We start from the raw sequence: 57,671 nt of genomic DNA, 5'->3' as shown, positions 1-57,671 counted from the left end.
TCGGCGAAGTCGCCGAAGGGGCGGTCCAGGGTGCTGCCCTCGGTCAGCGCCATGCCGAGGCCCATGGTCATGCCGCCGACGAACTGGGAGCGGGCGGTGCGGGCGTTGAGGATGCGTCCGGCGGCGTAGACGCCGAGCAGCCGTCGTACGCGGATCTCGCCGGTGACGGTGTCGACGGCGACCTCGGCGAAGTGGGCGCCGAAGGCGTGCCGGGCGTAGCGGCTGTCGGCGTCGGCGCGCCCGGTGGTGTCGGCGCGGGTCTGAAGGCCCTCGGCGGGCAGCGGGCCGGGGTGGGCGGCGAGCCGGGTGGCCAGGTCGGTGCAGGCCTCGTGGACGGCCCAGCCCCAGGAGGCGGTGCCGGAGGAGCCGCCGGCCAGGGAGGCCGGGGGCAGATCGGTGCGGCCCACCTCGGTGCGCACCCGGTCCAGGGGCACGCCGAGCGCGTCGGCGGCGACCTGGGCGAGGACGGTACGGGCGCCGGTGCCGATGTCGGCCGCGTTGATCCGGACGACGAAGGTGCCGTCGGGCAGGGCGTCGGCGGTGGCGGTGGAGGGGAAGGCCATGGCGGGGTAGGTGGCGGCGGCGACGCCGGTACCGAGCAGCAGCGGGCCCTCGGTACGGGTGCCGGGGCGGGGGTCGCGGCGGTCCCAGTCGAAGCGGCGGGCGCCCTCGCGCAGGCACTCCACGAGGTGCCGGCTGGAGAAGGGGCTGCCGCTGCCCGGCTCGCGGTCGGCGTCGTTGCGGATCCGCAGTTCCACGGGGTCCAGGCCGAGGGCGTCGGCGAGTTCGTCCATGGCGGATTCCAGGGCGTACATGCCGGGGGCCTCGCCGGGGGCGCGCATCCAGGAGGGGCTGGGGACGTCCAGGGGCACCACGCGGTGGGAGCTGAGCAGGTGCGGGGTGGTGTACATGACGCGGGCGGGTACGGCGGCCTGCTCGACGAACTCCTTGACGTGCGAGGTGTGGGTGGTCACCTCGTGCAGCACGGCGGTGAGCCGGCCGTCGGGGGTCGCGCCGAGGCGCAGGCGGTGCAGGGTGGGCGCGCGGTGGCCGACCGTGGTGGGCATGTGGCGGCGCGGGCAGGCGACGGTGACGGGCCGTCCGGTGCGGCGGGCGGCGAGGGCGGCGAGGACGACGTCGGGGCGTGGCGTGCCCTTCGAGCCGAAGCCGCCGCCGACGTGTTCGGCGACCACCGTCACCTGGTCCTCGGGCAGCCGGAACAGCCCGGCGAGCACGGACTGCACGGTCGTGCCGCCCTGGCTGGAGGTGTACACCGTGAGCCGGTCGCCGTCCCACTCGGCGGTGCTCGTGTGGGGCTCCATGGGGTGGTTGTGCAGCGGGGGGACCCGGTAGCCGGTGTCGACGCGGACCGGGGCGGCGGTGTAGGCGGCCTCCGGGTCGCCGACCTCGAGCCGGCCGGGCTCGCCGCCGTTGGCCTCCTCGGGCTCGTAGCCGCCCGGATGGTCCGGCCGGAGGTCGGCGTCGTGCGCCTCGACGGCGTACGTGACCCGGACGGCGCGCGCGGCCTCCCGCGCCGCCTCCGGCGTCTCGGCGACGGCCAGGGCGACGCACCAGCCCCGGTGCGGGACGCGGGCGTTCTGCAGTACGGCGAGGGTGGCGTCCTCGGGTGCGGCGAGCCGGGGGGCGTCCCCCGGCGTGAGCACGTCGAGCACCCCGGGCAGCGCCAGGGCGGCCGAGGTGTCCACCCCGGTCACCCGCCCCCGGGCCACCCCGGCAGGCACCGGCCACCCGTGCACCCGCCCGCCCGGCGCGTACTCCCCGGCGTACCGCGCAAGTCCCCGCACCTTCTCGGCCCCCTCCCGCCGCCCGACCGAGGCCCCGAGCGCGGTCCCGGTACGGGGGGTGGGCTCCTGCCAGGGCCGGGCGTCCCGCACCCCGGCGGCCACGGCACCCCCCTTCCCGGCACCCTCCGTCCACCCACCCGGAGGCTCGTCCCCGGGCAGACCGCCGGGCGTCAGGGAGTCCTCACCGGCGGCCAGAGGACCCTCACCGGGCATCCCACCCGGCATCAGCGGATCCTCGCCCCCCGCCGGGCTCCCCCGCATCCCGCGGCGGCCTACCGGCCCACCGCCCGTCACACGGACCGAGTCCCCCGGCAGAGCACCGGGGAGCGAGGGGGTGCCGCCGTGCGGAACGCCGTGCGGAACGCCGTGCGGCGTCGGTTCGCCGGGGGGCGCGTCGGCTTCGGCCGTCGCCGCGTCTTCCTGCTGCCCGTGTCGGCTCGGGGAGGCGTCCCTGAGCGAGTGTCCGGGCGTCGAGGGGGCTGCGCCCGGCAGACCGCCCTGGGCCACCGTACGGCCGGCGGAGGGCTCGGCCGGATGGTCGGACGGCCGGCTCCCGCGCGGCGGCGCGGCACCTCCCGGCAGAGCGCTCCCGACCGACGCGTCGCCCCACCGGAGGCCGCCGTGGGTCGCGGGACCGTTCGGGGGCGGGGGGCTGGAGGGCATGGGGGCTCCTGGGGGTCAGGCCGGGATGGGGCTGGGGGTCAGGCGGGTCAGGGCGTCCAGGGCCAGGTTGTGAGCCAGGGGGACCTTGTAGGCGTTGTCCCGGAGGGGCTCCGCCCGGTCGAGTTCCAGGTCGATCGCGCCTTCGTAGGCCGGTCGGGTCGCGGCGGCGCCGAGGAGGGCCGTTTCCGCGTGGTGGGCCCGCCAGGGACGGTGGGCCAGGCCGCCGAAGGCCAGGCCGATCCGGTCGACGATGCCGTCCTCGACGCGCAGGACGACGGCGACGGAGGCGAGCGCGAAGGCGTAGGAGGCGCGGTCGCGGGCCTTGCGGTAGGCGGAGGGGATGCCGGCCCGGGCGGCCGGGAGCAGCACGCCGGTGATCAGTTCGCCGGGGCGGATCTCGGTGTCCCGCTCCGGGTGCGTACCGGGCAGGCGGTGGAAGTCGGTCACCGGGATGCTCCGGGTGCCCTCGGTGCCGTACAGCTCGACCCGGGCGTCGAGGGCGGCGAGCGCCACGGCCATGTCGGAGGGGTGCGTGGCGATGCAGTCCTCGGAGTGCCCGAAGACGGCGTGGTCCCGGTGGACGCCCTGCAGGGCGCCGCAGCCACTGCCCGGCACCCTTTTGTTGCAGGGTTTGTCCAGGTCCTGGAAGTAGGGGCAGCGCGTCCGCTGGAGCAGGTTCCCGCCGGTCGTGGCCGCGTTGCGGAGCTGCCCGGAGGCGCCGGCGAGCAGCGCCTGGGACAGCACCGGGTAGCGGTCGCGGACCAGTGGATGGGCGGCGAGGTCGCTGTTGCGGACGGTGGCGCCGACGCGCACCGAGCCGTCCGGCAGTTGCTCGATCCGGTCCAGCGGCAGCCGGCCGACGTCGATGAGGAGGGCGGGGCTCTCCACCCCGAGTTTCATCAGGTCGACCAGGTTGGTGCCGCCGGCGAGGTAGCGGGCGCCGGGATGGGCGGCGTACGCCTCGGCGGCCTCCTCGACGGTGCGCGGCCTGAGGTATCCGAACGCCTTCACCGGATCACGTCCTCGACGGCCTCGACGATGCGCGGATAGGCCCCGCACCGGCACAGATTGCCGCTGAGCCGCTCACGGATCTCGGCCCGGTCCAGCGGGACGGGCCGGCCGGAGGGCTCGACGGGGTCGGTGACGTGGGAGGGGTGACCGGCCGCGGCCTCGGCGAGCATGCCGACGGCGGAGCAGATCTGGCCCGGGGTGCAGTAGCCGCACTGGAAGGCGTCGCGTTCCAGGAAGGCCCGCTGGAGCGGGTGCGGCTCCTCGCCGTCGCCGCCCAGGCCCTCGATGGTGGTGACCTCGCTGCCGTCGAGGGTGACGGCGAGCAGCAGGCAGCTGTTGAGGCGGCGCCCGTCGACCAGCACGGTGCAGGCACCGCACTGGCCGTGGTCGCAGCCCTTCTTCGACCCGGTGAGATCGAGATCCTCACGCAGCAGGTCCAGCAGGACCCGCCGGTGGTCGACGAGCAGGGTGTGGGGTTTGCCGTTCACCCGGAGGGTGATCTCCGAGCGCGTACCGGGCTCGTTTTCGCTGGTCATGGCAGGGAGGGCCTTCCGCCAGGGGCCGTGACGCCGTGCACACCGCGTATCCAGGCTGCGGCGCCTCACACGTGGTGCGGCTCAGCTCCTCCCGCACCGGTGCCGCCGAGGAGACCGTCACCGTGCTCGTGAAGCGGACGGCCGGGTCGTCCGGTGCTTCGACGGCGCGGTCGGCGGTGATCCCGGGGTCGGCGTTGAAGGAGCAGTGGCTGCCGAGGCCGTAGGCCTGGTGGCCGGTGACGGAGTCCGCGACCCTGTGGGCGGCGCACCCCTTCGTGGGGCCGTTCATCCATGCGGACTGGCTCGGCGGGTCGTAGGGCATCCCGGTCCGGAAGAAGTAGGTGCGGCCGCCGTTGCAGACGACCGGGCACCACGACCTCGGCCCCACCCCGACCCGGCGAGCGCCCCTCAGCCGCCCCCTGGCCGGTGTCCGCCACCTCACCCCGACGGCCCGGCGACCCGCCATCACCCACCGCCGGGCCGGAGTCCGCGCTACGAACTCACCCCGAAGGGGCGTCGCCACGTCAGGCCGGCCACCGGCCCGGCGTCCGCGTCAGAAGCCCACCGCCGCACCGGCGCCGCCACCTCGGCCCGGCCCCCGATCCGTCACCGGCCCGGCATCCACGCCATCAGCCCGCCCTCGGGCCGCGCGTCGCCGCCTCTGCCCGGCGTCCGCGGGCTCAGCCCACCGCCACTCCGGCGTCCGGCTCCCTCCGGTGTGCGAACTGGGTGCGGTGGAGTTCTGCGTAGCGGCCGGACTCCGCGAGGAGTTCCTCGTGTGTGCCGCGCTCCACGACCCGGCCGGACTCGACGACCAGGATCTGGTCGGCGGCGCGGACGGTGGACAGCCGGTGGGCGATCACCACGGCGGTGCGGCCCTCCAGCGCCTCGGTGAGCGCCTCCTGGACGGCCGCCTCCGAGGTGTTGTCCAGGTGGGCGGTGGCCTCGTCGAGGATGACGACCCGCTGCCGGGCCAGCAGCAGCCGGGCGATGGTCATGCGCTGGCGTTCGCCGCCGGAGAGCCGGTAGCCGCGCTCGCCGACGACCGTGTCCAGGCCGTCGGGCAGGGAGCGGACGACCTCGTCGAGGCGGGCGCGGCCCAGGGCTTCCCACAGCTCCTCGTCCGACGCCTCGGGCCGGGCGAGGAGCAGGTTGGCGCGGACCGAGTCGTGGAAGAGGTGGCCGTCCTGGGTGACCATGCCCAGCGTGGCCCGCAGCGAGGCGGCGCTCGCGTCACGCACGTCGACGCCGCCGATCCGCACGGCCCCCGCGTCGACGTCGTACAGGCGCGGCAGCAGCTGGGCGATGGTGGACTTGCCGGCGCCGGAGGAGCCGACGAGCGCGACGGTCTGGCCGGGTTCGGCGCGGAAGGAGATGCCGCGCAGGACCTCGCTGCCGCCCCGGGTGTCGAGGGCGGCGACCTCCTCGAGGGAGGCGAGGGAGACCTGGTCGGCGGAGGGGTAGGAGAAGTGGACGTCGTCGAACTCGACGGCGACCGGGCCCGCCGGCACCTCGACGGCGTCGGGCTTCTCCTCGATGAGCGGCTTCAGGTCGAGCACCTCGAAGACCCGCTCGAAGCTGACCAGCGCGGACATGACCTCGACGCGGGCCCCGGCGAGCGCGGTGAGCGGGGCGTAGAGCCGGGTCAGCAGCAGGGCGAGGGAGACGACCGCGCCCGCCTCCAGGGTGCCGCGCAGCGCGAACCAGCCGCCGAGGCCGTAGACGAGGGCCAGGGCGAGCGCGGAGACCAGGGTGAGGGAGGTGATGAAGACGGACTGGGCCGTCGCCGTGCGCACGCCGATGTCGCGCACCCGGCGGGCGCGGGCCGCGAACTCCGCCGACTCCTCCTCCGGGCGGCCGAACAGCTTGACCAGGGTGGCGCCGGGCGCGGAGAACCGCTCGGTCATCCGGGTGCCCATGGCCGCGTTCAGCGCCGCCGCCTCCCGCTGCATCCGAGCCATCCGGCTGCCCATCCGGCGGGCCGGCAGCACGAACACCGGCAGCAGCACCAGCGCGAGCAGGGTGATCTGCCAGGACAGGGTGAGCATGACGGCGAGGGTGAGCAGCAGCGTCACCACGTTGGACACCACGCCCGACAGGGTGTTGGCGAAGGCCCGCTGGGCGCCGATCACGTCGTTGTTGAGACGGCTGACCAGCGCTCCCGTACGAGTACGCGTGAAGAACGCCACGGGCATGCGCTGCACATGATCGAACACAGCCGTACGCAGGTCGAGGATGAGCCCCTCCCCGAGCGTCGCCGACAGGCGCCGGCCGAGGATGCCGAGCCCCGCTTCGGCGAGGGCGACGAGCGCGATGAGCAGGGAGAGCCGGACGACCGTGCCGGAGTCGTGCCCCGCCACGATCGCGTCGACGACGCGGCCGGCGAGCACCGGGGTCGCCACCGCGAGCAGGGCCGTCACCACCCCGAGCAGCACGAACCGGGCGATGCCCGCGCGGTGCGGGCGGGCGAAGGCGGCGATGCGGCGCAGTGTGGCGCGGGCGAAGGGACGTCGTTCCGCCTGCGCGGTCATCACGCTGTGCAGCTGCGTCCATGCGGTGGTCTCCATGCTCATGGGAGAGACGGTAGAACCTCAAGCAACATTGAGGTCAATGTCCGCGCCTCTTCCCCCGCGCATCCGCGGCCCGCGCGTGAGTCTCACCCGCTGCCCGTCCGTAAGCCGCCGTCCGCGCCCGCGCCACCCGCCGTTGGCGCGGCGCGGAGAACCTCTCCCGGTGTGACAGCGCTACGACTCCCCGACGTCGCCCCGGGGCGCCACCCCCGGCGCGTCCCCGTCCGCCGGGCGCTGTGCCTGGTCCCGTTGCTGCTCGTGGCGGTGGCGGCGGCGCGGCACCGCTCGGTGCTGGCCGAGGGCTTCGGCCAGTTGCGCACCGCCTCCTGGCCGTGGCTGCTGGCCGCGGCCGGGGCCACCTGTCTGACCTGGGTCGCGGCCGCGTTCGGCCGGCAGGGCGCGGTGGTCCAGCCGCTGCCGAAGGGGCGGCTGCTGGCCACGCAGTTCGCGGCGGGTGCGGCCAACCATCTGCTGCCCACCGGGCTCGGCGCGAGCGCGGTGAACCTGCGTTTCATGACCGTGTGCGGGGTGCCGCCGGCCCGCTCCTCCGCGGCGCTCGCCCTGTATCTGCTCGCGGAGAGCGTGGGCCGGCTCGGGCTGCTGGCCGCGCTGCTGGTCGCCTTCCCGGACGCGCTGCGGCTCGGCACGCTGCTGCCCGCCACGGCCTCGCTCCCGCTGCTGCTCGGGGCGTGCGGGCTCGCGGGCGTGGCGGCGGCCGGGCTGCTTCTCGTACGACGACTGCGCACGGCCGTGCGGCGGTTCCTGCGGGACGCCCTGGACGAGGCGCGGTCGGTGCACACCCGCCCGGGCCGGGCGCTGGCCCTGTGGGGCGGCTCGCTGGCCTTCCCGGCGCTCCAGGCGACCGCGCTCGCCGCGGTGGGGCAGGCGCTGGGGCTGCCGGTGCCGCCCATGCACATGGCGCTGGCGTACCTGGCGGCGACGGTGGCGGTGGCCCTGGTGCCGGCGCCGGGCGGGCTGGGGTCGGTCGAGGCGGCGCTGATCGTGGCGCTGGTCGCGGCGGGCGGACCGGCCGCGGTGGCCACGGCGGTGGTGCTCGCCTACCGGGTCATCACGGTGTGGGTGCCGCTGGTGCCGGGGGCGCTGACGCTGGGTGCGCTGGTGCGGCTGAAGGTCGTCTGAGGCACAGTGGCCGTCCGAGCCGCGCCTGATGTGAGGAGCACCCGCCGTGTCGGTCCGTGTGGAGCGCAAGGAGCACGTCACCACCGTCGTCCTGTCCCGGCCCGGGGCCCGCAACGCGGTGGACGGCCGAACGGCATCCGAACTCGCCGCCGCCTTCCGGGAGTTCGAGGCGGACGACGAGGCGCGGGTGGCGGTGCTGTGGGGCGAGGGCGGCACGTTCTGCGCGGGCGCCGACCTGAAGGCGGTGGGCACCGAGCGCGGCAACCGGGTGGCCGAGGAGGGCGACGGGCCGATGGGGCCGACCCGGATGCGGCTGTCCAAGCCGGTGATCGCGGCCGTCGCCGGGCACGCCGTGGCGGGCGGTCTCGAACTGGCGCTCTGGTGCGACCTGCGGGTCGCCGAGGAGGACGCCGTGTTCGGGGTGTTCTGCCGCCGCTGGGGCGTGCCGCTGATCGACGGCGGGACGGTACGGCTGCCCCGGCTGATCGGGACCGGCCGGGCGATGGACATGATCCTGACCGGCCGCCCGGTCCCGGCCCGCGAGGCGTACGAGATGGGGCTGGCCAACCGCCTGGTCCCCACAGGCCACGCCCGGGCCGCCGCCGAGGAACTGGCGGCGTCCCTCGCCCGCCTGCCCCAGTCCTGTCTGCGCTCCGACCGCGCGTCGGTCCTGGACCAGGAGGGACTGACCGAGGAGGCGGCCCTGCGCACGGAACTCAGGCACGGGGCGGGCGTACTGGCCAAGGGGCTGGAGGGGGCGGCACGGTTCGCGGACGGTGCGGGGCGGCACGGGTCCTTCACGGATGTGTGAGCGGCCGCCCGGGAGACGGTCCGTGACCTCCGGGTGCGAACTGCCGTGCCGGATGCGGCAGGATGAACGGTCGCGCCGCTCGCCGCATGCGTCGGCGGGGGCGCGACGGCACATCCCGGACATCGAGCAGGTGACAACGTGACGAGACTTCACATCAGGCTCTGGGCAGCCGCTTTGCGTGCCGGAGGTGACCGGTGAACCGCGCGCTGACGCTGGACGACCTCGTCCTCGCCGGCATCGCCCTGGGCGCGGGCCTGCTGCTCGCCTTCCTGTCCCGCACGCTGCTGCGCTGGCTGGCGGGGCACGCCAAGCGGACCCGCTGGAGCGGGGACGACGTCATCGTGGACGCGCTGCGCTCCGTCGTCCCGTGGGCCGCGATCGCGGGCGGTGCCGCCACGGCCGGGGCGCTGCTGCCGCTGACCCGGACGGTCCAGCACCATGTCGACCAGATCCTCCAGGTCTGGCTCATCCTGGTGGTGACCCTTTCCGCGGCCCGGGTGATCTCGGGTCTGGTCCGCTCGCTCACCCAGTCCCGCTCGGGCGTGGCGGGCTCGGCCACCATCTTCGTCAACATCACCCGGGTGCTGGTGCTGGCGATCGGCTTCCTCGTCGTCCTGCAGACGCTCGGCATCTCCATAGCGCCCCTGCTGACCGCCCTCGGTGTGGGCGGTCTGGCGGTGGCGCTGGCTCTGCAGGACACACTCGCCAACCTGTTCGCCGGCATTCACATCCTCGCCTCCAAGACCGTGCAGCCGGGCGACTACATCCGGCTCAGCAGCGGCGAGGAGGGCTATGTGGTGGACATCAACTGGCGTCAGACGACGGTGCGGCAGCTGTCCAACAACCTGGTGGTCATCCCCAACGGCCAGCTCGCCAAGACCAACATGACCAACTACACGCGCCCCGAGCAGCAGCTGACGGTGCTGGTGCAGGTGGGCGTGAGCTACGACTCCGACCTGGACCACGTCGAGCGGGTCACCACCGAGGTGATCGCGGAGACGATGACGGAGATCACCGGCGCGGTCCCGGACCACGAGCCCGCCATCCGGTTCCACACCTTCGGGGACTCCCGGATCGGCTTCACGGTGATCCTCGGGGTCGGCGAGTTCAGCGACCAGTACCGCGTCAAGCACGAGTTCATCAAGCGCCTGCACCGCCGCTACCGCGAGGAGGGCATCCGCATCCCGTCCCCCACCCGCACGGTCGCCCTGCAGCAGGGCACGGTGGTGATCCCGCATCAGCGGAACGGGGAGGAGGCCGCGCGGGGCGCGGTGACCGACTAGGGCCCGGGAGGCGGGCGGAGCCGGGGTCGGGTCCGCCCGCCGGGTTGATCAGAGGGTGGCCGAGTTCTCGTGCCAGTGGCCGCCGCGCTTGCTGTGCGGGGCCGCGAAGGAGGAGGCGACCGGGTTCACGGTCCAGTCCGGGTGGCCGGGCATGCGCGGGGTCTTCGTGCCGTAGAGCCAGTCGCGCAGGAAGCCGGACTGGTCCTGGCCGGAGACCTCGGAGGCGACCGCGATGTAGTCCTCGGTGGCCGCCGAGGAGTTGCGGAAGCGCTCCAGGAAGCGGCGCTCGACGGCGTTGAAGACCTGCTCGCCGACCTGCTGCCGGAAGGCGTACAGGACGAGCACGCCGCCCAGGTAGCGCTGGCTGTCGAAGAGGTTCGTCGCGTTCGGGGCCGCCACCGGGCCGGAGTCGCGGCGCCACTGGTCGCCGCGCGCGTAGGTGTCCTTCATCCGGGCCTCCATCGTGGTCAGGCCCAGGGAGTCGGCCCAGCCCCGCTCGTAGCGGTAGAGCAGCCCGTAGAAGTCCGCGTGGCCCTCGTTGAGCCACAGGTCGGCCCAGGTGGCGGGGCTGACCAGGTTGCCGAAGTAGGAGTGGACCAGCTCGTGCATCATGTGCGAGCCGATGCTCTTCTCCGGCTGGAGCAGGAAGTTCGGCTTGTACAGGGTGAGGGTCTGCGTCTCCAGGCCGGTGAAGTCGAAGGCCTTCGGGTCGTCGGAGTTGCACGGCAGCAGGCCGTACGTCTCGAACGGGAAGGCGCCCAGCCGGGACTCCAGCCACGTCACCAGGTTCGGGGTGAGCGCGAGCGCCGGCTCCAGCGCGGCGGCCCGCGCGGACGGGACGACGTCGCGCAAAGGCAGGCCGTGCGGGCCCTGCCGGTCCTTGACGACGTAGTCACCGACGGTGATCTGGACCAGCTCGGTGGCCATCGGGGACGCCGAGCGGTACGTGTACGCCGTACGGTCGCCGGACAGCGCCTCGGTGCCGGTGAGGTTGCCGTTCGCCACGCCGCGCAGCCCGTTCGGGACGGTGATGCGGAAGGTGAAGTCCGCCTTGTCCGAGGGATGGTCGTTGCACGGGAAGACGGTGTGCGCGGAGTTGGGCTGCGGGCAGATCGCGAAGCCGTCCGGGGTGGGAACCCAGGCGGTGTGGGCGAGACTGCGGCGCGGGTCGGCGGAGTAGGTGACGCGCACCTTGACCTTGGTCCCGGACGCCAGCTCCTTGGCCGGCGTGATCCGCAGCTTCTCCCCCACCTGCTCGAAGGAGGCGCCGGCGCCGTCGATGGTCACCGAGCGTATGTCCAGGCCCAGAGCGTCGAGCGAGAAGCGGTTCAGCGCCCGGTCGGTGCGTATGCGCAGGGTCGCCGTCGCGTTGACCGTCTTGGCCGTCGCGTCGTAGGTGAAGTCGAGGGCGTAGGAGGAGACCCGGTAGCCCTTGTTGCCGAGGGTGGGGAACACGGGGTCGCCGAGGGTCTCGGCGCCGGGGCCTGCCGTCTTGCGCCGGGCCGCTCCCCCGGGCGCGGCCTGGGCCGGGGAGCCCGCCGTGAGCGCCGCCGCGGTGCCGATCAGGGCGGCCACCGGGGCCGTCACTCTGGTGCGATATCTCATGGTTCGCTTTCGCTCGGGCGGCCGGGTGGTCGGGTCGGCCGCCGGTCAGTTGGGCGATCGCTTGTCATGACCACGAGATCGTGGATTCGGTTGCACTCGATCGGCACCTTTTCGAACGAGGTCCCTGTCGAGCGGATCCCGGGCACGAGATATCTTGATGTCGAGCAATGTTGCAGACGTGGAGCGGAGCACCCGGTGACTGACTCGACCATCATCTACACCTACACAGACGAGGCCCCGGCCCTGGCGACGCATTCGTTCCTGCCGGTGATCCAGGCGTACGCCTCGCAGGCCGGTGTGCCCGTGGAGACCCGCGACATCTCGCTGGCCGGGCGCATCATCGCCGTCTTCCCGGAGTACCTGAACGAGGACCAGCGCATCCCGGACGCCCTGAGCGAGCTGGGCGAGCTGGCGAAGACGCCCGCCGCCAACATCATCAAGCTGCCGAACATCTCGGCGTCCATCCCGCAGCTCAAGGCCGCCGTCGCCGAGCTGCAGGGCAAGGGCTACGCGCTGCCGGACTACCCGGACGACCCGAAGACCGACGAGGAGCGCGAGATCCGCGCCCGCTACGACAAGGTCAAGGGCTCCGCGGTCAACCCGGTGCTGCGTGAGGGCAACTCGGACCGCCGCGCCCCCGCGTCGGTGAAGAACTACGCCAAGACCCACCCGCACCGCATGGGCGCCTGGAGCGCCGACTCCAAGACCAACGTGGCCACCATGGGCGCGGACGACTTCCGTTCCACGGAGAAGTCCGTGGTCATCTCCGAGGCCGGCGCGCTGCGCATCGAGCTCAAGGGCGACGACGGCTCCACCACCGTCCTGCGCGAGTCCGTGCCGGTCCTCGAGGGCGAGGTCGTCGACGCCTCCGTGATGCGCGTCGCCGCGCTGCGCGAGTTCCTGACCGCCCAGGTCGCCCGCGCCAAGGAGGAGGGCGTCCTGTTCTCCGTGCACCTGAAGGCCACGATGATGAAGGTCTCCGACCCGATCGTCTTCGGTCACGTGGTGCGCGCGTTCTTCCCGAAGACGTTCGCGAAGTACGGCGAGACGTTCGCCGCGGCCGGCCTGACCCCGAACGACGGTCTGGGCGGCATCCTCAAGGGCATCGAGGCCCTGCCGGAGGGCGCCGAGATCAAGGCCTCCTTCGAGGCCGAGCTGGCCGAGGGCCCCGCGCTGGCGATGGTCGACTCCGACAAGGGCATCACCAACCTGCACGTGCCGTCCGACGTCATCGTCGACGCCTCGATGCCGGCCATGATCCGCACCTCAGGCCACATGTGGGGCCCGGACGGCCAGGAGGCCGACACCCTCGCGGTGCTGCCGGACTCCTCCTACTCCGGCGTCTACCAGGCCGTGATCGAGGACTGCCGTGCCCACGGCGCCTACGACCCGTCGACCATGGGCTCCGTCCCGAACGTCGGCCTCATGGCGCAGAAGGCCGAGGAGTACGGCTCGCACGACAAGACCTTCGAGATCCCGGTCACCGGCACGGTCCGCCTGGTCGACCAGGCCGGCAACGTCGTCCTGGAGCAGACCGTCTCCGCCGGCGACATCTTCCGCGCCTGCCAGACCAAGGACGCCCCGATCCGCGACTGGGTGAAGCTGGCCGTCACCCGCGCCCGCGCCACCGGCGACCCGGCCGTGTTCTGGCTGGACGAGACCCGCGCCCACGACGCCAACCTGATCGCCAAGGTCCGGCAGTACCTGCCGGAGCACGACACCGAGGGCCTGGACATCAAGATCCTGTCCCCGGTCGAGGCCACCAAGCTGTCGGTGGAGCGCATCCGCCGCGGCGAGAACACCATCTCGGTGACCGGCAACGTGCTGCGCGACTACCTCACCGACCTGTTCCCGATCCTGGAGCTGGGCACCAGCGCCAAGATGCTGTCGGTGGTCCCGCTGATGGCGGGCGGCGGCCTGTTCGAGACGGGCGCCGGCGGCTCCGCGCCCAAGCACGTGCAGCAGCTCGTCAAGGAGGACTACCTGCGCTGGGACTCCCTGGGTGAGTTCTTCGCCCTGGTGCCGTCCTTCGAGCAGTACGCGGCGGCCACCGGCAACACGCGCGCCAAGGTCCTCGCCGACACCCTCGACAGGGCCACGGCGACGTTCCTCAACGAGGACAAGTCCCCGACCCGGCGCCTGGGCGGCATCGACAACCGCGGCAGCCACTTCTACCTGTCCCTGTACTGGGCGCAGGAGCTGGCCCGGCAGACCGACGACGCCGACCTGGCGAAGGCCTTCGCGCCGCTGGCCGAGAGCCTCGCGGCGAACGAGCAGAAGATCGTGGACGAGCTGATCGCCGTCCAGGGCAAGCCGGCCGACATCGGCGGCTACTACCAGGTCGACAAGGCGAAGGCGGACGCGGTCATGCGCCCGTCGGCCACCTGGAACGAGACGCTGGCGTCGCTCGGCTAGCACCCGCGGCGCCTGCGCCGTCACCGCAAGTGCCTCCGCCCCGGCCGGACTTCCCCGGCCGGGGCGGTCGCATACCGGGGGCCGGACGACCGTCGGGGAGGCGCCGGCCGGGCCGCGCCCCGCGGGGTCCCGCAGCGCTTCGCCGCACGGGGGGCCGCGCCGCGTGCCGGGCGCCGTGGGCCGCGCTCCGCCCGCAGTCGCGGGGGCCGATCGCGGCCTCTCCCCCTTCGTTGTCAGTGGCGTGTGGCACCTTGATCCTTGTCAACGCCCTCGACCACGCCTCGGAGCCGCCCGTGTCCTCCTTCGCCCTGCTGCCCGGTGCCGCCGACTCCCCCGTGCTGCTGCATGTGCCGCATGCGGCCCGGGACATCCCCGGTGAGGTGCGCGCGGGCATCGTGCTGGACGACGTGGCGCTGGAGCGGGAGCTGGACCACATCACCGACGCGCACACGGCGGACATCGCCGAGCGGGCGGCGGAACTGGCCGGGGTCCGGCCCTGGCGGTTCGTCAACCGGCTGTCGCGGCTGGTGGTGGACCCGGAGCGGTTCCCGGACGAGCGGGAGGAGATGCTCGCCGTGGGCATGGGCGCCGTGTACACACGGACCACGCACCGGGGCGAGCTGCGGGCCCCGGACACCGACCCGCACCCCTTGCTGGAGCGGTACTTCCGGCCGTACGCGCGGGCGATGAGCGAGGCGGTGGCGGAGCGGCTGGCCGCGACCGGGCGGGCGGTCGTGATCGACGTCCACTCCTATCCGAGCGAGGCGCTGCCCTACGAGCTGCACGGCGCCGGACCGCGTCCGCCCGTCTGCCTGGGCACGGACGCCTTCCACACCCCGCCGGAGCTGACGCAGGCGGCGCGGTCGGCGTTCGCCGGGTGCGGGGAGACCGGGCTGGACAGTCCGTTCAGCGGGACGTACGTGCCACTGGAGTACTACGGCACGGACGCCCGGGTGAGCGCGCTGATGGTGGAGATACGCCGGGACACCTACATGAGCGAGCCCGGCGGCCCGGCGGGGCCCGGCCTGGAGCGGCTGGCCTCGGCGCTGGCCGCGCTGGTGGACGCCCTCTGAGACCGCCGGCGGATGCCGGACGAGGCCCTCCCCGGCTGGAGCACCAGCGCAGGACAGCGGGCGGCGGGTCGTACGAGGGTGGAGGGCATGACCGAGGAGACCGGCACGCTCACCGGACAGGTGCCGCCGCCCGTGCGGGACTGGCCGCCGCTCGACCTGGACGGCACCGGAACCGACCCGGTCCTCGCCGAGCTGATGCGCGAGGGCCCGCTGACCAGGATCCGGCTGCCGCACGGCGAGGGCTGGGCGTGGCTGGCCACCCGGTACGAGGACGTCCGGCTGATCACCAACGATCCGCGGTTCAGCCGCGCGGAGGTCACCCGCCGCCATGTGACCCGGATGGCCCCGAACTTCGCGCCCCGCCCCGGCTCGCTCGCCTGGGCCGACCAGCCCGACCACAACCGGCTGCGCAAGCCGGTCGCGGGCGCCTTCACCGTGAGCGCGATGAAGCGGCTGCGCCCGCGCGCGCAGGAGATCCTCGACGAGCTGGTGGACGGCGTCGTCCGGGAGGGACCGCCCGCCGACCTGGTGGAGCGGGTGCTGGAGCCGTTCCCGCTCACGGTCGTCAGCGAGGTGATGGGCGTGCCGCCCGCCGACCGGGAGCAGGTGCACGCCTGGACCCGGCAGATCATCTCCACCGCGGGCGGTCCCGAGGCCGCCGGGCAGGCGAAGACGGGGCTGTACGGCTGGATCCGGACCATCGTCCGCGCCCGCGCGCACAGCACCGGCGAGGACGTGTACGCGCTGCTCGGGGCCGCCGTGTCGCGTGGCGACATCAGCGAGGAGGAGGCCGTCGGCCTGGCCGGCCCGCTGCAGATCGGCGGGGAGGCGGTCACCCACAACTGCGGGCAGACGCTGTACCTGTTGCTGACCCGCCCGGAGCTGATGGAGCGGATGCGCGGCCGTCCGGAGGCGCGCGGTCCGGTGCTGGACGAGCTGCTGCGCTACATCCCGCACCGCAGTTCGGTCGGGCTCGCCCGGATCGCCCTGGAGGACGTGGAGATCGCCGGCCACCGCATCGCGGCGGGCGAACCGGTCTACGTCTCCTACCTCGCCGCCAACCGCGACCCCGACGTCTTCCCGGACCCCGACACCATCCACCCCGACCGGGATCCCAACCCGCACCTGTCCTTCGGCAACGGCCCGCACTACTGCACCGGCGCCGTTCTCGCCCGGCTGCAGACCGAACTGCTGGTCGGCACGCTCCTGGAGCGGTTCCCGGGGCTGCGCCTGGCCGTGCCCGCGGACCAGGTCCGGTGGCGGCACCAGACCATGATCCGCGGACCACGCACCCTGCCGGTCACCTGGTGAACAGGGTCCGGCCCTAGGGCCTCTCGTTCGGATCTTGCCGGGCTCGCGGACCCTGGCACCGCGCCTCGCGGCGTTGTCGTCGGTTGCCATGGCTCCGCCATGTCGCCCTCCTCCGCCTTGCGATGCACGGCACCAGACCCCGCTCCCTGATCCGGCCTGATCCAAACGAAAGACCCTAGGCCCGCAGCCACTCCGTGACGATCACCGCCTCGCCGGCGCGCAGGCGCAGCGCGAACGGGCCGGCGGGCGGGTGGTCGCTGGTGAACCGGCCCAGGGTGTCGACCGCGACCGGGTGGGCCGTCCGCGGGCCGCCCAGCACCTCGATGCGCGCCGGCTGCGGCGGCAGCACCTGGCCGATCAGGCCCTCGCCGGTGACCTCGACGTCGACGGTCAGCTCGCCGGCCCGGAAGGTCAGCATCCGGGGGGCGTCCGGCACTCCTCTGACCGGCAGCGCGTCCACGAGCGAGTCGAAGGTCAGCTCGGCCAGTTCGGCATCCAGGTCGTGCAACGCGTAGGCGTCGAGGGCCAGGTGCAGCAGCTCGGCCGGGACCGGGTCGAGGACGGTGGCCGCCTGGCGCAGTTCCTCCTCCAGCAGGGCGCCGTCGAACCCGGCGTCGGCGAAACCGGGTTCGGAGGCGTCGCCGGCCTCCGGCGGCTCGGGGAACCCGTGCTCGTCCATGCCGCTCATGCCGCCCCCCGCGCGTCCATCCGGGCCCGCAGCCGGCGCAGACAGCGCTGGCGCAGAGGGCCGATGCTGCCGACCGCGATGCCGAGCGCGGAGGACACCTCCCCGTAGCTGGGCGGCGGCGAGGCCATCAGCACCCGCAGCAGCTGCCGGCACCGCTCGCCCAGCGCCTCGAACTCCTGCCACAGCCGCCGGATCCGCTCGGCCTGGGCGGCCGCCTCCTCGGAGTCGATCAGCGACTGCTCCGGCGTCCGCTCATCGCTGGCCCGGTCCAGCACCTGCGGATCGTCCGTCAGCGTCAGACGCGTCAGCCCTTTGAGCACCTTCAGGCACTCGTGCCGGGCCGTGCTCGCCAGCCAGGAGCCCGCCTTGTCGGGTTCCCGCAGGCGGCCGAGGTGCTGGGCGAAACGGAACCAGACGGTCGAAAAGACCTCGTGGGCGTCGGCGTCGGAGAGCCGGTGCGCGCGCACCACCGACCACACCAGCGGACTCAGCCCCTCCACCAGCGCCTTCCAGGCCGCGGCGTCGCCCTCGACGGCGGACCGGACGAGTGCGCCGATCTCTGTACGGTCCACGGCTCCACCCCTCGTGTACGGCACGTCATCGTACGCCGTGGAGCGGAGAGTTCCGGCCCTCATGCGGACTGCGCCGGGATCACGACGGGAACCGGGCGCCAGGTCGGCGGGCGGAGCGCCGGGACGCGCGCCCCGCGCACCTCGGCGGACTCGGTGACGGAGGCGAGCAGTTGGGTGCGCGCCGCGCGCGGGTCGCGCTCCTTGTGCGCCGCCATGTGGGCGGCCACCAGGCCCGCGACGGCCGGAGTGGCGAAGGAGGTGCCGCTCCACTGCGCGAGGCCGTCGAACATCACCTGGTCCGCCTTGGCCCCGGTGCTCTCCCGGCCCTCGCTCAACGTGCCCGTGTGGCGCGGGTACTGACAGGTGCAGGCGTAGCGGAAGCCGTAGCGGCAGGTGTCGTAGGTGGAGTGCTGGTAGACGTACGGCACCGGGTCGGCGAAGCCGGTGAAGGCGCTGGTGAGGCGCTCACCCGGGGCGAACACGCGGACCCAGGGGCCGTGGTTGGTGAAGCAGGCGGCGGACTCGCCGTCCCCGCGCAGCGCGCCGACCGACAGCACGCTGTCCGCGTACTCGGGCAGGTCGGCGTAGGCGGCCGGCCAGAACGGCAGGTCGCTCGCGTTGTTGCCGGCGGCGGCCACCAGCAGGGTGCGCTGCTCGCGCAGTTCGCGCATGAACGCCTCCAGCCCGAGCAACCCGTCGGCGCGGCCGCCCGAGGTGCCGGCGGAGAGGCTGATGATGTCGGGCCAGCCGTCCTGGTCGACGGCCTCGAAGAGCCGGGCGCCGAACTCCGACTCCAGCACGGCGCCCGCGTCGGTGAGCGTGCCCCGGACGGTGATGTCCGTGCTGGGGGCGACCGCGGCGAGGATCCCGGCGATGAAGGTGCCGTGGCCGACGTACTGCCGCAGCACCCCGTCGGTGTCCGTCTCGCCGGTCTGCCGGTCGCCGGTGGTGTGGGCGAGGAGCGGGCAGGACGCGTGGTCGTGCACGAGCCCGGTGTCGATGACGAGGACGCCGACGGCGCGCTCCGGGTCGTAGGCGCCCTCGGCCGGGGCCGGGTTGGGCGGTGCGCTGCGCGGTGCGGGCACGGGCTCGTCGCCGGGGCAGGCGTTCACGGCGATGTGCACGACGTGGTTGCGGCTGACGAGCGGGCGTCCCCGGCGGCCCTCGGCCTGCCGCAGGGCGCGCAGGGCGTGCGGGACGGTGTCCTCTCCCTGGGCGGGGTCGCCGACCCGGATCCGGGTGACACCGGTGCGGCCCGCCTCGGGCCCCATCCGGCGCACGTGGTCCGGGATCAGGCCCCGTGTGTCGGTGAAGTGGGTGCGCACGGTGTCCTCGACCAGGCGGGCCTCCTCGCCGTCCCGGGCGAGGACGACGCCCTTCTCGTAGAGGAAGTGGGCGTCGTCCTGCGGCCCCATGGCGAGGGGTACGTCCGGCAGCGCGCGCTGGATGTGGTCGAACTGCTCGTGGAATCGCTGTGGAGCCATCGCGTGTCCTCCCCCTGGGCGGTGGTCGACAGTGAGAGCCGCCGGCCCACCGATTGATACACCGGGCCACTACCATGCGAGGGGTGACAGCGGGAAGCGACTCGGTGCTCGAACTGCTGCCGATGGTGTTCGCCGATCCGGGCGAGGCCCGGGCACGCGCGGAACAGGTCCTGCACACCGGTTCCCCGCCGCTGCACGCCAGCGTGGCCCATCAGGTACTGGGTATCTGGCAGCGGGACTTCGGCGATCTGAGGATCGCGCTGCGGCATCTGCGCCGGGCCCGGGACCTCGCCGCGCGCGCCGCCTCCGCCGAGCGGGAGGCCGATGTGCTCGCCACTCTGGGGGTCGCACTGGTGCACGCGGGGCGCACGCGGCAGGGGCTGGCGTCGTTCGAGCGGGGTGTCGCGCGGGGCAGCGGACACACCCGGGCGCGGGTGCTGTACCGGCGGGCGTATGTGTGGTGGGTGCTGGGGCGGCACCGGGAGGCGCTGGACGACGTACGGCGGGCGCTTCCGGTGCTGCGGCAGGCCGGGGACGACATCTGGACCGCGCGGGCGCTGACCCTGCGGGCCACGGTCCATCTGGCGCTGGGCGCCGTGGACCGGGCCGACGCCGACTTCACCGCGGCCGAACGGCTGTGGGACACCACCGGTCAGGAGCACGACAAGGCGGACGCGGTGGAGAGCCGGGGCCTGGCCGCGTTCCGCTCGGGTGACATCCCGGCCGCGCTGCGGCTCCTGGACGAGGCCGAGGAACGGTACGCCAAGCTGGGCACACCCACCTTCATGCTCTCCATCCGGCGCTGCGAGGTGCTGATGGCGGCGGGGCTCGCCCCGGAGGCGCTGGCGGAGGCCGACGCGGCGATCGCGCTGCTGGACCGGATGGGCGGGCAGTCCACGCGCAAGGCCGAGCTGCTGCTCGCCGCGGCCCGGGCCGCCCGCTCGGCCGGAGACGCGGACACCGCCATCGCCCGCGCCGCCGACGCCGTACGGCTGTTCGCGGGGCAGCGGCGGCCCTGGTGGGAGACGCACGCCCGGCTGGTGCTGATCGAGGCGCGGGCGGCGGCGGGCGGCGGGTCGGCCCGGCTGGTCGCGGACGCGGCGGCGGCCGCCGGGCGCCTCGCCTCCTTCGGCTCGCCCGCCGCGCCCGAGGCCTCGCTGCTCGCCGGGCGCATCGCCCTCTCCCTCGGCCGGACGGCGCAGGCGGAGCGGCACCTGGCGGTGGCCGCGCGCAGCCGCTACGGCGGTCCGCCGCCCGCCCGCGTGACCGGCTGGGCCGCGCAGGCGCTGCGGGCCCGGGCGGCCGGTTCCCCGCGCGGGGTGAGGGAGGCCTGCCGGCGCGGCCTGGACGTGCTCGACGACCACCGGATGACGCTGGGCGCCTCCGAGCTGCGGGCCCGCGTCACCGCGCAGGGTGCCGAACTGGCCGCGCTCGCCCAGGAGGCGAGCCTGGCGCACGGCGGTCCCCGGCGGCTGCTGGAGTGGAGCGAGCGCTGGCGGGCGACCGTGCTGTCCGCGCCGCCCGCCCGACCGCCCGCCGACCCGGCGCTGCTCGGCAGCCTGACCGCCTACCGGGAGATAGCCGCCCGCGCGGAGGAGGCCCGCATGGAGGGCCGCCCGGTCCCCGCGCTGGAGCGCGAACAGCGGCGCCTGGAACGGGAGATCCGCTCCCGCACCCACCACATGCGCGGCGACGCGCCCGGCGCCGGGGACCGGCTGGACGTGGGCCGCCTGCTGGACCGGCTCGGTCACGCGCGTCTGGTGGAACTCGCCGTGGTGGACGGCCGGGTGCACATCCTGCTGTGCGGGCAGGGCCGGGTGCGGCGGTTCGCGGGCGGGGCGCTGGCGGAGGCCGTGGCCGAGGCCGAGCATGTGCAGGCCGGGCTGCGGCGCCTGGCGCACCCGGGCGGCGAGGCGCGGCTGCCGCTGGTGGAGGCGGCGGGCCGGCGCCTGGAGGAGCTGCTGCTCGGGGACGCCGTACGGCATCTGGGATCCGGTCCGGTGGTGATCGTGCCGCCCGGAGCCCTGCACCGGGTGCCGTGGGCTCTGCTGCCCGCGTTGCGCGAGCGGGTGCTCAGCGTGTCGCCGTCGGCGGGCAGTTGGCTGCGGGCCCGGGAGACCGAGCCGCCGATGGGCGGCCGGCACGTCCTGGTGCGCGGCCCCGGGCTCGCCACCGGCGGGGCGGAGGTGCCCGAGCTCGCCGGCCGGTACGGCACGGCACGGGTGCTGGAGGGCAGGGCGGCGCAGGTCCCGCGCGTGCTGGACGAACTCGACGGCGCGGCCCTGGCCCACCTCGCCGCGCACGGCACGTTCCGCGCCGACAGCCCCCTGTTCTCGGCCCTGCGGATGGCCGACGGCCCGCTGATCGTGCACGACTTCGAGCGGCTGGCCCGCAGCCCGTACCGCATCATCCTCTCCAGCTGCGACACCGCCCGCCTGGCCTCGGTGGGCGCCGACGAACTGCTGGGCCTGGTCACGGCGTTGCTGCCGCTGGGCACGGCCGGGGTGGTGGCGAGCAGCGCGCCGGTGAACGACGCCGCCGTCGTCCCGCTGATGCTCGCCCTGCACAAGGGACTCGACGCGGGCCTCTCCCTCGCCGAGTCCCTCCGCGACGCCCGCACCACCCAGCCGGACGACCCGGTGCACCAGGCCACCGGCTGGGCCTTCGCGGCGTTCGGGGCGGCGTGAGGGGCGAGGGGCCGGGCAGCCGCCGACCGTCCGTCCGGAGAGCGTCAGCCGCCGGGCGACTCCCGACGACCCGCCCCCCCCGAAGGCCCCACCGCGGAACTCCCCCGCACCACCCAGCCCGACGACCCCGTCCACCAGGCCACCGGCTGAGCCCTTCGCGGCGTTCGGGGCGGCGTGAGGGGGTCAGGCGGGCTTCGTCGCGGGGAGGTCCGTGAGCCATGGGAGGGCGTCGCGGTCACTCGCGCCGAGCCGCGCGTAGGCGCCGTACAGGTGGTTGCCGACGGTCCGTACGGACAGGGTCAGCCGCTCGGCGATCTCCCGGTTGCTCAGGCCGGCCGCCGCGAGGGCGACGATCTGCCGCTGCCGGGCGGTGAGTTCGCCGAGCACCAGCCCGGACAGCGCCGGTGTGCGGGCACCCTGGCAGCGGCGGGCCAGGGCGAGCGCGCGGGTGCGGGAGAGGCGGGCGGCGCGCGGGTCGCGGTGGGCGCGGACGGCCTGGGCGCGCGCCTCCGCCGCGAACAGCAGGAAGCCGCGCGCCTCCAGGGCGTCGGCCACCCGGTCCAGCGCGGCCCCGTCCCGGCGGGCGAGCGCCTCGGCGTGCCGGCCGAACACCCCGTCGCCCGGCAGCCGCCCGGCGACCCGCTCGGGCGCGCCGAGCCGTACGGCGTCGTAGAGCGCGAACACGTCGTCCCCGTCGAGCGCGTCCAGGGCACCCTCGAGGTCGCCCCGGGCCGCCGCGGCCCACACGCCCGCTCCGGAGGCCTCCCCCGACTGCCCGGCCACTAAGTCGATCTCGCCGCGGCACTCCGCGTCGCCCGGCGCCGCCCGCAGCCCTTCCCGCGCCCACGCGGCCGCCTCCCGCAGCTCGCCGCGCAGCCGGGCGTACCGGGCGCGTACGACGGCGTAGCCGGCCGGGACCGGCAGGCCCTCGTGCAGCAGCCAGTCCCCGACCGGGGTGGCGACGGTCCGTACGTCGTGCCGTGCCAACCGGCGCTGCAGTGCGTTCTGTTCGGCGTCGAGGGCCGGCCGCCACTGCTCCGGGGTGCGGTGGGCGAGCCGCCGGGCCCGCAGCCGGCCGGCGGTGGCGCGCAGGGCCGGACCGTGCAGCGGGTGGACGAGGCTGACGGCACCCCGGTCGTCGACGTGGATCAGGCCGTCCGCCTCCAGACGTTCGAGGACGCCCAGGCCGGGCGCGTCGGGGGCGAGGTCGTCCAGCGGGACGGGCAGGGGCTCGGCGAAGGCCAGCCGGTCCAGCGCCTCGCGCTCGCCGGCGCCGGCGCGGTCCAGCGCGGGCGCGAGGCGGTCGCGGACGGCCGCGGTGACCGGAACGGGGCCGCGCCAGGCCCACGCGTCGGTGCCGGGCAGGCGGACCAGCCCGCCGGACCCGCGCAGCGCGTCCAGCAGATCGCGCAGCAGCCGCAGATCGCCCCGGCACACCCGGTGCAGCCGGCGCACGGTGAGCGGCTCCAGACCGGCCGGGCCGAGGAGGTGAGCGGTGTCCTCGCGGGACAGCGGCTCCAGGGCGAGGCGCGGCAGCAGGTCCCCCGTCCACAGCCGGGACACCGCGCCCGGCGCCGGTGCGCCGTCGGTGGCGGCCACGGCCAGCCGGGTGCGTCCGTGCACGGCGAGTTGGTGGACGAGCGCGGCGGAGGCGTCGTCCAGCAGGTGGGCGTCGTCGACGACGAGCAGGCGTGTGCCGGACAGGAGGTGCAGTGCGCGGTGCAGGGAGACGGTGTCGGGCAGCAGGTGCGCGAAGGCGGCCAGGCGCAGGCCGCGGGTCTCGGGGGTGCCGGTCACCCGGGCGCAGTCGGTGCCCCGGACCGCCTCGGCGATCAGGCGGGTCTTTCCGCGGCCCGCCGGGCCGGTCACCACGATGCCGGGCCGTCCGGCCGCCGACGCCCGGCGCACCAGGTCCAGTTCGGTCTCCCGGCCGGTGAACGGCCAGGGCAGCTCCAGGGTCTTCGCATCCTGTTCGTGAGTCGTCACACCATGGGGAGCGCGCCTACTCAGATCTGATACAGGGCGACTTGAGTACCCCCCGACTCAGGCGTCCGGCCTCCCGGAGCGGCACCCTGGCAGTCCAGGCCACCGTTCGGGCGCCGGGGGACGCGGTCGGGGATGCCGCCTTCGGGGGAGGGCGACATCTCCGGCCTCGCCCTGTCCGCCGGCGGCGGCCGGAGCCCGTGGGCGATGTCGGTGGCGGCCGGTGGCTTTCCGGGCACGAGTTCAGGACTGAGCGTGTATCTGCTGGACGTCGCCGCGACGCAGGCCCTGGCCGGATCGAGGACGAGCAGCTTCTCCGGGCCGTCCACGACCACTTCGGCGCCGAACCGGCCCGGGACGAGGACTACTTCCTTACCAACGGCTGTGCGAACTCACCGGCTCGTTCCTGCCCGACAGCTGCTTCATGCCGTTCCGGGGCGACTGGCTGCCGGTGGTGGACGAGGGGCTCGCGGCGCTGCGCGTCACCGCGGTGTCGGTGGCGTCGTTCGGGTACGCGGACCTGCCCGGGCCGCTGCCGTACGCCCAGGTGCCGGGCTGCGCTGCGTGGACGCCGGAGCGGATCACCGACGCGCTGGAGCAGTTCGCGGCCACCGAAGCGGCCGGTCATGCGGGTTCGTCTCCTGAGGTCCGCACGGGCGGTCGGGCGCCGGCACGAGCGCGAGGCGTGACCCCGGACTCGTGTCGGGGTCTCCTCAGCCGCTGCGGTATGTGACATAGTACTGCGCGTGGCGAACCGACTGAGCTGCGATGTCGTGGTCGTCGGAGCCGGGATGGTCGGGGCGGCCTGTGCGCTGTACGCCGGCCGTGCCGGGCTCGACGTGCGGGTGGTGGACCGGGGGCCGGTGGCCGGCGGGACCACGGGCGCCGGGGAGGGCAATCTGCTGGTCTCCGACAAGGAGCCGGGCCCCGAGCTGGAACTGGCCCTGCTGTCGGCCCGGCTGTGGGCGGAGCTGGCCGACGACGGACTGGGAGCGCCGGTCGAGTACGAGCCGAAGGGCGGCCTGGTGGTCGCCTCGGCGCCCGGCACGCTCGGCGCCCTGCGGGACTTCGCCGCCGCCCAGCGCGCCGCCGGGGTCGCGGCCGACCTCGTGGGGCCGGACGAGTTGCGGGAACTGGAGCCGCACCTGGCCCCCGGCATGGCGGGCGGGGTCCGCTATCCGCAGGACGCCCAGGTCATGCCCGCGCTGGCGGCCGCCCACCTGATCCGCGCCTCCGGCGCCCGGCTGCACACCGGCCGGACCGTGACGGGGGTGCTGCGCACGGCCGGCGGCGCGGTGCTCGGGGTCCGTACGGACCAGGGCGACCTCCATGCACCGGCGGTGGTGAACGCCACCGGCACCTGGGGCGGCGACCTCGCCGCGCTGGCCGGCGTGCACCTCCCGGTCCTCCCCCGGCGCGGCTTCGTGCTGGTCACCGAGCCGCTGCCGCGCATGGTCCGGCACAAGGTGTACGCCGCGGACTACGTGGCCGACGTGGCGAGCGACTCGGCCGCTCTGCGGACCTCGCCGGTCGTGGAGGGCACGGCCGCCGGGCCGGTGCTGATCGGTGCGAGCCGGGAACGCGTCGGCTTCGACCGCTCGCTGTCGCTGCGGGCGGTACGGGCGCTGGCGGCCGGCGCGATCGGGCTCTTCCCCTTTCTGGAGCGGGTCCGCGCCCTGCAGACGTACGCGGGCTTCCGGCCGTACCTGCCCGACCACCTCCCGGCGATCGGACCCGACCCCCGCCTGCCCGGGCTCTTCCACGCCTGCGGGCACGAGGGCGCCGGCATCGGACTCGCCACCGGCACCGGCCTGCTGATCGCCCAGGCCCTGACCGGGAAGGCGGCGGAGCTGGACCTCAGCCCCTTCCGGCCCGAGCGGTTCGCGAGCGCGGCGAACGGAGAGGACAGCCGATGAATCCCCTGGAACTGGCCCGGGCCCTGCCGGGCGCCGCCTTCACCGTCACCTTCGACGGCCGCCCCCTGGAGGCCCTGCCCGGGCAGACGGTGGCGGCGGCCCTGTGGGCGGCGGGCGTGACCTCGTGGCGCAGCACGCGCGTCGCGGGCCGGCCGCGCGGGGTGTTCTGCGGCATCGGCGTGTGCTTCGACTGCCTGGTCACCGTCGACGGCCGGGCCAACCAGCGCGCCTGCCTGGTCCCGGTACGGCCGGGCGACGTCATCCGTACCCAGGAGGGAACGGGACACGACGCGCAGGAGGGGGCCGGACACGATGGCTGAGCGACCGCATCTCGCCGTCGTCGGCGCGGGTCCGGCCGGGCTGGCCGGGGCGCTGGCGGCCGCCGCGCGCGGGGTGCGCGTGACCCTGCTGGACGCGGCCGAGCAGGCGGGCGGCCAGTTCTACCGGCAGCCGGCCGCCGCCCTCGGCGCCCGCCGCCCCCAGGCCCTGCACCACCAGTGGCGCACCTGGGAACGGCTGCACGAGGGACTGGAACGGCAGCGCGCGGCCGGACACCTGCTCCACCTGACCGATCACCATGTCTGGTGTCTCGAGGGCGACTCCGGAGCCTTTGCCGTGCACGCGCTGCGCGGCCCCGCGCAGCAGGACGGTGTCACCGTCCGTGCCGATGCCGTCCTGCTCGCCACCGGCGGGTACGAGCGGGTGCTGCCCTTCCCGGGCTGGACGCTCCCCGGGGTCGTCACCGCGGGCGGTGCGCAGGCCATGCTCAAGGGCGGTCTGGTGCTGCCGGGCCGTACCGCCGTCGTCGCCGGGACCGGGCCGCTGCTGCTGCCCGTGGCCACGGGGCTCGCGGCGGCGGGCGCCCGGGTGGCCGCGCTGGTGGAGTCGGCCCGCCCGGCGGCCCTGCTGCGGCGGGCTCCCGCGCTGGTGGCGCAGCCGGGCAAGCTGGCCGAAGGTGCCTGGTACACGGGTGCGTTGCTGCGGCACGGGATCCGCATCCTGGCCCGGCACACCGTGGTGGAGGCGCACGGCACCGACCGGCTGGAGGCGGTCACGGTCGCCGGACTGGGCCGGGACGGGCGGCCGGTGCCCACTGGCGCCCGGCGCATCCCCTGCGACACCCTCGCGGTCGGGCACGGGATGCTGGCGCACACGGATCTCGCCGAGACCCTCGGCTGCGCCCTCGCCGGAACGGCTGTCCGGGTGGACGACGAGCAGCGCACCGATGTACCGGGTGTCTGGGCGGCCGGGGAGACCACCGGGATCGGCGGTGCGGCCCTCGCGCTCGCCGAGGGGCACATCGCCGGCCGCTCGGTCGCCGCCCGCCTGCACGGCACCGCACCCGACCCGCGCCGATGGGGCGCCGCCGCCCGGGCCCGTGCCCGGTCGCGGGCGTTCTTCGCGGCGCTCGACGCCGTCTGCGCGCCGCCGGCGCACTGGGCCGAGGGCGTCACGGACGAGACGGTCGTGTGCCGGTGCGAGGAGGTCACCGCCGGGCAGGTGCGCACGGCGGCCGGCTCGCTCGGCGCGGGCGACCTGCGCACGGTGAAGCTGCTCACCCGGGCCGGAATGGGCTGGTGCCAGGGCCGGATGTGCGGCCCCGCGGTGGCGGGGCTCACCGGATGCCCGTTCACCCCCGGACGGCGGCCGTTCGCCCGGCCGGTGCCGCTCGGGGTGCTGGCGGACCTGCCCGAGCCGGACGCCGACTGACCAGGACGCCGACCGAACCGGGCGCCGACCGGCCCGGGGCGCCGACTGAACCGCAGTGCTTCGTCCGTTCGTAATATGTCACACGCTACGTGGATTGGGGACCGCTCATGACCCTCCCGGAGAACCGACCCTGGCGCGGCGTCCTCGTCGCCACCGCGCTCCCGCTGCGCGAGGACCTCTCGGTGGATCTCGACCGCTACGCCGAACACTGCGCCTGGCTGGTGGAGAACGGCTGCGACGGCGTCGTACCGAACGGCTCGCTCGGCGAGTACCAGGTGCTCACGCCTCAGGAGCGCGCCCAGGTGGTGCGCACGGCCGTGGCCGCCGTCGGCGGGGCGCGGGTGATGCCGGGCGTCGCCGCCTACGGCTCCGTCGAGGCGCGCCGCTGGGCCGAACAGGCGGGCGAGGTCGGCTGCGCCGCGGTGATGCTGCTGCCGCCCAACGCCTACCGCGCCGACGAGCGGTCGGTGCTCGCGCACTACGCGGAGGTGGCCCGGTCGGGGCTGCCGGTGGTGGCGTACAACAACCCGATCGACACCAAGGTGGACCTCGTGCCCGAACTCCTCGCCCGGCTGCACGGCGAGGGGCACATCCACGGCGTGAAGGAGTTCTCCGGCGACGTCCGCCGCGCCTACCGGATCGCGGAACTCGCCCCGGAGCTGGATCTGCTGATCGGCGCGGACGACGTACTGCTGGAGCTGGCCGTGGCGGGCGCCAAGGGCTGGGTGGCCGGTTACCCCAACGCGCTCCCCCGGGCCTCCGTCGAGCTCTACCGCGCCGCGGTGGCCGGGGACCTCACCACCGCGCTCCCCCTGTACCGGCAGCTCCACCCGCTGCTGCGCTGGGACTCGCGGGTGGAGTTCGTGCAGGCGATCAAGCTGTCCATGGACGTCGTCGGCCGGTACGGCGGCCCGGTGCGCCCGCCGCGCGTCCCGCTGCTGCCCGAGCAGGAGGCCGCGGTCCGGACGGCCACCGAGAAGGCCGTCGCCGCCGGACCGGCCTGACGTCACGACAAGGAGGCCGGACCATGCGCAGCAAGCTCGTCCTGCACGCCGTGGACTCGCACACCGAGGGCATGCCGACCCGGGTGATCACCGGTGGGATCGGCACCGTGCCCGGTGCGACGATGAACGAGCGGCGGCTGTACTTCCGCGAACACCGCGACGGCATCAAGCAGTTGCTGATGAACGAGCCGCGCGGGCACTCCGCGATGAGCGGCGCGGTCCTGCAGCCGCCGGCCCGCCCCGACTGCGACTGGGGCGTGATCTACATCGAGGTCTCGGGCTACCTGCCGATGTGCGGGCACGGCACGATCGGGGTGGCGACCGTGCTGGTGGAGACCGGCATGGTGGAGGTGGTGGAGCCGGTGACCACGATCCGCCTGGACACCCCGGCGGGGGTCGTGGTCGCCGAGGTGGCGGTGGAGAACGGCGCCGCGCGGGGCGTGACGCTGCGCAACGTCCCGTCGTTCGCGGTCGCCCTGGACCAGGAGATCGCGCTGCCGGACGGGCGCACGGTGACCTACGACCTGGCCTACGGCGGCAACTTCTACGCGATCCTGCCGCTCGACGCCTTCGGGCTGCCCTTCGACCGCGCCCGCAAGGACGACATCCTGGCGGCGGGCCTGTCCCTGATGCGGGCGATCAACGCCGCGGCGGAGCCGGTGCACCCGGAGGATCCCTCGATCCGCGGCTGCCACCACGTGCACCTCCTCGCGCCGGGTGCCACCGCGCGCCACTCACGGCATGCGATGGCCATCCACCCGGGCTGGTTCGACCGCTCCCCGTGCGGTACGGGGACCAGCGCGCGCATGGCGCAGCTGCATGCACGGGGCGAACTGCCGTTGCACACCGAGTTCGTGAACGAGTCGTTCATCGGCACCCGCTTCACCGGCCGGCTGCTCGGCACCACTCGGGTCGGCGGAGTCCCCGCCGTGCTGCCGAGCTTCACCGGCCGGGCCTGGATCACGGGCACGGCCCAGTACCTCCTGGACCCCACCGACCCCTTCCCGGAGGGCTTCGTCCTCTAGACTGACCCCGGTGATGCGTGACATGGCACAGGAAACGCGCGGTGCGGGCATGCCCGCGCTGCCCCGGCTCGGCGGTCGGCGCAGCAGCTACCGGGAGCGGGTCGGTGACGCGCTGCGCGCCGCGCTGATCGCGGGTGAGCTGCGGCCGGGCGAGGTGTACTCGGCGCCCTCGCTCGCGGCCCGCTTCGGCGTCTCCGCGACGCCGGTGCGGGAGGCGATGCTGGACCTGGCCAAGGAGGGCCTGGTCGACACGGTGCCGAACAAGGGTTTCCGGGTCACCGCCGTCTCCGACCGGCAACTGGACGAGTACACGCACATCCGCGCCCTCGTCGAGATCCCGACGGTGACGGGTCTCGCCGGCACCGCCGACCGGGTCTCCCTGGAGGCGCTGCGCCCGGCGGCCCGGGAGATCGTCGCCGCCGCGGCGGCGGGTGACCTGATCGCGTACGTGGAGGCGGACACCCGCTTCCACCTCGGGCTGCTCGCGCTGGCCGGAAACGCGCACCTGGTCGAGGTGGTCGCCGACCTGCGCAAGCGCTCCCGGCTGTACGGCCTGACCGCTCTGGTCGAGGCGGGCCGGCTGCTCGCCTCGGCCGAGGAGCACCTGGAGCTGCTGGACGCGCTGCTGGAGCGCGACGAGAAGGCCGTACACGCGATCATGACCCGGCATCTGGGCCACGTGCGGAGCCTGTGGGCGGCCGGGGACTGATCGCCGCGGCGGTGCGGCCGGCCGGAGATGCCGTGGTGAGAGGAGCGGGGGCGGGGGTTCCGGCTGCTCCGTCCGGGGTCCGGTTCGCGTCGAAGCTGATAATCTGAGGTGCCTCCGCCCCGCTTGCCGATCCACTCCAAGGACCGGTGGCGCGCGGCACTTTGACTCTCAGTCACACGTTCGACATCTCGGGGGGCACGGGTGGGCGAGGCTGTGGAATGGGCATCGGCCGTTGAACATTGGACCACGTGGCTGACGTCCGGCTCCACCGCCGAACCGGATCTCGGCACCGCCACCGCCGCCGCCCCGGTCGCCGTGGTCGTCGCCCGTCAGGCGCTCTTCCACGCCCACGCCGTCGCCCCGGAGAAGTCGCTCGCCGTGGGCCAGGTGGAGGCGCTGGCCCGGGCGTTCATCACCGAGGACCCCGACGGCGTCGGTGCCCTGCTCGACTTCTGGCACTTCGCCTGGGCCGGCCGGTTCACCACGGGCACCTTCCACAGTGAGGACGCGCTGCCGCGTGCCCTGAAGCACCTGCTGCAGCCGATCGTCCAGGCGGGCGGCCGCCCGGCCCTGTACGCCGCCCAGGGCGGGCTGCTGCGCGAGGCCCACCGGCGGCTGACCGCCGAGACCGAGGAGGCCGCGGCCGCCAACCGGGTCATGGGCCGCGACCTGTTCCTGCGTCCTCTGCAGGCCTTCCGGGACGAAGGCCCGGAGGCCTGTCTGCTGCTGACCAAGTCCTCCGCCGACGCCGTCAAGGCGGTCAACAACGCGCTGCTCAAACCACTGCCCCTGGGCGGGGTGCGCTACCAGCAGATCGTGGAGACCGCCGACCGGATCGCCGACCGGATGCGGGAGGTGGTCGCCCTGACCGACATCGTGCGCCAGTCCCCGCCGCCCGTGACGCTGCGCCTCGGCGACGACGAGACGGCCCAGCTCTCCGCTCCCGCGCGCGCCCTGCTGCCCCTCGTCCTGCTGGACCTCACCGAGGAGGACACCGACGTCTTCGACGTCGTCCCCGTCCTGGATCTGCTGGATGACCACCTGAGGCTGCTGGAACCGGAGGAGGCCCTGCGGCCCGCCCTCGTGCTCGGCGAGACCGGCCGTACGGGAGGTGTGGTCGCCGAGGCGCACGCGCAACTGGCGGCGATCCGCGGCCGGCTGGCCGGCGTCGCCCGGCACATCGGGGAGAGCCCGGAGCTGATGGCCTTCCTGGAGGAGGTCCGCGCGGAGGTCGCCCAGGGCTGGACCAGACAGGTCGACCCCTTCCTGGAGCTGGCCCGCCCCCTGGTCCTGCGCGGCAAGCGCCTGGAGCGGACCGGTGCCCTGCGCGAGCAGATCGCCGAACTGGCCGCCGGGCACGCGGGCGCCGAGGACGAAGACAGGAGCGGCGGGGAGGGCGCGGCCGCGGCCCGTCTCGCGGAGATCCTCGACACCGTGGAACGCACGGAGGACGAGGAGGCGGCCGACCAACTGCTGTCGCTGGCCGAGGAGATGGCCCAGCGGCTGGGGCCGGGCCGGTCCTCGGGCGCCGGGGCGCGCGGCCGCTCCCGCGCCGTGTCGGCCGTACGCAGCGGCGAGCCGGTGGTGATCCCGCCCGTCGTGCTGCTGGCGGAACTGCTGGCGGAGCCGCCCCGCCCGCTGCTGGTGCAGGCCCTGCGCGGGATCCGGGACCCGGAGGAAGCCGCCCAGGCCTTCGAGGAACTGGCCGGCAGCGGCTCCGGTCCGGTGCAGCGGGCCGCAGCGGTGTGCGCCGTCGGCTGGTCGGTGCTGGCCAAGCGGCCCGAGGACGCGCTGCGCCGGCACGCCCGCCTCGCCGGACCGGCGGGCCGCTCGACCGGCCGCCTCTGGAACGAGGGCTGTGCGCGCGGCGCCCTCGGTGACCTCGAGGGCGCCGCCGACGCCTTCGAGGCCGTGGGCCGCCTGGGGGACAGCCCGCCGCAGCTGGTCGTACAGCCGGTGCTGGACCTGTTCCGCGCCGTGGGACGGCCCTGTCCGTTCCGTGAGCCGCTCAAGTCCGGTCCCATCCCCGAGGTGCGGATGGACGCCTTCGTGGCCCAGCGGTTCGAGGCGACGGCCAAGCAGCTCCGGCTGGCCGGGCGCACCGCCGACGCCGAGCTGCTGCTGGAGAGCCTGACGGAGGTGCAGCCGACGGCGCCGGGCCGCTCCCTGCTGATGAAGATCTACCGGGAGGAGCACCGGCTGGCCGACGCCGAGCGGTTCGTGGCCCGGATGAGCGCCCGCCGGGCCGACGACTGGATGCTCGCCTTCGACCTGGCCCTGGTCGCCGTCGACAGCGGCGACACCCGGCGCGCCGCCGAACTGCGCGACCGGCTCGCCGAGGCCGGCGCGCCCGAGCAGCACCGGCTGCAGCTCGAGCGCCGGCTCGCCCACTCCATGGGTCTGCCGGCCGCGCCGCCCAAGCCCGCGCCGGTGCGACCCGCCGAGCCGCGAGCGGCGGTCCCGGGCCTGCCGCCGCTGCTGCTGCACGAGGATCTGCTGGCGCCGGCCTCGGACACCCTGCCGGACGGGCTGCACGCCGCGCTGGCCCGTACCGAGAGCCCGCTGGAGGCCGCGCACGCCTTCGCCGACTGGGCCGCCGACGCCCCCGGTCCCGCCGCGCCCGCCGCCGCCGTCGCGGCCGTCGGCTGGGCCTGCCGGGCGGGGGCAGCGGACCTCGCCGCCCGCTGGGCGGACACCCTGCTGCCCGCCGGCGCCTCCGGCTGGATGCTGTGGAACCGGGCCTGCGCGCAGCGTCTCGCCGGGGACACCGAGGGCGCCGCCCGCACCCTGGAGCAGGCGCTGAGCAGCGGGGACGTACCACCGCAGGCCGTCTGGTCGTCGGCGGTCGAGGTCCTCGTCGCGGCCCACCGCCCGGTGCCGCCGCACCCGTCGGGCGCCTCCGGCTCCGGTCCGCGGCCGCCCGCCCGGATCAGCAGCGCCACCGGCCAGCACTTCGAATCGCTGGCCAAGCGCCTGTACACGGTGGGCCGCCCGTCCGACGCGGAGGTACTGCTGCGCGCCCTCGTGGAGGCGGCACCGCGCAGTCCGGGCCGGCTGCTGCTGATGAAGATCTGGCGGGAGGGCCGGCGGCTGGACGACGCGCTCGCCCTGGTCTCCCAGCGCCGCGCGCTCGGCGAGGAGGACTGGCGGCTGTGCTACGAGGCGGGGCTGGTGGCCGTCGCGGCCGGGCGCCCGGGCGTCGCACTGGAGATGCGGCAGCGGGTCGCCGCGCTGGGCGGCCCGGCCGACTGGACGGCCCAGCTCGACCGGCGGATCGGCACCTCGCGGATCGTCACCCCGCCCACGCCCACCCTGCCCCAGAGCCCGCTCGGCCGGCCCGCCCCGACCCTGGAGCAGCACCTCGTCCAGCGGGCCCTCAACGCCCCGCAGAACAAGGCCGCGCTGCTCGAGCCCGCGCGTCAGCTGCTGGACGAGCAGGGGCCGTCGGCCGTGCTCGCGGTCGCCCAGCAGCTGGAGCGGCCCGCGACCTGGGCCTGTCTGACGCTGCTCGACCTGCTGATCGAGCGGGCCGCCGAGCAGCCGGACCACCAGGTGCCGGCCGGGCTCGTGGAGCAGGTCCTCGCCGGCAAGGACCCTCAGCTGGTGGGCCGCCTCGCCGTGGTCCTGGAGAACCTGGGCGACCACGCGGAGGCCGCCCGGCTGCTGTCCGAGTTCGCCGCGCTCTGCCGTCCGGCCCAACGCCCCCGGATCTGGCACCAGTTGGGCGGGCTGCTGCGCCGCAGCGGCCGGGACGAGGAGGCCGAGCGGCTCGCCGCCCGCACCACGCCACCGCTGCCCCGGCAGCCGCTGGAACCGGTGCCGGACCGGGCGGTCCCGCTGCAGCCGCGGCTCAACCCGCTGGTGCTGCCCTCGCGCGTGGGCGGCGAGGCCTCGCCGCTGCACGAGGCGCAGGAGCTCGAGCAGCTCGAAGGCCCCACGGCGGCGGCCGACGCCTGGTGCGCGGCGCTGGAGGCCGGGCATGTGATCGCCTATCCGCATGCCCTGGGCGCGCTGGTTGCCGCGGACCGGGCGGCTCAGGCGCTCGAGCTCTACCGGAGTCACAGCGGGGAGCTGTGGACCGGTTCCTCCGCCGCCTGGAACATCGCCGCCGCCTACGCCCGGCTGGGGCTGCTGGAGGAAGCGGCGGACACCCTGGAGATCGAGGCACAGATCAGCAGCTGGGCGACGCTGTCCGCCGAGGACCGGTCCCGGCTGGACGAGATCTTCCGTGCCGTGGGCCGGCCGTCGCCCGGTGGCCTGCTCACCTCGGGCAGCGCCTCCGCCGTCGCGGGATCCGCCGCACCGGCGCCCGCCGGCACCGGTCCCGCCGCGCAGCTGAGGGCCGGGCTCCCGCAGGTCGTGGCACAGGTCGTGCCCGAGCGGAGGTACTCCCGGGCCAAGCCGGCCGAGTGGGAGGACCGCACCGCGGCCCAGAGCGTGTACGACGCGCTGCGGGGCAACGAGCCGGGCTCCCCCGGCTTCGCGGAGCGGACCGGCGCCCTGCGCGCCCGGTACGGCCGGCTGATCGAGGGGCTGGCCGGCGAGGCGGAGCGGTACGTCGAGCCGGCGCTGCGGTCCGTCACCCAGGCCGACGCGGAGCGGATGCACGCCACCACGGCCCAGGCCTTCGCCGAGGGCCTGCAGGCGGCGCAGGAGGACCGCTGGCACGACACGGCCCGGGCCTGGCGCACGGCGTTCGAGGCCCAGCCGCGCAACGAGGTGATCGCCGCCAACCTGGTGCTGGCGCTGGTCCGCAGCGGCACGCCGGACGTCGCCCGCCAGCTCATCGACGGCTTCCTGTTCAGCAGTTCCTTCATCCGGCCCCGGGTCGGGGCGGCGTACGCCGTGGGAGGCGCCGCCGAGGCGGTCGCGGAGATCGAACGGATCCGCGCGCAGGACCTGGCACTCGGCCGCACCGAGCTGCCGCTGGCACAAGCCGGCCTGGAACTGCACCAGTTGTCCGACCCCGGCGCCGCCGCGCGCACCCTGCTGTCCGTGGCCACCGACCGCCCGCCGGGCCTCGGCCGGCTGTTCGCGGCGGTGGCGCTGCTGCTCGCGCAGGACGCCGACGACGACGGACTGGTCGTGGACGCCTACCGGTGGCTGATGCGTCCGCAGCCGCCGCTGCAGGAGATCGTGCAGACGGCGCTGAACACCCGGCGTCCCGACCATCTGATGCTGACCCAGGTCGCCCGGCAGATCCGGGGCACGCTGCTCGGCAAGGTGGCGAGCGCGCGCTCCGAGGAGCTGCGCCGGGAACAGCCCTCGCACCGCCGGCTCCAGCTCCTGCGCTCGCTGATCGAACAGCGGCGGACGACCTCGCCGGACGCGCGGTGGATCTACGCCCGCATGCTCTGGCAGGACGGCGAGAGCGACCAGGCCGCGTTCGCGTACAAGGAGGTGGTCCACGAGTTGTCGGTGCGCGGCCGGCCCAGGCTTGCCACGGCCGTCGAGGAGTGGATCCAGGCGGCCCGCAGCAGCGGCGACCCCGCCCTGCACCGGGAGGCCCTGGCCACCAAGCAGGAGCTGGGCCTGCCGATGCGGACCCGGGAACTGGAGATCCTGCGCGGGGACGAGGTCGCCCACGAGAGCCTGCTGCTGGACCTGAACGCGGAGGTGGTCTCCCTGGAGGCGGTCGACATGGTCGACGCCCAGTGGGAGGCGGAGCACCGGCTGGACCGGGTGGCGGAGTCGCTGCGCGCCGTGGTGCACGGCAGTCCGGACGAGGTGATCGTCGACCAGCTCATCGACGTGTGGCACCGCCAGCTCGCCCAGGACATCGACACCGAGGAGGGCCGGGCCCGCCTGATGGACCTGCGCAACCAGGCCCTCGGCCAGTGCCGGCGCGTCGCCGATCCCGCGCTGCGGACGATGACGGTGCGGGTCAGCAAGGTCACCCACCGGCTCTGGGAGGAGTCCGCCCGGCGGCTGCTGCCGCGCCACGACGACCAAGCGTTCCAGGTGACCGACGCCGAGCTGTGGTGCCACGGCGACGGCCCGCTGCACGTGAGCCTGACGGTGGAGGCGCGGCAGGACGCCGGAAGGGTGCGCGTCGGCTACAACGGCTCGCCGTACGCCGAGGTGGAGCTGCGCCGCGGTGTGCGGGAGCGGGTCGTCTTCCGGGTCGACGAGCTGCGCCAGGTGCAACGGGTGGAGCTGGACTTCTGGCGGTACCGATCGGAGGAGGCCGAGCCACAGCCCCTGAAGATCACCTATCCGGTGCAGAGCCGGTCCGAGGAAGTGGGCAACCACTCGTTCGCCAGGAGCAGTCCCGCCGAGGGCAGGATCAGGGTGCCCCGGAAGGCGGAAGTCACCCAGCTGCGGTACCAGTACGAGGGCCATCGCTCCGCCCCGGTCCGGTTCCTGCACGGTCCCCGGCAGGTCGGCAAGACGACGCTGGCCCGGTCCCTGGCGGTGCATCCGCTGCCCCGGGACCCGGCCGAGTGGCCCATTCCCGGGATGATCGCCGTGGACCTCAGCGGGGACCAGTGGAATCCGGGACTGGGCGCGCCGCCCCTGTGGGAGTGGTTCGCCGAGGAGATCGTCGATCAGCTGAACAAGTCCTGGCCGGCGGGAGCCCGGTTCTCCGAGCCGATGCCGGCCACGGGGTACGCCTTCGCCAAGTGGCTGAGGTCCATCAGGCTCGAGGACCTGCACGACTGGTGTCTGCTCCTCATGATCGACGAGTTCCAGACACTGCTGGACCAGGTGCGCGACTCGGGGGCGTCGATCCGGGACCTGGGCAACCAGCTGCGGGGCTTGATCATCGACACCGGCACACCGCTGCTGGTGCTGACGCTGGGTTCGTGCAGCTACGACAGCCTCATCAACCGGCTGGCGCCCCATGACAGCAACCTGACGAGCGAGATCTTCCCCTTCCCGGTCGGGTTCATGGAGCCCGAACAGGCCCGGTCGATCTTCCGCCGGGGTTTCGACGAGAGCGTCCACGTGCAGCAGCTGGCGATGGACCGGGTGGTGGCCTACACCGGTGGCTACCCCTATCACGTGCACTGCATGGGCGAGTACCTGGCGGCCCATCTGCTCCACCACAAGGCGTCGATCATCACCCCGGAGGACGTCGAGGTCGCCGCGCAGGCACTGGTGCAGGACCCCCAGGTCCTCCGGCCCATCCTGGACCTGCAGGACGAGCCCGGCGTGGACCGGGCCGTCGCCTATCTGCTGGAGAACGGGACGAACCTGCCGGACGAGCCCGATCCCACGATCAAGGGCGACGCGGTGGACACGCCGACGGTGGACGAGGAGGTCGAGCACGCCCTCGACCGGATCAAGGAACTCGGTCTCATCCGGCGCGACGGGCAGAGCGACTGGGTCTGGTCGAACCGGCTGGTCTGGCTGTGTCTGAAGGAGCGGCACGCCCGCCGGCAGCAGCGGGCCAAGGCGCGGGCGGCCGCGGCCCCGGCACCGGAGCCGGAGCGGGAGCGGGCGGAGGACCCGGCCGAGGCGCTGGTCCGGGTCGGTTTCGTGCTGGGTGACGGGCTGGGGCAGCAGAGGATCGGTGACTTCGCCGCCGCCCGCCAGGTGACCCTCAACGGGCGCACCGCCGTGGCCAAACTGCTCAACCCGGACGGCGACGAGGACCAGTTCCAGCTCCTGATGGCCCGGTTCGAGGCCCTGGAGCGCAGCGTGAGCGGGGGCGTTCCCCGGCTGCTTCACGAGCACCGGGTGGTGGACAACCGCTGGTTCGTCTTCGAGTGGACGGAGGGCCGACCCCTGGACCTGATCGTTCGACAGCACGACCGTCACCCGTACGCGTGGCAGGAGGCGGTCGGGTGGGTGGCCGAGGCCGCGAGGATCGTTGCGCGTGCCTACCTCGACGGTGGCCTCACCCACGGCGACCTCAAACCGGAGAACCTCCTGCTGGCGCCCGACCGCCGGGTCACCGTGCTGGACTGGGGCGGCGGCAACCTCAACGGCAAGGCCAGCCCGATCCTCCGCGACCACGCCTTCGACAACCGGTACGCCCCTCCCGAGCAGTGCGTCTACGACCTCGCGATCGACCCCCGGGGCGTGCTTCCCCAGGACGACGTCTACTCGCTCGCAGCCACCCTGTTCGAACTCGTCCACCCCGAACGGAAGGCGTTCCACGACTGTCTGGACGACGAGCAGCTCGCCTTCGGATCCGTCCTGGACAACCACTTCCAGATCGTCAGGAAGGCAACGTCGTCGCGGGCGCTGTCGAACATCCTGCGCGACGCGCTGAGCCCCGACGTCGGCGACCGGCTCGAAAGCGCCGACGAATTGGCGACCGAACTGCAGAGAGTGCTGCACACATGACCGCACCCGCCTCCCGTCCCGTGCCCGGCCCCCGCCCGGGGCCGTCGCCCGCCGCCACCGGGTGGCCGGCCCGGCTCGCCGCCGCCCTGCCGGCCCGCCCCGGCCGGATCGTGCTGCCGTACCACTCCCCGTCCGGCGAGCAGGCCTCCTACGCGTACCCGACGGAGGACGACGCCGTCGTGCTGCTGCCCGGCACCGCCGTCGTGGTCCATCTGCTGTCGGCCGCCGGGGGCCGGGTGCTGGGGCACGGCGCCGCCTATCACTGGCACCACGAGCTGGGCAGCGTGCGCACGACGGTGCCCAATCCGTTCCACCGGGTGCGGCACAAGCGGTCGGTGCTCTACAGCAAGCTGGGACGACAGGCCGACACCGTGGGCGTCGTGGTCCACCACGACGACGTGGACGTGAGCGCCGTGGAGCTGGACGCACGGCACACCCTGGTGCCGCTGAGCGGGCTCGACTCCTGGCTGGCGTCCCTGTCTCCCGGCCGCCGGACCACGGCACCGCAGGAGCTGCGCGGCCGGCTGCACCCCCGGCTGCCGCAGTCCTGGCCGGACAACGGCTACCGGCGCGGCAGGATGCTGACGTACCAGGACACCTGGGTCGTGCACGAGGGCGTCCACGTCGACCGCGCCGGGCAGCAGCAGCGGGTGGCCCTGGTGATCGGGCCCAACGACGCGAGCGCCGCGCCCGGTGCCGGCCGGGAGCACGATGTGGCCCACCGGTCGGCGTACGGGCCGGTGCTCGCTCCGTTCACGGTGGACAACGGCGCCCGTCTCGTCGTACCGCTCCCGCTGCCGCCCGGTGAGGACCTGGCGGCCCGGCTGCACGCCGGGCTGAGCACCGCAGAGGCGCTGGGGCACTCCCTGGCGCTGCTGCGCACGCTCGCCGACCGGCACGCCCGGGCCATCGTGCACCAGTCGATCCGGCCCGAGCTGGTCTTCCCGAACGAGGACGGCCGCACCGTGACGCTGGTGGGCGCGGTCCACGCCCGGGTCGGGGACCGGCGCGGCGGCACGGATCTGCTGCGCGCGGAGGTGCGCAGCGTCCATGTGGCGCCAGAGATCCGCCAGGGGCGTGTGCGCAGGGTTCCGCAGGCGGCGGACGTGTGGTCGTGGGCCTCGGTGACGGTCGCCCTGCTGCTCGGCGCGGGCGCGGTGGACCGTCCGGCGGCCGAACTGGACCGCCTGCCGGCTCAGGTGCCCGAGGTGTGGGTGCGGGCGCTGCGCCGCTCGCTCGGCGAGGAGGGTCAGCGGCCGTCCGCCTCGGCGCTCCTGACGGCACTTCAGGGGGAGCCCGCGGCCGCCGAGGGGCCGGGTACCGCCCGTCCGCGGCCCGGCACGGACCGTCCCGGTGCCGGTTCCGGGCCCGTCCCGCCCGCGCCGCGGGCCCCGGCCGACGCTGCCGCCGGACGCGGGGCACGGCTCTACCAGCTCGGCCCGTACCAGACGGAGCAGGAGCGCAAGGTCGCGTACGCCCTGGCGGCCGGCCTCGATCCGTCCGACGCCGTGATCGTGGCCGCCCGGGCCGACCGGCAGGGGCGGGACACCGACGTCGACTGCGTCGTGCTGCGCGGCGACGTGCTCATCGCCGTGGAGTGCAAGAACTGGCGGCTCGCCGACGGGCTCGATCCGGCCGCCGAGACCTGGCCGCCGCCGCCCGGCGGCACCCGCGCCTACACCAGCCACTCCCCGCTGCCCCTGCTGCGGCAGCTCGCCCCCGCCCTGAAGCGGCAGACCGGCTGGCCGGGACGGACCGCCTGTGTGCTGGTCGTCCCCCGGGTCCCCGCGCTGGCCGATCCGGGGTCCGAGGCGGCCAGGACGCTGGTCTCGCAGGATCCCGCGGAGCTGGTCGGCCGGGTCCGGGCGATCGCCCCCGGCGGCAGCCGCCCGCCCGGGTTCGAGGACTGTCTGCGGCGCCTGGTCGGCGAGATCGCCACCCCGCGGGTGCTCTCCGGTTTCCGGCTGGAGGCCCTGCAGGCCCTGGGCGACGGCTGGCAGGCCTACCGGGCGGAGGCGAACGGCCTGCCGCACTACCTGAAGGTCATCGGCGAGAACATGACCACGCTGCCACAGGCCGAGGCGGAGGACCTGCGCCGGGCCCTGAGCGACCGGACGCACGCGGTGTCCCGGGCGCTGGCGGACCGTCCCGACCTGGCCCAGCGGGTCTTCCGGCCGGTGCTGCTGCCCCGGGACACCTACGCGGTGGAGCCGCATCTGCTGGTGGCGTACGTCTGGGAGCACGACCACCCGGTGCGTTCGCTGCCGGCCCCGCTGCCCCCTGCCGAGGCCGCCGGTGTCGTCGCCGCGCTGACCGCCGCGGTGAGCGAACTGCACGCCGGCGGTGTCGTGTTGCGCCATCTGTCGCCGGACTCGGCGTACCGGTGCACGCCTCCGCCGGGCGCCCCGGACGGCCCGTACTACAAGGTGTCGATGCTGGAGTGGATGCGGGTGCCGCGCACGGCCACCGCGTCGGTCTCCCGGCTCTTCAGCCGCAACCCGTCGCCGTACGTGGCGCCGGAGATCCGGGCCGGGGACAGTCACCGCAGCCGTCAGTCGGACCTCTACTCGCTCGCGGCCGTGGCCCACTGGCTGCTCACCGGTGAGGATCCGCCCTATCAGCGGGCGCACGAGCAGGTGGTGCCACGGCTCACGGAGGTGGGCGCCGGCCCGCGGCTCGCCGCGCTCGTGTCCGCCGCGCTGCGGCCGCTGTCGGAGCGGCCGGCGTGGCCGGTCACGGACTTCGCCGTGCGTGTCGCCCGGGCCGCGGCCGACGGCGACTGAGCGGCTGCCCGCCGGAGGGGTTCCGCGCGGTGTGCGGAATCGCTCCGTCGACGAGTCCGGCGTAAGTAGGCTGATCGCCCATGAAGGCACTCTTGCTGTCCGGCGGCTCAGGTACGCGTTTACGCCCCATCACCCACACCTCGGCGAAACAGCTCGTACCGGTCGCGAACAAGCCGGTGCTCTTCTACGGTCTGGAGGCGATCGCCGAGGCCGGCATCACCGAGGTGGGGATCGTCGTCGGGGACACCGCGGAGGAGATCCGGGCGGCGGTCGGCGACGGCTCCGCGTTCGGCGTCGACGTCACCTACATCCCTCAGGCGGCGCCGCTCGGGCTGGCCCACGCGGTGCTGATCTCCCGGGACTTCCTCGGCGAGGACGACTTCGTGATGTACCTCGGCGACAACTTCGTCGTCGGCGGCATCAAGGATCCGGTGGACGCCTTCCGCACCGAACGGCCCGACGCGCAGCTCCTGTTGACGAAGGTGCCGAACCCGACCGCGTTCGGGGTGGCCGAACTGGACGCGGCGGGCCGGGTGACCGGCCTGGAGGAGAAGCCCGAGCAGCCGAAGAGCGAGCTGGCGCTGGTGGGCGTGTATCTGTTCTCCCCCGCCGTCCATGAGGCCGTGCGTGCGATCGAGCCGTCCCGGCGCGGCGAGTTGGAGATCACGCACGCCCTCCAGTGGCTGATCGACGCGGGGCGGGACGTGCGCTCCACGACGGTCTCCGGGTACTGGAAGGACACCGGGAACGTCACCGACATGCTCGAGGTCAACCGCTCGGTGCTGGAGGGTCTGGAACGCCGGATCGACGGCACGGTGGACGACGACAGCGAGATCATCGGCCGGGTGCGCATCGAGCCGGGGGCGAAGGTGACCGGCAGCCGGATCGTGGGCCCGGTGGCCGTGGGCGCGCACACCGTGATCACCGACTCCTACGTCGGTCCGTTCACCTCGGTGGCCGAGGACTGCCGGATCGAGGACAGCGAGATCGAGTACTCGATCGTGCTGCGCGGCTCCTCGGTGACCGGTGTCCGGCGGGTGGAGGCCTCCCTCATCGGCCGCGACGTCGAGGTCACTCCCGCGGCCCGCAAACCCGCCGCCCACCGGCTCGTCCTCGGTGACCACAGCAAGGTACGCATCTCGTCGTAGGGCGGCCGACCGGAGAACCCAAGAGGAGAAAGGTTTCAGCCTGTGAACGTCAAGGTCCAGCCGACCGCGCAGGTCGACGAGACGGCCGTGATCGGCGAGGGGACGACGGTCTGGGATCTGGCCCAGATACGGGAGGACGCCCGGCTGGGCAGCGGCTGCATCGTGGGCCGGGGAGCCTACGTCGGCCCGGGCGTGCGGATCGGCGACCGCGTCAAGCTGCAGAACTACGCGCTGGTCTACGAGCCGGCGGTGCTCGGGGACGGGGTGTTCGTCGGCCCGGCGGCGGTCCTCACCAACGACTCCTACCCCCGCTCGGTGGACCCGCGGGGCAACCTCAAGCGCGGCGGCGACTGGGAGGCCGTGGCCGTGGTGGTGGCCGAGGGGGCGTCGCTCGGCGCCCGTTCGGTGTGCGTGGCGCCGGTGCGTGTCGGCCGCTGGGCGCTGGTCGCGGCGGGCGCCGTGGTGACCCGGGACGTGCCGGACTTCGCGCTCGTGGCCGGCGTTCCGGCGCGGCGCATCGGCTGGGTCGGGCGGGCCGGTGTGCGCCTGGACGAGCGGGAGGGCGAGCCCGGCGTCTGGGAGTGCCCGGAGACGGGGGCACTGTACGACGAGAAGGACGACGGACTCACCGAACGCATCTGAGTACTTGATTCCGTCAAAACACGGATCCTCGAACATCTGCAGGCCTAACATGTGTGCGAACTGTGCAGGCCGGACACGGCTGACGCACAAACCGGCAGTGCCCAGGGGGGGTTACCGGGTGGGGACACCCATGCCTGATGCGAGGGGCGCGCACCGCTCCGTCGCCTGATGTCCGTCTACCGCATTCCGCCGCGTGGCCGTGCGTGCCGCGGCGGTCACGAGTCCGCGTTACCGAGGACCCAATGGGGGGTTGGTGTGCCCACACGATGACCATCACACGTCTGGCGGCGCTCGGTCGTGAGGAGCCGCCGCTGCTCGCGCTCGCCCAACGGCTGCTCACGGTCGCCGAGTCGGGATTGCCGTCGATGCTGCTCCCGGGCGGCGAGGCCTTCGCCTTCACCCTGGCCGGACGGCAGGCCCCGGACGGTTCCTGGTCCCTGGAGCGGCGCGGGACCAGCACCCGGTACGCGGCCATCACCGCGCTGGGCGTCCGGTTCCTGCCCGAGGACCGCCAGCGCGCGGTGCTCGCGGGCCGCAGCGCCGAGGAGTTCACCGGACTGCTGGTCGAGTCGCTGCCCGCGGTGACCAACCTCGGTGACGCGGCGCTCATCGCATGGGCCGCCGCCGAGACCGGGCACCCGAAGCTGTCCGACGTCCTCGCGCGGGTCGGGGAACTGGACGAGGAGGGCCGGCCGCAGTACACCGTCGAGGCGGCGTGGGTGCTCTCCGCCCTCGCGGCGGCGCGCGGCACGGTCGATGTGGAGAGACGTTTCTCCGCAGCTCGGGATCGTCTGCTGCGGGCCCGGATCGGGGACAGCCCGCTGTTCCCGCACGCCACCGGGCCCGGCCTGCTGCCCTGGTACCGCGCCCATGTGAGCTGCTTCGCCGACCAGACGTACCCGCTGCAGGCCCTGGCCCGCGCGCACGCGAGCGGCGACGGCGATCCGGAGGCGCTGGCCGCGGCGGAGGCCTGCGCGGCGCGCATCTGCGCCCTGCAGGGCGACGGCGGGCAGTGGTGGTGGCACTACGACGCGCGCACCGGTGGTGTCGTGGAGGGCTACCCGGTCTACAGCGTCCACCAGCACGCGATGGCGCCGACCGCCCTGTTCGACCTCGCCGACGCCGGCGGCACCGACTTCGGCGCGGCGGTCCGCAGGGGACTGCGCTGGATGACGGACGTGCCCGAACTGGCCGTCCGCCCGGAGAAGCGGGAGCCGATGATCCTCGACGACCTCGGCGTCACCTGGCGCAAGGTCCACCGGGGCGACCCGAAGAAGGCCGTGCGCGCCGCCCGGGGACTGGGGGCCCGGGTCTCGCCGAGGCTGCGGCTGTCGTCCCTGGACCGGGTGTACCGCCCGGTCTTCGTGGACCGCGAATGCCGGCCGTACGAGTTCGGCTGGATGCTCCACGCCTGGCAGGGGGGCCGGATATGAGAGGGCGTCAGTCCTTGTTCGGGGTCGAAGTCGACCCGCTGACCATGGACGAGACCGTGCAGCGCTGCCTGGAGGCGGTGCGGGAGGGCAGCCGGCTGGAGATCGGCGTGGTCAACGCCGCGAAGCTGGTGAACATGCGGCGGGACCCCCGGCTGGCCCGCGCGGTGTCCGGCTGCGATCTGGTCCTCGCCGACGGCCAGGCCGTGGTCTGGGCCGGCCGGTTACTGCGCGCCCCGCTGCCGGAACGGGTCGCGGGCATCGACCTGTTCCTGCGGCTGCTGGCCGAGGCGGAGTCGGCGGGCATCTCCGTGTACTTCCTCGGCGCGAGGCAGGAGGTGCTGGAGGAGATGCTGCGCCGGGTGGCGGGCCGCTTCCCCGCCCTGAAGGTGGCCGGAAGCCGCAACGGCTACTTCGACGACTCCGAGCAGGAGGCCATAGCGGACGCCGTCGCCCGCAGCGGCGCCCAGATGCTGTTCCTCGGCATGACCTCGCCGAAGAAGGAGGTCTTCACCGCCGCCCACGGCGCACGCACCGGCGCCCGCGTCGTGCACGGCGTCGGCGGCTCCTTCGACATCCTGGCCGGCGTCACCAAGCGGGCCCCGGAGTCCTGGCAGCGGCGGGGCCTGGAATGGCTCTACCGCGCGCTGCAGGAGCCGCGCCGGCTGGGCCGGCGCTATCTCACCACCAATGCTGCCTTCGCCCTCATGACGGCGCGCGAGTTCATCCGGCTCACCCCGTCGCCCGCTCCCGCGAACAGGAGTCACTGATGCGCGTCGTCGTGGTCGGACAGGGATACGTCGGCCTGCCCCTGGCCATCCGGGCCGCCGAGGTCGGACACGAGGTGATCGGCTACGACGTCGACTCCCGGCGGATCAAGAGCCTGGCCGCCGGTGAGTCCTTCGTCGAGGACGTCTCCTCCGAGCGGATCCGCGCGGCGCTGGACGCCCGCACCTACCGCCCGAGCGATTCGGCCCGGGACTGCGGCGGTTTCGACGTCGCCGTGGTGACCGTCCCGACCCCGTTGCACGAGGGCACGCCCGACCTGCGCTACATCAAGGAGTCGGCGGTCGCCCTCGCCCGCTATCTGCGCCCCGGCGCCACCGTCGTGCTGGAGTCGACCACCTATCCCGGCACCACCCAGGAGCTGTTCGCCCCGATCCTGGAGGACGGCTCGGGCCTCACCGCGGGCACCGACTTCCACCTCGGCTACAGCCCCGAGCGGATCGACCCCGGGAACGCGGTCTGGGGCTTCGAGCAGACTCCGAAAGTCGTCTCCGGCGTCAACGCCGCCTCCCTGAAGGCCGTTCAGGACTTCTACGGGCAACTCGTCGACACCACCGTGCCGGTGAGCTCGCCCAAGGAGGCCGAGCTGGCCAAGCTGCTGGAGAACACCTTCCGCCACGTGAACATCGCGCTGGTCAACGAGATCGCGATGTTCGCCCACCACCTGGACATCGACGTCTGGCAGGCGATCGACGCCGCATCCACCAAGCCCTTCGGGTTCATGAAGTTCACGCCCGGGCCGGGCGTCGGCGGCCACTGCCTGCCGATCGACCCCTCGTACCTGTCCTGGCGGGTGCAGCGCGAACTCGGCCAGAGCTTCCGGTTCGTGGAACTGGCCAACGACATCAACAACCACATGCCCGAGTACGTGACGCGCCGGATCAGCGACCTGTTCAACGAAAGACGCCGTTCCGTGAACGGCTCGCGCATCCTGCTGCTGGGCCTGGCCTACAAGAAGAACACCGGCGACGCCCGCGAGTCGCCCGCCCTGCGCATCTCCCAGCTCCTGCTCGACATGGGGGCCCAGGTCAGGGCGGCGGACCCGCACGTGGTGGAGAGCCTGCCGGTGGACACCCGGCTGGTGCGGGTCGACCTGACGACCGAGGAGCTGTCGGCCGCCGACGTGGTGGTGCTGCTCACCGATCACGACGGCTTCGACTACGAACTCGTCGCCGCACACGCGCCGTTCGTGCTCGACTGCCGCCGCCGGCTGCCGTCCGGACCGACGATCGAGGTGCTCTGAGCCATGCCACGCATCGTCTGCGTCGCCGGGGCGCGCCCCAACTACATGAAGATCAAACCGGTGATGGACGCCCTGGAGCGCCGGGGCGCCGAGGTGGTCCTGGTCCACACCGGCCAGCACTACGACCCGGCCATGAACGACGTGTTCTTCGCCGACCTCGGCATCCGGCCGCCCGACCGCTTCCTCGGGGTCGGCTCCGGCACGCACGCCGAGCAGACCGGACGCGTGATGACCGCGTTCGAGCCGCTCCTGGACGAGGTGTCCCCGGACATCGTCGTCGTGGTCGGCGACATCAACTCCACGCTGGCCTGTGCCCTGGTCACCGCCAAGGCAGGGCCGTTGCTGGCGCATGTCGAGGCCGGCCTGCGCAGCCGCGACTGGAGCATGCCGGAGGAGGTCAACCGGGTCGCCACCGACCGCGTCAGCGACTACCTGCTGGCCCCCTCCCCCGACGCCGCCGAGAACCTGCGCGCGGAGGGGTACCGGGAGGACCAGATCCACCTGGTCGGCAACGTCATGATCGACACGCTGCTGGCCAATCTGGAGCGGGCCCGCGCCTGTGACGTCCTCGCCCGGTACGGCCTGTCCCGGGGCGGGTACGGCCTGGTCACCCTGCACCGCCCCGCCAACGTGGACGACCCCGGGGTGCTCGCCGGGCTGCTGAAGGCCCTCGGCGAGATCGCCGGCCACTGCCCGCTGCTGCTTCCCGTGCACCCGCGGGCGGCCGGACGGCTGGCCGAGATCGGTGTGCCCGGCGGCATCCGGCTCGTGCCGCCCGCCGGATACCTGGACTTCATCGCCCTGCAGGACGCCGCGCGCCTCGTGCTGACCGATTCCGGTGGCATCCAGGAGGAGACCACCGCGCTGGGCGTGCCCTGCGTGACCCTGCGGGACAACACCGAACGGCCCGTCACCGTCGAGGAGGGCACCAATGTGCTGGCCGGACGGGACCCGGCGCGGATCGTGTCCACCGTGCACCGGGTGCTGGAGCATCCGCCCGCGCCGCGCCGGCCCGGACTGTGGGACGGCCACGCGAGCGACCGTATCGCCGACGTCCTGCTGGAGGGAGGGACCGCGGGCACCCGGCCGAGACCCACCGCACAAGCGTTCACCATATGATCCGCATGCCACATATGCTCGTCGAACGTCGGGTCGCGAGGGGGAACCACCATGGATCTCGCTGAGATCTTCCGGGTCATGCGCAGGCGCTGGTACGTCCTGCTGCCCGGGCTGCTGCTGACCGCCGCCCTGACGGCCGCCGTGGCCCTGACGGTTCCGGTCACCTACCAGTCGCAGAGCACGGTGGTCCTCCTCAACTCCCAGAAGGCGACCGTCGCTTACGACGGCAACCCGTTCCTCAGCACCCAGACCTCGCTCACCGGCATGGCCGACAGCCTGGCCCGCAACCTCAACTCCGACGTCTCCGTCCGGGAGCTGAAGTCCCGTGGCGCGACGGGCACGTTCGAGGCCAAGCTCGCCGACAACGCGCAGGGTCCGCTGATGTGGCTCACTGTCACCGGCTCCGACAGGTCCGCCGTCCTGGCCTCGGACAAGATCCTGACCGCCTACGCCAAGGACCGGCTGGACCAGTTCCAGAAGCAGCAGTCGGTCGCCCCCAAGGCCATGATCCGCATGACGACGATCGTGCCGCCGCAGAATCCGGTCGCGCAGACCAAGACCCGGCTGGAGTACCTGGTCATGGCCGGCGTCCTGGGCCTGGTGCTGAGCCTGGTCGCCGTCTTCTACGTGGAGGCGCGCCGCCGGTCGCGCACCCCGGGCTCACCGGAGGAGCCCGCACAGCGGCTCCCCGTCCCCGAGCCCGCTGCCGGGGAACAGGCCGCGAAGCGGGACGAGGAACGGGACGAGGAACGGGCTGCGAAGCCGGTTTCGGGGCCGGTCCCGGAACCGGTCGCGGAACAGACGATGGCCCTGCGGCCGCCGCCCAGTTGGTCGCGGTCCGCCGAGAACAGGCGCGCCGCCGAGCCGGGGGCGGGGCGGCCCGTCATGGCCGTGGCGCCCGCCGCCGAGCCGCTCGACGAGGAGTCGACTCATGGACAGCGTTCGCACACCGGACAGCGAGACCGCTGAGCCGAGCGACACCCCCGCTCCCCCCGCCCCCGCGTCCCTCGGCCGGAAGGTCCGTTCCGCGGCGCGCTGGAGCCTGATCAACACCGTGGTCATGCGCCTCGGCAACTTCGCCACCGGCATCCTGCTGGCGCGCCTGGCCCTCGGACCGGCGCAGTGGGGTGTCTACGGCATCGCCCAGACGGTGCTTCTGGTGCTGCTCTCCGCGAACGAACTGGGCGTCAGCCTGGCCATCGTCCGCTGGGACGGCGACCCCCGGCGCTTCGCGCCGACCGTCCTGACCCTGGCCACCGCCACCAGCGGCCTGCTCTACGCCGCCCTCTTCTGTGCGGCGCCGACGGTGGCCGGCCTGCTCGATGCGCCCGATGCCTCGGGCGTGCTGCGGGTGATGTGCCTGTGCCTGGTGATCGACGGGGTGGCCCAGGTGCCCGCCGGTTTCCTCACCCGGGAGTTCGCCCAGGGCAGGCGGATGGTCATCGACGCGCTCAACTTCGTGCTCAGCACCTCGGTGACGCTGGTGCTGGCGTTCGCCGGCTGGGGCGCGATGAGCTTCGCCTGGGGCGCGGTGGCCGGGAACGTCGCGGCCCTCGCCGGGTGCGCCCTGGCCGCCCCCGGCACCCTGCGGTTCGGCTGGGATTCCGAACAGGCGCGTGCGCTGCTGCGGTTCGGGCTCCCCCTGGCCGGTGCGAGCCTGCTCGCCCTCGCCGTCGTCAACGTCGACACCATGGTCGTCGGCTCGACGCTGGGCGGAGTCTCGCTCGGCTTCTACGTCCTGGCGTTCAACATGTCGGGCTGGCCGGTGCGGATCATCTCCGAGGCGGCCCGCCGCGTCTCCTTCGCCGGCTTCTCCCGCCTCGCCGACTCCCCGCAGGCCCTCGCCCAGGGCTTCAGCCGCGCCCTGGGGGTGCTGGTGACGGGCACGGTGCCGCTGTGCGTGCTGCTCGGCGGCCTCGCCGGCCCGGTCGTGCACCTGGTGTACGGCGGCAAGTGGCTGCCGGCCGCCGACGCGCTCCCCTGGCTGATGGCCCTGGGGCTGGTCCGCATCGGCTGCGAACTCGCCTACGACTGCCTGGTCGCCACGGGGCAGCGCCGCTCCCTCATCCTCGTCCAGGCCCTGTGGGTGGTCGCCCTGGTACCGGTCCTCGTCGTCGGGGCCCGTCTGGGCGGCATCGTGGGGGTCTCCCAGGGCCATGTGCTGGTCGCCGCGGGTCTCGTCGTCCCCGCCTTCCTCTACGCCCTCGGCCGGGCCGGGATCGGCCTCGCCCATGTCGCCCGGGCCTGCGCCTGGCCGTTCCTCGGCGGCGCGGTGATGACCCTGGTGGTCCTCGCCGCGAAGCGGCTCCTGGGCGACGGCACGCTCGCGCTGTCCGGCATCGGCGCCGCCGCGCTGGCCTGCTACGTGGTGTGCGTCCTGCCGAGCCGCTCGTTCCTGCTCGGCTCCCGGGCGCCGGAGGCCGCGTGAGGAGGCTCCGCCGGCTGCTCGCCGGCCTGGCCCTGCTGCTGACCGCCGCCTGTTCCGCCGGTTCGGGTGGTTCCTCCGGCTCCGGGGGCGCCGGCCCCACACCGCCCTCGCACGGCTCCACCGCACCTGCCCGGCCCACGACGCCGCCCGCGCAGAGCTCCACCCCGCCCCCGAGCGGCTCCACCTCACCCGCGGCCCCCGGCCCCTCCCCCGGTACGGCTCGCGCCACCCCCTCCGCGCCCCGGGAAGCCGGTTTCCCCGACGCCCGCACCACCGGCCCCCGCATCCCGCTCGAGCCGCACGCCACCGGCAACATGAGCGTCAAGGCCGACGGGACGGTCATCCGGGGCTGGGACATCACCGGCTCGCTCGACATCTACGCGAACAATGTGACGATCATCGACTCCAGGATCACGTCCACCAACTGGTGGGGAGTCAACCTGCGCCCCGGTCACACCGGACTCCGCATCCTCCACACCACGATCACCGCCGTCCCCGGCAAGGGCCCCGACAACGGCGGTGTCGACTACGCCGTGTCCAACATGGGCACCAGCCCGGTCGAGGTCGGCTGGTGCGACGTCTCCGTCTTCGGCAACGCCCTGTCCATGGGCCAGGGGTACATCCACGACACCTACGTCCACGGCCTCGTCCCCTTCCGCAACGCCGGCGGGGAGTGGCAGCACACCGACGCGGTGATCAGCGGCGGCGGCAACAAGGGCCGGCTGGTCATCCGCCACAACACCCTGCTCAACCCCGTCGCCGTCGACCGGGGGGCTTCCGCGAGCATCGGCCTGTTCTCCGACACCGGCACCGTCAGCAACACCGTGATCGACGGGAACCTGCTGGCCGGCGGAGCGTACGCCCTCTACGGGGGTGGCACGGGCGCCACCGGCATCACGGTCACGGACAACGTCTTCTCCACCCGGTACCACCGCAATTCCGGCGTATACGGAGCCGTCACCGCCTGGAACGAGGGCTCCGGGAACGTCTGGCGCGGCAACCGGTTCTCCGACGGCACCCCGATCAGCCCCGCGCCGGCCGGCTGAGGAAGAGGTTCTACGGATCATGCGACGCATCGCCCGCGCCCCCTGGGAGCTGTTGAAGCACGCCTTCGGCTGGCTCGTCCTGTTCGAACTGCGCAACAAGGTGCTGTTGCTGCCCTCCGCGCTGCGGCTGCGCCGCTTCGAGACCGCCGAGGTCCGCCGCCTCGCGGCTGCCGCCGCCGTGCCGCCCGCCGCGCTCGTCGCCACGGTCATCGCCACCCACCGCCGGCCCGAGGAGCTGCGGGCGGCCGTCCGCTCGGCTCTGGCGCAGACCGTGCGCGATCAGGTGGTCGTCGTGGTCGACGACGGCGCCGGGCTTCCCGAACTGCCGGAGGATCCACGGCTGTTCGCCGTCTCCCTGGCCCGGAACACCGGCGTGGCCGGCGTCGTGCGCAATGTCGGTGTCCGGCTCACCCGGTCGCGGTACGTGGCGTTCCTGGACGACGACAACCTGTGGGAGCCCGACCACCTGGAACGGGCGTTGGCGGTCCTGGAGGAACCCCAGGGGCCCGACGGCGTCTACACGGCGCTGCGCCGCGTGCTGCCGGACGGGACGGAACGGGACGTGCTGTCCGTGCCCTTCGACCGGCGCCGGGCCGCCCGCGAGTCCTTCCTGGACACCAACGCGTTCGTCGCCCGGCGCACCGGGTCGCTGCACTTCAGCCGTCTGCGGCGGACCCCGGAGGTGCTGCCGCGCGAGGACTGGGAGCTGGTGCACCGCTACAGCCGCCGCCACACCGTGCGCCACGTACCGCACGCCACGGTGCGGTACCTGGTGAACCCCGGGAGCTTCTACACGACGTGGTCCGGCTGAGCGGACTCAGGGCCCTGGCGCGGCCCGCAGCGCGCCCGGCCTGAGCAGGGCGCCCGCCGCCGCGCGGCTGGCCTTCCTGCCGAGCGCGGCCCGCGACGCCTCGCGCAGGAAGACGGCGCCCCGGAAGCAGGCGGTGGCGGCGGCCCCGTGGCGGCGGCCGTACAGGCGTACGCGGTTGAGCGTGAGCAGGGTCCACAGCCGGGGCGAGACCTGCGAGTCGCCCCCGAGGTGGACGGCCTCGGCGGCCGGCTCCAGCCGCGTGACGTGTCCGAGGTCCCGGGCGCGCAGGCAGTACTCGGTCTCCTCCGAGTAGAGGAAGAAGGACTCGTCCCACCGGCCGCAGGCGGCCAGGCAGTCGGCCGAGATCGCCATGAGCGCTCCGGTCGCCCAGTCGGCGCGCGTGGGCCGCCGATAGGCGTCGGGGTCGGTGACCAGCTCGCTCAGGGCGGGGAAGCGCCCGGCGCGGCGGTTGCCGATGACGGCCTCGCCGAGGGCCCGGAGCACGCTCGACTCGCGGCGCAGCGAGTAGTGGGGCGTGTCCCGGCCCTCTTCGTACAGCAGGGGTACGGCGATCCCGACGCCGTCGCCGAGGCTGTCGACGAGGCGCTTGGCGCAGCCCTGCCGCATGCGGATGTCGGGATTGCAGATCAGCACGGCCTCGTGATCGCCGGCCGCGGCCAGGGCGGCGTTGACCCCGGCGGCGTACCCGGCGTTGCGGCCGGTCTGGACGACGGTGGCGGCGGGGGCCAGTGTCCTCAGGACGTCGACGGTGTCGTCGGCGGAGTCGTTGTCGGCGACGACGAGCCGCCAGTCGAGGCCGGCCATGCCCTCCGGCAGCGCGGCGAGGAACCCGGGCAGCACCGAGGCGCTGTTCCAGGTGACGACGAGGACGGCGACGGTGCTCAACGGGACTCCACGAGGTCGGGAAGCCGGGCTTCGGAGGCGGTGGGGGGATCCGGGACGGCCGCGGGGGCCGCGTCGCGCCGGAGGAGGCCGAGGTAGCTGCCCCCCGCCCCCAGCAGCAGGAAGAACAGGCCGGCGAACATCGGGAAGCTGAGGGAGTCGAAGGTGGCGCTGATGACCAGCGCGACCAGCGACGAGGCGAAGAACGCCTGCCCCAGTTCCCGGTCGGCCTCGGTACGGGCCAGCCGCCGCACGGCGCCGCCCTGATGGATGCCGGTGACGAACAGGACCAGCAGGGCGACCAGCCCGAGCGCGCCCATCTCGGCCAGGCCCAGCATGTACTGGTTGTCCGTGAAGAAGTACAGGTCGGGTGTGAAGGTGCCGAAGCCCCGCCCGAACAGCGGATGCTCCTTCAGATAGGGCACGATCGCGCTGTACTTGACGGTACGGGCCTGGGTGCTGCTGTCGGAGTTGGACAGGAACGAGGCGAACAGGCCGGTGATCGTGCCGATCAGCCCGGGGACGAGCACCTTGAACACGGCCACCGAGGCCGTCATCACGCCGATCGCGGCCCAGCGCCGGGCCGGTTTCCAGCGCGGCACCATCACGAGGGCCACCAGCAGCAGGCCGATGATCGAGGTCCGCGACACGGACAGGGGCAGCGCACCGGCGATGAGCACCACCGGGCCCCAGCGGCGCGGCGCGGAGAGGTGCCGGCGCACCGGGTCGAAGGCCTGCTGCACCGCGAAGGGCAGGAGGATCGCCAGCATGCCGGCGAACTCCAGCGGCTGGGCCGTGGTGGCCCGGGGCCGGGTGAAGGCGCCGCGGTCCATGACGGACACCTGGGCCACGCTGGTCTGCAGCCCGGGGATGTGGATGGAGTCGGCGATGTTGGTGGCCGCGAAGAAGTCGTAGAAGCCGATCGCGGCGACGACGGACCCCATGACGACCATCCGGCGCATCAGTACGTCCAGCCGGCCGCGTTCCTGCACCCCCGCCGAGGTCAGGACGACCAGCGACACCCACACCAGGAACCCGATGAGCCCGCGATCGGCGCCGAGGACCTCCTCGTGGGAGCTCTCGCGCATCGCGTCCGAGACGTACGCCGCCAGGACGGCCAGCCCGAGCACGCACAGTGCGACCCTGACGAGCCGGGTCCCCGGTGCGGGCAGGATGCGGCCGCCGAGCCAGGTCGCGAGGTACCACAACAGGCCGAGCAGGGCGAAGACGTTGGCGGGGGTGCCGACGCCGCCGAGCGCGGGCAGGGCCAGGTTCGAGGGGATGAAGAAGGCGAGCACCAGGTAGACGGTGAGGATCGCGGTGGCGTCGACCCTCCGGGTCAGCGGGCCCGCCCCGACCCGCTTCGGGGCGCGGGTCCGCCGCGGCCCTGCGGCGCGCTGCCGGCGGCGGACGACGGCCACGCCCTCCATCAGGATCGACAGCAGGAAGGCGCTGACGACGCCCAGGATGACGACGGCCGCGATGTCCTGGTAGCGGTTCTTCGACTTGGCGACCGGGGTCTGCGGCAGGACGACGGGCGCCGTCTGCACGAAGTACGCGGGCGGGACCTTCGCGGCGGCCTGCAGGGCGCTGAGCTGTTCGCCTGCGAAGGTGGTCAGGGTGTTGGTCTCCTCGAGCACCTTCGCCCGGTCGGTGCCGGTGACGCTGAGCACGAGCAGCGGGCTGTCGCTGGCCGGCGCGAATCCGGCCGTGTACGCGTCCGTGACGCCCCGGCCGCGCAACTCCTTGGCGGCGTCGCTGGATTCGAGGGTTCTGATCAGCACGTCGGCGGTGACGATGAGCGAACCGCCCGCGTTGGAGATGGGGTTGCCGAAGGTGGGGGCCAGCCGGGCGACGGCCGAGGAGTCCAGCAGCGCGACCGAGCTCTGCGACTGGTACGAGACGGGGACGGTCGCGTACAGATAGCCGCCGCCGAGCAGGCTGAGCACGGTGAAAGGCACCATGAAGTACCAACGCCTGCGCAGAATCGCCCATATCTCACCGAGGCTCATGAGCCGTCCCCCCGTCGTTCGGTGGCATCCCGCCGTGCCTCCTGCCAGTATCGGCAGGGACGGAAGGAACTCACATGTCGCCCGGGAACGTCGCCGACGCGCTGCTGCGCCGCTGGTACGTCGTGGTGCTCGCGCTGCTGCTGACGGCCGCCGGGGCGTACCACGTGGTGCGTCCCGCCCCGCAGTTCACCGGCTCGGCGGTGGTCGTCCTCAAGCCGCCGGTGACGCAGAACCAGCCCAACCAGCTGACCAATCTGCAGCCGCCGCTGGCCGTGGTGTCCTACGCGGTCGTCCAGCAGCTGCAGTCCCCGGCGGGCGCCGCGGAGCTGACGGCGGCGGGCGTGCGGGGCACCTACCACCTCGTCCCGCGCAACAGCGGCACCAGCGCGACGCCCCGCTATCTGATCCCGTCCCTGCAGGTGCAGTCGCAGGCGTCCGGGCCCGACGCGGCCGTGACGGCGGTGCGCCGCATCATCGACGTCTACGCCCGGCACGTGGAGGCGCTGCAGACGGCGCAGGGCGTCCCGGCCGAGGCGCGGATCACCGCCTCCGTGCTGACCTCCCCGAGCGTCGCCGAGGTGCGGGGCAACAAGAGCCGGGGCCTGGCGGGGACGGCCCTGCTGGGCCTCGCGGCCGGCGTGCTGGGCGCGCTGTGGCTCGACCGGTACGCGATGAGCCGCCGCAAGGCCCCTCCGGGCCGCCGCCGGCTCGCCGGCCCGGTGCCCGTGGCCGACTGAGCCGAACCGGTGCCGCATCAGATGCCCCGGCGCTTCCAGGACTCCCACCACAGCCGCTCCCGCCCGCGTTCGGCGACGGCCGACCAGATCAGCGGCTGCAGATAGGGCATGGCCTTCGGGCCGATCCGTCTGCGCAGCCGCAGCGCGCGGTACTCGGGCAGCGCCTCGTATCCCGGCAGGCACTGTGCGGCGAAGGCCACGCAGTCGTCGACCGGCACGACGTCGGTGCGCCCCCGGTCGTAGGCCCGGTAGGCCCGGCGCAGTGCGTAGCGGGCGAGCCGGGTGTGGACCTGCTCGGCCAGACGGTCGGCGTGGGGCAGCCGGTCGGCGCACTTGACGAGCACGGAGTCGAACGCGACGAGACGCTGGCGCAGGTCGTCGAGCTGGCCGCCGAAGTCGGTCGTGGACATGTTCTGGCCGTGCACGCGGTAGTAGGCCTGGTCGGCGCCGCGGACGTAGCCGACGTCGGCGTGGGCGGCGAGCCGCATCCACATCTCGATGTCGCCGGCGTGCGGCAGGGCCGGGTCGTAGCCGCCGACCGTGCGCTGGAGGCTGGTGCGGACGACGACCTCCGGCGAGGTGATGCAGCCGGTGCCCTCGCGGAAGCGGCGCTCCAGCCACCACGGCCCGGGATACACGACCGAGCCGGTGCTGTGCGTGCGGGCCGGGGGCAGCGGGCCGCCGTGCTGGAAGCGCAGGGGGCGCCCGTAGGCGAAGCCCGCCTCCGGGTGGGCGTCCAGGAGCGCCGCGGCCCGCACCAGCGCGCCCGGGACCAGCCGGTCGTCGGCGGAGAGCAGGGCGACGTAGTCGCCGTCGGCCCATTCCAGCAGGCCCTCGTTGTAGGTCGCGATGTGGCCCATGTTGGTGTCGTGGACGCGGACCTCGATGCGCGGGTCGGCGGCGGCCAGCTTGTGCGCGGTCTCCGCCGAGTCGTCGGGCGAGGCGTCGTCGATGATGAGTACCCGGACGTCAACGCCGTCCTGCTCGTCCAGGACGCTGCTCACGCAGTCGGCGAGGAAATGGCCGTACTTGTAGCACGGGATCACAACACTGACGGTGCTCATCGATGAAGGAAGCCAATCCCCGGTGGTGGTCCGTGCCGGGCGCGGCGCGGACCACCACCGGTGGGTTCTGGTCGGTCAGTTCTTGTTCTTCTTGCGGACGGTCTTGCTGGTCAGGGTCCAGCTGCGGGACTTCACCGTGTGGTGGTGCCTGTCCCGGGCCGTGACCGTGACCCTGAACCGTGTGCCGTCCGGCAGCGGGGCCGACAGATGGACGGACACCTTGTGGGTGGCCCGGTCGTAGGAGGTGACGGCCGTGACGTGGAGTTTCCTCGCGCCGGCCGCCCTGGACCCCGGCAGGATCGTCACGGTCGCCTTGACCGCCGCCGGCTCGGCCGTGGCGGGCAGGGTGGTGACGAGGGGGCTGTTCACGTCGGCGGTGTGGGTCACCGAGGACGTGTTCTCCTCCGAGGCACCGGCCGTCGACAGCATCGCGCTCGGGTCGTCGGCGGTGAAGACGGGGCCGACCCAGTAGTTCGCGGACCCGTAGGAACCGCTCGGGAAGGCCGGGGCGGTGCCGTACCGGTAGAGCCCGTTGTGGTGCGTAGTGGTGTCGGCGGTGGCGGTCAGCGGATACGACTGGTGGGCCGCCGTGAAGTAGCCCCCGTCCACCGCGTAGTTGCCGTTCGGCGCGTGGTAGGAGACGACGTACGGGGTGTCCGCCGAGATGGCCACCGGAGTGGCGAAGGTCAGCTGCTGCCAGCCGGAGGCCGTCTCGTTGGTGAAGGTGCCGCTGGCGAGCAGCGTGCCGCTGTCGGACCACAGGCTGCCGGTGTGGGTGCCGGTGTTGCCGGTGCCCTTGTAGAACGTGACTCCCGTGACCCAGCCGCTCGTCGAGGACGTGAACCGGGTGCCCAGCTCGACGGAGTTGGTGTCGCCGGTCATGTCGGTCGTGGCCGGCACGGCCGAGGAGGGCCACAGCGTGCAGGGGCAGGTGACCGCGGGCGGGGTGGAACTGGTGGTGAAGGACCAGGTCACCGGGTCCGCCATGGCGTTGCCCCACACGTCGGAGGCCTTGACGGAGACGGTGTACGTGGTGTGCAGCTCCAGCTCCGTCGACGGGGTGAACGTCGCCTTGTTCGACGCGGGGAGCGTGACGGACCCCGGCACGGTGGTGCCGTCGGGGTCCTTGACGGTGAACGTCAGGCTGTCGGGGTCGACGGCCGCGCTGAACGTGGCCGACACCGGTGCCGTGATCGACGCGCCGGTCGCGCCGGACGTCGGGG

At 74.0% G+C, this 57,671-nt stretch carries 41 protein-coding genes (2 of these 41 cut by a window edge); 28 read left to right on the top strand and 13 right to left on the bottom strand.

Annotation, left to right across the window (positions count from 1 at the left end; translation table 11 throughout):
• The 3 genes from ACZ404_RS29360 to ACZ404_RS29350 form a co-directional block, all read right to left on the bottom strand.
• Positions 1–1,907: the 5' portion of a xanthine dehydrogenase family protein molybdopterin-binding subunit gene (locus ACZ404_RS29360; RefSeq protein WP_468445023.1), read on the bottom strand. It extends 241 nt beyond the left edge of the window; 1,907 of the gene's 2,148 nt are visible here — the first part of the coding sequence; its start codon is at positions 1,905–1,907; its stop codon lies beyond the left edge, outside the window.
• A gap of 576 nt (positions 1,908–2,483) precedes the next feature.
• Entirely contained in the window at positions 2,484–3,479 is a 996-nt protein-coding gene (locus ACZ404_RS29355) for an FAD binding domain-containing protein (protein WP_468445021.1), read from the bottom strand.
• On the bottom strand, positions 3,476–4,015 hold the full coding sequence (locus ACZ404_RS29350) for a 2Fe-2S iron-sulfur cluster-binding protein (protein WP_468445019.1): 540 nt from the start codon (positions 4,013–4,015) through the stop codon (positions 3,476–3,478). Before ACZ404_RS29350 ends, ACZ404_RS29355 begins: the two co-directional genes overlap by 4 nt.
• 71 nt (positions 4,016–4,086) lie before the next feature.
• On the opposite strand from ACZ404_RS29350, the gene ACZ404_RS29345 reads away from it, so the two are divergent.
• The gene (locus ACZ404_RS29345) at positions 4,087–4,239 is read left to right on the top strand and encodes a hypothetical protein (protein ID WP_468445017.1); all 153 of its coding nucleotides are present in this window, start codon (positions 4,087–4,089) and stop codon (positions 4,237–4,239) included.
• 456 nt (positions 4,240–4,695) lie between these two features.
• Here ACZ404_RS29345 and ACZ404_RS29340 read toward each other — a convergent pair whose 3' ends face one another.
• Positions 4,696–6,582: an ABC transporter ATP-binding protein gene (locus ACZ404_RS29340; RefSeq protein WP_468445073.1), complete on the bottom strand. Its 1,887-nt coding sequence runs from the start codon at positions 6,580–6,582 to the stop codon at positions 4,696–4,698.
• Between the two features lie 168 nt (positions 6,583–6,750).
• Between ACZ404_RS29340 and ACZ404_RS29335 the strand changes: the two genes are divergently transcribed.
• From ACZ404_RS29335 to ACZ404_RS29325, 3 genes are all read left to right on the top strand, one after another.
• Positions 6,751–7,725: a lysylphosphatidylglycerol synthase transmembrane domain-containing protein gene (locus ACZ404_RS29335; RefSeq protein ID WP_468445015.1), complete on the top strand. Its 975-nt coding sequence runs from the start codon at positions 6,751–6,753 to the stop codon at positions 7,723–7,725.
• Between the two features lie 46 nt (positions 7,726–7,771).
• Positions 7,772–8,536 carry a crotonase/enoyl-CoA hydratase family protein gene (locus tag ACZ404_RS29330; RefSeq protein WP_468445013.1) on the top strand — a complete coding sequence of 255 codons (765 nt, stop codon included), beginning with the start codon at positions 7,772–7,774 and terminating at the stop codon, positions 8,534–8,536.
• 194 nt (positions 8,537–8,730) lie between these two features.
• Complete coding sequence (locus ACZ404_RS29325) at positions 8,731–9,819, top strand: mechanosensitive ion channel family protein (RefSeq protein ID WP_468445011.1); 1,089 nt, start codon at positions 8,731–8,733, stop codon at positions 9,817–9,819.
• 48 nt (positions 9,820–9,867) lie between these two features.
• Here the strand turns inward: ACZ404_RS29325 and ACZ404_RS29320 are convergent, their stop codons facing one another.
• On the bottom strand, positions 9,868–11,424 hold the full coding sequence (locus ACZ404_RS29320; protein ID WP_468445009.1) for a M1 family metallopeptidase: 1,557 nt from the start codon (positions 11,422–11,424) through the stop codon (positions 9,868–9,870).
• Between the two features lie 195 nt (positions 11,425–11,619).
• Between ACZ404_RS29320 and ACZ404_RS29315 the strand changes: the two genes are divergently transcribed.
• The 3 genes from ACZ404_RS29315 to ACZ404_RS29305 all read left to right on the top strand — a co-directional run bounded on the left by ACZ404_RS29315 (position 11,620) and on the right by ACZ404_RS29305 (position 16,223).
• A complete protein-coding gene (locus ACZ404_RS29315; protein WP_468445007.1) occupies positions 11,620–13,839 on the top strand; it encodes an NADP-dependent isocitrate dehydrogenase in 2,220 nt (739 codons plus the stop codon).
• Between the two features lie 254 nt (positions 13,840–14,093).
• Complete coding sequence (locus tag ACZ404_RS29310; protein WP_468445072.1) at positions 14,094–14,912, top strand: N-formylglutamate amidohydrolase; 819 nt, start codon at positions 14,094–14,096, stop codon at positions 14,910–14,912.
• Between the two features lie 87 nt (positions 14,913–14,999).
• Positions 15,000–16,223: a cytochrome P450 gene (locus ACZ404_RS29305; RefSeq protein ID WP_468445005.1), complete on the top strand. Its 1,224-nt coding sequence runs from the start codon at positions 15,000–15,002 to the stop codon at positions 16,221–16,223.
• A 175-nt stretch (positions 16,224–16,398) separates the two neighbouring features.
• Here the strand turns inward: ACZ404_RS29305 and ACZ404_RS29300 are convergent, their stop codons facing one another.
• The 3 genes from ACZ404_RS29300 to ACZ404_RS29290 are packed head-to-tail and all read right to left on the bottom strand — an operon-like array spanning position 16,399 to position 18,967.
• Positions 16,399–16,911 (bottom strand): hypothetical protein, encoded by a 513-nt coding sequence (locus tag ACZ404_RS29300; RefSeq protein WP_468445003.1) that lies wholly within the window; start codon positions 16,909–16,911, stop codon positions 16,399–16,401.
• Positions 16,908–17,546 carry an RNA polymerase sigma factor gene (locus ACZ404_RS29295; protein WP_468445001.1) on the bottom strand — a complete coding sequence of 213 codons (639 nt, stop codon included), beginning with the start codon at positions 17,544–17,546 and terminating at the stop codon, positions 16,908–16,910. Before ACZ404_RS29295 ends, ACZ404_RS29300 begins: the two co-directional genes overlap by 4 nt.
• Positions 17,543–18,967: a S8/S53 family peptidase gene (locus tag ACZ404_RS29290; protein ID WP_468444999.1), complete on the bottom strand. Its 1,425-nt coding sequence runs from the start codon at positions 18,965–18,967 to the stop codon at positions 17,543–17,545. The genes ACZ404_RS29295 and ACZ404_RS29290 overlap by 4 nt, the downstream gene beginning before the upstream one ends.
• 74 nt (positions 18,968–19,041) lie before the next feature.
• Between ACZ404_RS29290 and ACZ404_RS29285 the strand changes: the two genes are divergently transcribed.
• Positions 19,042–21,654, top strand: a complete 2,613-nt coding sequence (locus tag ACZ404_RS29285; RefSeq protein WP_468444997.1) for a CHAT domain-containing protein — start codon at positions 19,042–19,044, stop codon at positions 21,652–21,654.
• A gap of 183 nt (positions 21,655–21,837) precedes the next feature.
• Here the strand turns inward: ACZ404_RS29285 and ACZ404_RS29280 are convergent, their stop codons facing one another.
• On the bottom strand, positions 21,838–23,640 hold the full coding sequence (locus ACZ404_RS29280) for a LuxR family transcriptional regulator AbsR2 (RefSeq protein ID WP_468444995.1): 1,803 nt from the start codon (positions 23,638–23,640) through the stop codon (positions 21,838–21,840).
• Between the two features lie 421 nt (positions 23,641–24,061).
• Here ACZ404_RS29280 and ACZ404_RS29275 point away from each other — a divergent pair, with 421 nt between their 5' ends.
• The 19 genes from ACZ404_RS29275 to ACZ404_RS29185 all read left to right on the top strand — a co-directional run bounded on the left by ACZ404_RS29275 (position 24,062) and on the right by ACZ404_RS29185 (position 51,732).
• Positions 24,062–24,370: a DUF7691 family protein gene (locus tag ACZ404_RS29275; RefSeq protein WP_468444993.1), complete on the top strand. Its 309-nt coding sequence runs from the start codon at positions 24,062–24,064 to the stop codon at positions 24,368–24,370.
• 13 nt (positions 24,371–24,383) lie between these two features.
• Positions 24,384–25,553 (top strand): NAD(P)/FAD-dependent oxidoreductase, encoded by a 1,170-nt coding sequence (locus ACZ404_RS29270; RefSeq protein WP_468444991.1) that lies wholly within the window; start codon positions 24,384–24,386, stop codon positions 25,551–25,553.
• On the top strand, positions 25,550–25,873 hold the full coding sequence (locus tag ACZ404_RS29265) for a (2Fe-2S)-binding protein (protein ID WP_468444989.1): 324 nt from the start codon (positions 25,550–25,552) through the stop codon (positions 25,871–25,873). The genes ACZ404_RS29270 and ACZ404_RS29265 overlap by 4 nt, the downstream gene beginning before the upstream one ends.
• Complete coding sequence (locus ACZ404_RS29260) at positions 25,866–27,263, top strand: FAD/NAD(P)-dependent oxidoreductase (protein ID WP_468444987.1); 1,398 nt, start codon at positions 25,866–25,868, stop codon at positions 27,261–27,263. The genes ACZ404_RS29265 and ACZ404_RS29260 overlap by 8 nt, the downstream gene beginning before the upstream one ends.
• A 107-nt stretch (positions 27,264–27,370) precedes the next feature.
• The gene (locus ACZ404_RS29255; protein ID WP_468444985.1) at positions 27,371–28,267 is read left to right on the top strand and encodes a dihydrodipicolinate synthase family protein; all 897 of its coding nucleotides are present in this window, start codon (positions 27,371–27,373) and stop codon (positions 28,265–28,267) included.
• A gap of 23 nt (positions 28,268–28,290) precedes the next feature.
• Complete coding sequence (locus ACZ404_RS29250; RefSeq protein ID WP_468444983.1) at positions 28,291–29,292, top strand: proline racemase family protein; 1,002 nt, start codon at positions 28,291–28,293, stop codon at positions 29,290–29,292.
• Positions 29,293–29,314: 22 nt separating this feature from the next.
• Positions 29,315–30,001: a GntR family transcriptional regulator gene (locus ACZ404_RS29245; RefSeq protein ID WP_468444981.1), complete on the top strand. Its 687-nt coding sequence runs from the start codon at positions 29,315–29,317 to the stop codon at positions 29,999–30,001.
• A 213-nt stretch (positions 30,002–30,214) separates the two neighbouring features.
• Positions 30,215–38,296: a protein kinase domain-containing protein gene (locus tag ACZ404_RS29240; RefSeq protein ID WP_468444979.1), complete on the top strand. Its 8,082-nt coding sequence runs from the start codon at positions 30,215–30,217 to the stop codon at positions 38,294–38,296.
• A complete protein-coding gene (locus ACZ404_RS29235) occupies positions 38,293–41,079 on the top strand; it encodes a serine/threonine-protein kinase (protein WP_468444977.1) in 2,787 nt (928 codons plus the stop codon). The genes ACZ404_RS29240 and ACZ404_RS29235 overlap by 4 nt, the downstream gene beginning before the upstream one ends.
• A gap of 80 nt (positions 41,080–41,159) precedes the next feature.
• Positions 41,160–42,227: a glucose-1-phosphate thymidylyltransferase gene (locus ACZ404_RS29230; protein ID WP_468444975.1), complete on the top strand. Its 1,068-nt coding sequence runs from the start codon at positions 41,160–41,162 to the stop codon at positions 42,225–42,227.
• Between the two features lie 42 nt (positions 42,228–42,269).
• Positions 42,270–42,869, top strand: a complete 600-nt coding sequence (locus ACZ404_RS29225; RefSeq protein ID WP_468444973.1) for an acyltransferase — start codon at positions 42,270–42,272, stop codon at positions 42,867–42,869.
• A gap of 266 nt (positions 42,870–43,135) precedes the next feature.
• Positions 43,136–44,302: a hypothetical protein gene (locus tag ACZ404_RS29220; RefSeq protein WP_468444971.1), complete on the top strand. Its 1,167-nt coding sequence runs from the start codon at positions 43,136–43,138 to the stop codon at positions 44,300–44,302.
• Positions 44,299–45,069: a WecB/TagA/CpsF family glycosyltransferase gene (locus tag ACZ404_RS29215; protein WP_468444969.1), complete on the top strand. Its 771-nt coding sequence runs from the start codon at positions 44,299–44,301 to the stop codon at positions 45,067–45,069. The genes ACZ404_RS29220 and ACZ404_RS29215 overlap by 4 nt, the downstream gene beginning before the upstream one ends.
• Positions 45,069–46,328, top strand: coding sequence for a nucleotide sugar dehydrogenase (locus tag ACZ404_RS29210; RefSeq protein WP_468444967.1), 1,260 nt, complete (start codon positions 45,069–45,071; stop codon positions 46,326–46,328). The genes ACZ404_RS29215 and ACZ404_RS29210 overlap by 1 nt, the downstream gene beginning before the upstream one ends.
• Positions 46,329–46,331: 3 nt before the next feature.
• Positions 46,332–47,447: a non-hydrolyzing UDP-N-acetylglucosamine 2-epimerase gene (wecB, locus tag ACZ404_RS29205; RefSeq protein ID WP_468444965.1), complete on the top strand. Its 1,116-nt coding sequence runs from the start codon at positions 46,332–46,334 to the stop codon at positions 47,445–47,447.
• A 51-nt stretch (positions 47,448–47,498) separates the two neighbouring features.
• Positions 47,499–48,416, top strand: a complete 918-nt coding sequence (locus tag ACZ404_RS29200; protein WP_468444963.1) for a Wzz/FepE/Etk N-terminal domain-containing protein — start codon at positions 47,499–47,501, stop codon at positions 48,414–48,416.
• Positions 48,379–49,875 (top strand): oligosaccharide flippase family protein, encoded by a 1,497-nt coding sequence (locus ACZ404_RS29195; protein ID WP_468444961.1) that lies wholly within the window; start codon positions 48,379–48,381, stop codon positions 49,873–49,875. Before ACZ404_RS29200 ends, ACZ404_RS29195 begins: the two co-directional genes overlap by 38 nt.
• Positions 49,872–50,921 (top strand): hypothetical protein, encoded by a 1,050-nt coding sequence (locus tag ACZ404_RS29190; protein WP_468444959.1) that lies wholly within the window; start codon positions 49,872–49,874, stop codon positions 50,919–50,921. The genes ACZ404_RS29195 and ACZ404_RS29190 overlap by 4 nt, the downstream gene beginning before the upstream one ends.
• 19 nt (positions 50,922–50,940) lie before the next feature.
• Positions 50,941–51,732: a glycosyltransferase family 2 protein gene (locus ACZ404_RS29185; protein WP_468444957.1), complete on the top strand. Its 792-nt coding sequence runs from the start codon at positions 50,941–50,943 to the stop codon at positions 51,730–51,732.
• A gap of 6 nt (positions 51,733–51,738) precedes the next feature.
• On the opposite strand, the gene ACZ404_RS29180 is transcribed toward ACZ404_RS29185, so the two are convergent.
• Both ACZ404_RS29180 and ACZ404_RS29175 read right to left on the bottom strand, forming a co-directional pair.
• Positions 51,739–52,638: a glycosyltransferase family 2 protein gene (locus tag ACZ404_RS29180; protein WP_468444955.1), complete on the bottom strand. Its 900-nt coding sequence runs from the start codon at positions 52,636–52,638 to the stop codon at positions 51,739–51,741.
• Positions 52,635–54,647 (bottom strand): O-antigen ligase family protein, encoded by a 2,013-nt coding sequence (locus ACZ404_RS29175; RefSeq protein ID WP_468444953.1) that lies wholly within the window; start codon positions 54,645–54,647, stop codon positions 52,635–52,637. The genes ACZ404_RS29180 and ACZ404_RS29175 overlap by 4 nt, the downstream gene beginning before the upstream one ends.
• 74 nt (positions 54,648–54,721) lie before the next feature.
• On the opposite strand from ACZ404_RS29175, the gene ACZ404_RS29170 reads away from it, so the two are divergent.
• Entirely contained in the window at positions 54,722–55,384 is a 663-nt protein-coding gene (locus ACZ404_RS29170; protein ID WP_468444951.1) for a hypothetical protein, read from the top strand.
• Between the two features lie 17 nt (positions 55,385–55,401).
• On the opposite strand, the gene ACZ404_RS29165 is transcribed toward ACZ404_RS29170, so the two are convergent.
• Both ACZ404_RS29165 and ACZ404_RS29160 read right to left on the bottom strand, forming a co-directional pair.
• Entirely contained in the window at positions 55,402–56,448 is a 1,047-nt protein-coding gene (locus tag ACZ404_RS29165; protein WP_468444949.1) for a glycosyltransferase family 2 protein, read from the bottom strand.
• A 75-nt stretch (positions 56,449–56,523) separates the two neighbouring features.
• A protein-coding gene (locus tag ACZ404_RS29160; RefSeq protein WP_468444947.1) for a DUF4082 domain-containing protein crosses the window boundary here: on the bottom strand, positions 56,524–57,671 show its 3' portion. Its footprint extends 2,395 nt past the window's final position; the window shows 1,148 of its 3,543 coding nt (coding positions 2,396–3,543); its start codon lies off the right edge, out of view; the stop codon is at positions 56,524–56,526.

The organism is Streptomyces sp. NPDC030798 (genome assembly GCF_055572275.1).
The sequence above is the reverse complement of the archived record's forward strand: the minus strand, read 5'-3'. Positions and strand labels throughout refer to the sequence as shown.

What these genes read in the sequence shown, in the direction of transcription:
- ACZ404_RS29350 (WP_468445019.1), bottom strand. Translation starts at nt 4,015, where the DNA reads ATGACCAGCGAAAACGAGCCCGGTACGCGCTCGGAGATCACCCTCCGG.
- ACZ404_RS29340 (WP_468445073.1), bottom strand. Translation starts at nt 6,582, where the DNA reads ATGGAGACCACCGCATGGACGCAGCTGCACAGCGTGATGACCGCGCAG.
- ACZ404_RS29320 (WP_468445009.1), bottom strand. Translation starts at nt 11,424, where the DNA reads ATGAGATATCGCACCAGAGTGACGGCCCCGGTGGCCGCCCTGATCGGC.
- ACZ404_RS29305 (WP_468445005.1), top strand. Translation starts at nt 15,000, where the DNA reads ATGACCGAGGAGACCGGCACGCTCACCGGACAGGTGCCGCCGCCCGTG.
- ACZ404_RS29300 (WP_468445003.1), bottom strand. Translation starts at nt 16,911, where the DNA reads ATGAGCGGCATGGACGAGCACGGGTTCCCCGAGCCGCCGGAGGCCGGC.
- ACZ404_RS29295 (WP_468445001.1), bottom strand. Translation starts at nt 17,546, where the DNA reads ATGAGGGCCGGAACTCTCCGCTCCACGGCGTACGATGACGTGCCGTAC.
- ACZ404_RS29290 (WP_468444999.1), bottom strand. Translation starts at nt 18,967, where the DNA reads ATGGCTCCACAGCGATTCCACGAGCAGTTCGACCACATCCAGCGCGCG.
- ACZ404_RS29285 (WP_468444997.1), top strand. Translation starts at nt 19,042, where the DNA reads ATGCGAGGGGTGACAGCGGGAAGCGACTCGGTGCTCGAACTGCTGCCG.
- ACZ404_RS29275 (WP_468444993.1), top strand. Translation starts at nt 24,062, where the DNA reads ATGCCGTTCCGGGGCGACTGGCTGCCGGTGGTGGACGAGGGGCTCGCG.
- ACZ404_RS29265 (WP_468444989.1), top strand. Translation starts at nt 25,550, where the DNA reads ATGAATCCCCTGGAACTGGCCCGGGCCCTGCCGGGCGCCGCCTTCACC.
- ACZ404_RS29260 (WP_468444987.1), top strand. Translation starts at nt 25,866, where the DNA reads ATGGCTGAGCGACCGCATCTCGCCGTCGTCGGCGCGGGTCCGGCCGGG.
- ACZ404_RS29255 (WP_468444985.1), top strand. Translation starts at nt 27,371, where the DNA reads ATGACCCTCCCGGAGAACCGACCCTGGCGCGGCGTCCTCGTCGCCACC.
- ACZ404_RS29250 (WP_468444983.1), top strand. Translation starts at nt 28,291, where the DNA reads ATGCGCAGCAAGCTCGTCCTGCACGCCGTGGACTCGCACACCGAGGGC.
- ACZ404_RS29245 (WP_468444981.1), top strand. Translation starts at nt 29,315, where the DNA reads ATGGCACAGGAAACGCGCGGTGCGGGCATGCCCGCGCTGCCCCGGCTC.
- ACZ404_RS29235 (WP_468444977.1), top strand. Translation starts at nt 38,293, where the DNA reads ATGACCGCACCCGCCTCCCGTCCCGTGCCCGGCCCCCGCCCGGGGCCG.
- ACZ404_RS29230 (WP_468444975.1), top strand. Translation starts at nt 41,160, where the DNA reads ATGAAGGCACTCTTGCTGTCCGGCGGCTCAGGTACGCGTTTACGCCCC.
- ACZ404_RS29220 (WP_468444971.1), top strand. Translation starts at nt 43,136, where the DNA reads ATGACCATCACACGTCTGGCGGCGCTCGGTCGTGAGGAGCCGCCGCTG.
- ACZ404_RS29215 (WP_468444969.1), top strand. Translation starts at nt 44,299, where the DNA reads ATGAGAGGGCGTCAGTCCTTGTTCGGGGTCGAAGTCGACCCGCTGACC.
- ACZ404_RS29210 (WP_468444967.1), top strand. Translation starts at nt 45,069, where the DNA reads ATGCGCGTCGTCGTGGTCGGACAGGGATACGTCGGCCTGCCCCTGGCC.
- wecB (WP_468444965.1), top strand. Translation starts at nt 46,332, where the DNA reads ATGCCACGCATCGTCTGCGTCGCCGGGGCGCGCCCCAACTACATGAAG.
- ACZ404_RS29200 (WP_468444963.1), top strand. Translation starts at nt 47,499, where the DNA reads ATGGATCTCGCTGAGATCTTCCGGGTCATGCGCAGGCGCTGGTACGTC.
- ACZ404_RS29195 (WP_468444961.1), top strand. Translation starts at nt 48,379, where the DNA reads ATGGACAGCGTTCGCACACCGGACAGCGAGACCGCTGAGCCGAGCGAC.
- ACZ404_RS29185 (WP_468444957.1), top strand. Translation starts at nt 50,941, where the DNA reads ATGCGACGCATCGCCCGCGCCCCCTGGGAGCTGTTGAAGCACGCCTTC.
- ACZ404_RS29175 (WP_468444953.1), bottom strand. Translation starts at nt 54,647, where the DNA reads ATGAGCCTCGGTGAGATATGGGCGATTCTGCGCAGGCGTTGGTACTTC.
- ACZ404_RS29170 (WP_468444951.1), top strand. Translation starts at nt 54,722, where the DNA reads ATGTCGCCCGGGAACGTCGCCGACGCGCTGCTGCGCCGCTGGTACGTC.
- ACZ404_RS29165 (WP_468444949.1), bottom strand. Translation starts at nt 56,448, where the DNA reads ATGAGCACCGTCAGTGTTGTGATCCCGTGCTACAAGTACGGCCATTTC.